Origin of the sequence: Streptomyces sp. NPDC058671 (assembly GCF_042716475.1) — a bacterium.
GTDB lineage: Bacteria > Actinomycetota > Actinomycetes > Streptomycetales > Streptomycetaceae > Streptomyces.
Window position 1 is genome coordinate 1 of record NZ_JBHXSA010000005.1, and the last position, 56422, is coordinate 56422.

49 protein-coding genes and 1 pseudogene are annotated in these 56422 nt (G+C 73.5%); 17 read left to right on the plus strand and 33 right to left on the minus strand.

Annotated features, from left to right (window positions below):
- The 11 genes from ACFWV2_RS07835 to ACFWV2_RS07885 all read right to left on the minus strand — a co-directional run.
- Positions 1–8471, minus strand: an 8471-nt coding sequence (locus ACFWV2_RS07835; protein WP_384403315.1) for an amino acid adenylation domain-containing protein, incomplete at its 3' end; no start/stop codon positions are given.
- The gene (sbnA, locus tag ACFWV2_RS07840) at positions 8471–9553 is read right to left on the minus strand and encodes a 2,3-diaminopropionate biosynthesis protein SbnA (RefSeq protein ID WP_384403318.1); all 1083 of its coding nucleotides are present in this window, start codon (positions 9551–9553) and stop codon (positions 8471–8473) included. The genes sbnA and ACFWV2_RS07835, both read right to left, overlap by 1 nt.
- Before the next feature lie 29 nt (positions 9554–9582).
- Entirely contained in the window at positions 9583–10632 is a 1050-nt protein-coding gene (gene sbnB, locus ACFWV2_RS07845) for a 2,3-diaminopropionate biosynthesis protein SbnB (protein ID WP_384403321.1), read from the minus strand.
- Positions 10633–10740: 108 nt separating this feature from the next.
- On the minus strand, positions 10741–11916 hold the full coding sequence (locus ACFWV2_RS07850; protein ID WP_384403324.1) for an acyl-CoA dehydrogenase family protein: 1176 nt from the start codon (positions 11914–11916) through the stop codon (positions 10741–10743).
- Positions 11913–12725, minus strand: coding sequence for a hypothetical protein (locus tag ACFWV2_RS07855; RefSeq protein WP_384403326.1), 813 nt, complete (start codon positions 12723–12725; stop codon positions 11913–11915). Before ACFWV2_RS07855 ends, ACFWV2_RS07850 begins: the two co-directional genes overlap by 4 nt.
- Positions 12722–13588 carry a hypothetical protein gene (locus tag ACFWV2_RS07860; RefSeq protein WP_384403329.1) on the minus strand — a complete coding sequence of 289 codons (867 nt, stop codon included), beginning with the start codon at positions 13586–13588 and terminating at the stop codon, positions 12722–12724. Before ACFWV2_RS07860 ends, ACFWV2_RS07855 begins: the two co-directional genes overlap by 4 nt.
- A complete protein-coding gene (locus ACFWV2_RS07865) occupies positions 13585–13860 on the minus strand; it encodes an acyl carrier protein (RefSeq protein WP_384403332.1) in 276 nt (91 codons plus the stop codon). Before ACFWV2_RS07865 ends, ACFWV2_RS07860 begins: the two co-directional genes overlap by 4 nt.
- 29 nt (positions 13861–13889) lie before the next feature.
- A complete protein-coding gene (locus tag ACFWV2_RS07870; protein ID WP_384403335.1) occupies positions 13890–15188 on the minus strand; it encodes a type III PLP-dependent enzyme in 1299 nt (432 codons plus the stop codon).
- Positions 15185–16570 carry an ATP-grasp domain-containing protein gene (locus ACFWV2_RS07875; RefSeq protein ID WP_384403338.1) on the minus strand — a complete coding sequence of 462 codons (1386 nt, stop codon included), beginning with the start codon at positions 16568–16570 and terminating at the stop codon, positions 15185–15187. Before ACFWV2_RS07875 ends, ACFWV2_RS07870 begins: the two co-directional genes overlap by 4 nt.
- 17 nt (positions 16571–16587) lie before the next feature.
- A complete protein-coding gene (locus ACFWV2_RS07880; protein ID WP_384403341.1) occupies positions 16588–17517 on the minus strand; it encodes a 3-oxoacyl-[acyl-carrier-protein] synthase III C-terminal domain-containing protein in 930 nt (309 codons plus the stop codon).
- A gap of 336 nt (positions 17518–17853) precedes the next feature.
- Complete coding sequence (locus ACFWV2_RS07885) at positions 17854–18582, minus strand: DUF4097 domain-containing protein (RefSeq protein WP_384403344.1); 729 nt, start codon at positions 18580–18582, stop codon at positions 17854–17856.
- A gap of 246 nt (positions 18583–18828) precedes the next feature.
- Between ACFWV2_RS07885 and ACFWV2_RS07890 the strand changes: the two genes are divergently transcribed.
- Both ACFWV2_RS07890 and ACFWV2_RS07895 read left to right on the plus strand, forming a co-directional pair.
- On the plus strand, positions 18829–19536 hold the full coding sequence (locus ACFWV2_RS07890; protein WP_384403347.1) for an aspartate/glutamate racemase family protein: 708 nt from the start codon (positions 18829–18831) through the stop codon (positions 19534–19536).
- Between the two features lie 10 nt (positions 19537–19546).
- Positions 19547–20260: a thioesterase II family protein gene (locus tag ACFWV2_RS07895; RefSeq protein ID WP_384403350.1), complete on the plus strand. Its 714-nt coding sequence runs from the start codon at positions 19547–19549 to the stop codon at positions 20258–20260.
- Here the strand turns inward: ACFWV2_RS07895 and ACFWV2_RS07900 are convergent.
- Entirely contained in the window at positions 20238–21632 is a 1395-nt protein-coding gene (locus tag ACFWV2_RS07900; protein ID WP_384403353.1) for a class II 3-deoxy-7-phosphoheptulonate synthase, read from the minus strand. The genes ACFWV2_RS07895 and ACFWV2_RS07900 overlap by 23 nt on opposite strands.
- Positions 21633–21838: 206 nt before the next feature.
- Here ACFWV2_RS07900 and ACFWV2_RS07905 point away from each other — a divergent pair, with 206 nt between their 5' ends.
- Positions 21839–23395, plus strand: a complete 1557-nt coding sequence (locus ACFWV2_RS07905) for an anthranilate synthase component I family protein (RefSeq protein ID WP_384403356.1) — start codon at positions 21839–21841, stop codon at positions 23393–23395.
- Between the two features lie 73 nt (positions 23396–23468).
- Positions 23469–24086 (plus strand): anthranilate synthase component II, encoded by a 618-nt coding sequence (locus ACFWV2_RS07910; RefSeq protein ID WP_384403360.1) that lies wholly within the window; start codon positions 23469–23471, stop codon positions 24084–24086.
- Here ACFWV2_RS07910 and ACFWV2_RS07915 read toward each other — a convergent pair.
- Entirely contained in the window at positions 24064–25452 is a 1389-nt protein-coding gene (locus ACFWV2_RS07915) for a PLP-dependent aminotransferase family protein (RefSeq protein ID WP_384403363.1), read from the minus strand. The two genes, ACFWV2_RS07910 and ACFWV2_RS07915, sit on opposite strands and share 23 nt — an antisense overlap.
- Positions 25453–25586: 134 nt before the next feature.
- Between ACFWV2_RS07915 and trpD the strand changes: the two genes are divergently transcribed.
- Positions 25587–26645: an anthranilate phosphoribosyltransferase gene (trpD, locus tag ACFWV2_RS07920; RefSeq protein WP_384403366.1), complete on the plus strand. Its 1059-nt coding sequence runs from the start codon at positions 25587–25589 to the stop codon at positions 26643–26645.
- 365 nt (positions 26646–27010) lie between these two features.
- Here the strand turns inward: trpD and trpC are convergent.
- The 10 genes and pseudogenes from trpC to ACFWV2_RS07970 all read right to left on the minus strand — a co-directional run.
- Positions 27011–27814, minus strand: a pseudogene (gene trpC / locus ACFWV2_RS07925) (indole-3-glycerol phosphate synthase TrpC); the annotation flags it as partial.
- Between the two features lie 49 nt (positions 27815–27863).
- Positions 27864–28574 (minus strand): 2-hydroxychromene-2-carboxylate isomerase, encoded by a 711-nt coding sequence (locus ACFWV2_RS07930; protein WP_384403369.1) that lies wholly within the window; start codon positions 28572–28574, stop codon positions 27864–27866.
- A 1-nt stretch (position 28575) separates the two neighbouring features.
- Positions 28576–29322 (minus strand): 3-oxoacyl-[acyl-carrier-protein] reductase, encoded by a 747-nt coding sequence (gene fabG, locus ACFWV2_RS07935; protein WP_384403372.1) that lies wholly within the window; start codon positions 29320–29322, stop codon positions 28576–28578.
- A complete protein-coding gene (locus ACFWV2_RS07940) occupies positions 29319–29828 on the minus strand; it encodes a 3-hydroxyacyl-ACP dehydratase FabZ family protein (protein WP_384403375.1) in 510 nt (169 codons plus the stop codon). Before ACFWV2_RS07940 ends, fabG begins: the two co-directional genes overlap by 4 nt.
- Positions 29825–30223, minus strand: coding sequence for a hypothetical protein (locus ACFWV2_RS07945; RefSeq protein ID WP_384403378.1), 399 nt, complete (start codon positions 30221–30223; stop codon positions 29825–29827). Before ACFWV2_RS07945 ends, ACFWV2_RS07940 begins: the two co-directional genes overlap by 4 nt.
- A 10-nt stretch (positions 30224–30233) precedes the next feature.
- Positions 30234–31358, minus strand: coding sequence for a beta-ketoacyl synthase N-terminal-like domain-containing protein (locus ACFWV2_RS07950; RefSeq protein ID WP_384403381.1), 1125 nt, complete (start codon positions 31356–31358; stop codon positions 30234–30236).
- Positions 31355–32320 (minus strand): hypothetical protein, encoded by a 966-nt coding sequence (locus ACFWV2_RS07955; protein ID WP_384403384.1) that lies wholly within the window; start codon positions 32318–32320, stop codon positions 31355–31357. Before ACFWV2_RS07955 ends, ACFWV2_RS07950 begins: the two co-directional genes overlap by 4 nt.
- Positions 32317–33120 (minus strand): alpha/beta fold hydrolase, encoded by an 804-nt coding sequence (locus ACFWV2_RS07960; protein WP_384403387.1) that lies wholly within the window; start codon positions 33118–33120, stop codon positions 32317–32319. The genes ACFWV2_RS07955 and ACFWV2_RS07960 overlap by 4 nt, the downstream gene beginning before the upstream one ends.
- On the minus strand, positions 33117–34424 hold the full coding sequence (locus ACFWV2_RS07965; RefSeq protein ID WP_384403390.1) for a beta-ketoacyl-[acyl-carrier-protein] synthase family protein: 1308 nt from the start codon (positions 34422–34424) through the stop codon (positions 33117–33119). The genes ACFWV2_RS07960 and ACFWV2_RS07965 overlap by 4 nt, the downstream gene beginning before the upstream one ends.
- A 43-nt stretch (positions 34425–34467) precedes the next feature.
- Positions 34468–34728 (minus strand): acyl carrier protein, encoded by a 261-nt coding sequence (locus ACFWV2_RS07970; RefSeq protein WP_384403392.1) that lies wholly within the window; start codon positions 34726–34728, stop codon positions 34468–34470.
- Between the two features lie 215 nt (positions 34729–34943).
- Between ACFWV2_RS07970 and ACFWV2_RS07975 the strand changes: the two genes are divergently transcribed.
- The 4 genes from ACFWV2_RS07975 (at position 34944) to ACFWV2_RS07990 (ending at position 38356) form a co-directional block, all read left to right on the plus strand.
- Positions 34944–35651: a 4'-phosphopantetheinyl transferase family protein gene (locus ACFWV2_RS07975; protein ID WP_384403395.1), complete on the plus strand. Its 708-nt coding sequence runs from the start codon at positions 34944–34946 to the stop codon at positions 35649–35651.
- Positions 35648–35887: a hypothetical protein gene (locus tag ACFWV2_RS07980; protein ID WP_384403398.1), complete on the plus strand. Its 240-nt coding sequence runs from the start codon at positions 35648–35650 to the stop codon at positions 35885–35887. The genes ACFWV2_RS07975 and ACFWV2_RS07980 overlap by 4 nt, the downstream gene beginning before the upstream one ends.
- A 73-nt stretch (positions 35888–35960) precedes the next feature.
- Positions 35961–36752, plus strand: a complete 792-nt coding sequence (locus tag ACFWV2_RS07985) for an ABC transporter ATP-binding protein (protein ID WP_384403401.1) — start codon at positions 35961–35963, stop codon at positions 36750–36752.
- Positions 36752–38356: an FtsX-like permease family protein gene (locus tag ACFWV2_RS07990; RefSeq protein ID WP_384403404.1), complete on the plus strand. Its 1605-nt coding sequence runs from the start codon at positions 36752–36754 to the stop codon at positions 38354–38356. The genes ACFWV2_RS07985 and ACFWV2_RS07990 overlap by 1 nt, the downstream gene beginning before the upstream one ends.
- A 7-nt stretch (positions 38357–38363) precedes the next feature.
- Here ACFWV2_RS07990 and ACFWV2_RS07995 read toward each other — a convergent pair whose 3' ends face one another.
- Positions 38364–39332: a LysR family transcriptional regulator gene (locus tag ACFWV2_RS07995; RefSeq protein ID WP_384403407.1), complete on the minus strand. Its 969-nt coding sequence runs from the start codon at positions 39330–39332 to the stop codon at positions 38364–38366.
- Positions 39333–39481: 149 nt separating this feature from the next.
- Positions 39482–40225, minus strand: a complete 744-nt coding sequence (locus ACFWV2_RS08000; protein WP_384403410.1) for a BTAD domain-containing putative transcriptional regulator — start codon at positions 40223–40225, stop codon at positions 39482–39484.
- 440 nt (positions 40226–40665) lie between these two features.
- On the opposite strand from ACFWV2_RS08000, the gene ACFWV2_RS08005 reads away from it, so the two are divergent.
- From ACFWV2_RS08005 to ACFWV2_RS08015, 3 genes are read left to right on the plus strand one after another with little or no spacing between them, the layout of a single operon-like run.
- The gene (locus tag ACFWV2_RS08005) at positions 40666–42216 is read left to right on the plus strand and encodes a tryptophan halogenase family protein (RefSeq protein WP_384403413.1); all 1551 of its coding nucleotides are present in this window, start codon (positions 40666–40668) and stop codon (positions 42214–42216) included.
- 29 nt (positions 42217–42245) lie between these two features.
- Positions 42246–43532: a cation:proton antiporter gene (locus ACFWV2_RS08010; RefSeq protein ID WP_384403416.1), complete on the plus strand. Its 1287-nt coding sequence runs from the start codon at positions 42246–42248 to the stop codon at positions 43530–43532.
- Entirely contained in the window at positions 43529–44050 is a 522-nt protein-coding gene (locus ACFWV2_RS08015) for a flavin reductase family protein (protein WP_384403419.1), read from the plus strand. The genes ACFWV2_RS08010 and ACFWV2_RS08015 overlap by 4 nt, the downstream gene beginning before the upstream one ends.
- An 81-nt stretch (positions 44051–44131) precedes the next feature.
- Here the strand turns inward: ACFWV2_RS08015 and ACFWV2_RS08020 are convergent, their stop codons facing one another.
- Entirely contained in the window at positions 44132–45124 is a 993-nt protein-coding gene (locus ACFWV2_RS08020) for an ArsR/SmtB family transcription factor (RefSeq protein WP_384403422.1), read from the minus strand.
- 116 nt (positions 45125–45240) lie between these two features.
- Positions 45241–45576 carry an ArsR/SmtB family transcription factor gene (locus tag ACFWV2_RS08025; protein ID WP_384403425.1) on the minus strand — a complete coding sequence of 112 codons (336 nt, stop codon included), beginning with the start codon at positions 45574–45576 and terminating at the stop codon, positions 45241–45243.
- A 370-nt stretch (positions 45577–45946) separates the two neighbouring features.
- On the opposite strand from ACFWV2_RS08025, the gene ACFWV2_RS08030 reads away from it, so the two are divergent.
- The 4 genes from ACFWV2_RS08030 to ACFWV2_RS08045 all read left to right on the plus strand — a co-directional run bounded on the left by ACFWV2_RS08030 (position 45947) and on the right by ACFWV2_RS08045 (position 50496).
- Positions 45947–46141 (plus strand): hypothetical protein, encoded by a 195-nt coding sequence (locus ACFWV2_RS08030; protein ID WP_384403428.1) that lies wholly within the window; start codon positions 45947–45949, stop codon positions 46139–46141.
- Positions 46142–46160: 19 nt separating this feature from the next.
- The gene (locus tag ACFWV2_RS08035; RefSeq protein ID WP_384403430.1) at positions 46161–48467 is read left to right on the plus strand and encodes a TOMM precursor leader peptide-binding protein; all 2307 of its coding nucleotides are present in this window, start codon (positions 46161–46163) and stop codon (positions 48465–48467) included.
- Between the two features lie 111 nt (positions 48468–48578).
- Positions 48579–49820 (plus strand): sensor histidine kinase, encoded by a 1242-nt coding sequence (locus ACFWV2_RS08040; protein WP_384403433.1) that lies wholly within the window; start codon positions 48579–48581, stop codon positions 49818–49820.
- A 64-nt stretch (positions 49821–49884) separates the two neighbouring features.
- Positions 49885–50496, plus strand: a complete 612-nt coding sequence (locus tag ACFWV2_RS08045) for a response regulator transcription factor (protein WP_360789333.1) — start codon at positions 49885–49887, stop codon at positions 50494–50496.
- Between the two features lie 21 nt (positions 50497–50517).
- Here ACFWV2_RS08045 and ACFWV2_RS08050 read toward each other — a convergent pair whose 3' ends face one another.
- From ACFWV2_RS08050 to ACFWV2_RS08065, 4 genes are all read right to left on the minus strand, one after another.
- Positions 50518–52152: a CAP domain-containing protein gene (locus ACFWV2_RS08050; RefSeq protein WP_384403438.1), complete on the minus strand. Its 1635-nt coding sequence runs from the start codon at positions 52150–52152 to the stop codon at positions 50518–50520.
- Between the two features lie 271 nt (positions 52153–52423).
- The gene (locus tag ACFWV2_RS08055) at positions 52424–52861 is read right to left on the minus strand and encodes a DUF2267 domain-containing protein (protein ID WP_384403996.1); all 438 of its coding nucleotides are present in this window, start codon (positions 52859–52861) and stop codon (positions 52424–52426) included.
- Positions 52862–52943: 82 nt separating this feature from the next.
- The gene (locus ACFWV2_RS08060) at positions 52944–53357 is read right to left on the minus strand and encodes a DUF2267 domain-containing protein (RefSeq protein ID WP_384403441.1); all 414 of its coding nucleotides are present in this window, start codon (positions 53355–53357) and stop codon (positions 52944–52946) included.
- A 288-nt stretch (positions 53358–53645) separates the two neighbouring features.
- Positions 53646–54080, minus strand: coding sequence for an Hsp20/alpha crystallin family protein (locus ACFWV2_RS08065; RefSeq protein ID WP_384403444.1), 435 nt, complete (start codon positions 54078–54080; stop codon positions 53646–53648).
- Positions 54081–54186: 106 nt separating this feature from the next.
- On the opposite strand from ACFWV2_RS08065, the gene ACFWV2_RS08070 reads away from it, so the two are divergent.
- Positions 54187–54858 (plus strand): type III effector protein, encoded by a 672-nt coding sequence (locus tag ACFWV2_RS08070; RefSeq protein ID WP_384403447.1) that lies wholly within the window; start codon positions 54187–54189, stop codon positions 54856–54858.
- A gap of 162 nt (positions 54859–55020) precedes the next feature.
- On the opposite strand, the gene ACFWV2_RS08075 is transcribed toward ACFWV2_RS08070, so the two are convergent.
- Both ACFWV2_RS08075 and ACFWV2_RS08080 read right to left on the minus strand, forming a co-directional pair.
- On the minus strand, positions 55021–55455 hold the full coding sequence (locus tag ACFWV2_RS08075; protein WP_384403450.1) for a VOC family protein: 435 nt from the start codon (positions 55453–55455) through the stop codon (positions 55021–55023).
- A 30-nt stretch (positions 55456–55485) separates the two neighbouring features.
- Positions 55486–56184 carry an NADH oxidase gene (locus tag ACFWV2_RS08080; RefSeq protein ID WP_384403453.1) on the minus strand — a complete coding sequence of 233 codons (699 nt, stop codon included), beginning with the start codon at positions 56182–56184 and terminating at the stop codon, positions 55486–55488.
- Positions 56185–56422: the final 238 nt, after the last annotated feature.

The window sequence follows — 56422 nt, forward strand, 5'->3', positions numbered from 1 at the left end:
CGCTGCCACACAGCGAAATCGGCATACTGCACAGGCAGCACCGACCACTCCGGAACACCTCCCGCACACCGCGCCGCGTACGCCCGCGACACGTCGCGGACGAGGGGTGCGACGGACCAGCCGTCCCAGGCGATGTGGTGGACGACGAGCTGGAGGAGCTGCTCGTCGGGGCCGGTGCGGTAGAGGTGGGCGCGGACGGGGATCTCGGTGGTCAGGTCGAATCCGCGGGCCGCGCGGGCCGCCGACACCGCCACCACGTCAGCCGCGTCCACCTCGGCGACGTCCAGACCCGGCCACACCTCCACCGCGTCCAGCACCACCTGCCCAGGCTCACCGTCCACCTCCGGGAACACCGTCCGCAGACTCTCGTGCCGCCCCACCACATCCCCCAGCGCAGCGTCCAGCGCCGCCACGTCCAGCGCACCCGACAACCGCACCGCGAAGGAGACGTTGTAGGCGGCGGACTCGGGGTCGAGCCGGTTGAGGAACCACAGTCGGGTCTGGGTGAAGGAGAGCGGCAGGTGTCCCCCGGCGTCCTCGCGGGGAGTCCGGCCGAGGGCGGGCCTGACCGTGTCGCCCGTGTCGAGGCGGGCGACGACACCGGCGACGGTGCGCGCCTCGAAGAGGGTGCGGATCGGCAGCTCGACGTCGAGCGCGGTCCGGGCCCGGCTCACCACGCGGGTGGCGAGCAGGGAGTGGCCGCCCAACTCGAAGAAGTCGTCGTCGATGCCGACGTCGGAGATCTGGAGCAGTTCGGCGAAGATGCCGCAGAGGATCTCCTCGACGGGGGTGCGGGGACCGCGGCCGCGTCGCGCGCGGGTCTCCTCGGGGTCGGGCAGCGCCTTGCGGTCCAGCTTGCCCTGCGGGGTGAGCGGGAGTTCGCCGAGGCTGACGATCGCCGCGGGCACCATGTACTCGGGCAGGACGGCGGCGAGCCCTTCGCGCAGCGCGGCGGCGTCGACGCCCGCGGGTGTCGCGGGGACCACGTAGGCGACGAGCCGGTCCTCCTGGCCGGGGGCGGTCCGTACGACGGCGGCGGCCTGGCGGACCGCCGGGTGGGCGGCCAGTTCGGTCTCGATCTCGCCGAGTTCGACGCGGAAGCCGCGCAGCTGCACCTGGTCGTCGGCGCGGCCGACGTAGTGGAGCTGTCCGTCGGGGCGCCAGTTCGCCAGGTCGCCCGTGCGGTACATGCGGGTGCCGGCGGGTCCGTACGGGTCGGCCACGAACCGCTTCGCGGTGAGGTCCGGCCGGTCCTTGTAACCGCGGGCGAGGTTGCCGCCGACGTACAGCTCGCCGACGGCTCCGGCCGGGACAGGGCGGAGCGCCTCGTCGAGGACGTAGACGCGGTGGGCGGCGGTGGGGCGGCCGATCGGCGGATGCCCGGCGGTCCCCAGCGGGTCGCTGACGGTGGAGGCGAGCACGGCCTCGGTGGGTCCGTAGCCGTTGAACATGCGGACCTGTCCGGCCCAGCGTTCCACCACGTGCGGCGGGCAGGCCTCGCCGGCGACGATCAGAGTGAGGTCGTCGGGGAGCCGGGAGCCCTCCGGCAGGGCGCCGACGACGACCGGCGGCAGTCCGGCCAGGTTGACCCGGTGCCGGTGGAGCAGGTCGACGAGGGGCCGGCCGGGGACCCGGCAGTCCTCGTCGGCGACGACGAGGGTGCCGCCGGCGAGCAGGGAGAGGCTCAGCTCCCACACCGAGGCGTCGAAGCTGAACGAGGCGAACTTCAGGACGCGGGCCCGGTGGTCGACGTCGAACTTCTCGACGAGGCTGGCCACCATGGCCGCGAAGCCGGCGTGGTCGACGATGACGCCCTTGGGACGGCCGGTGGAGCCCGAGGTGTAGATGACGTACGCGGGATGCCGGGGGTCGAGCGGCGCGGGCCGGTCGGCGTCCTCGGGTGCGTGGTCGGGCAGGGCGGCGAGTTCCCGGGTGGTGCGCTCCTCGTCGAGGAGGAGGACGGCGCATTCGGCGTCGGGCAGCCGCCCGGCCAGCTCCGTGGTGGTCACCAGGGTGGCCGGGCCGCTGTCGGAGAGCATGAACGCGATCCGGTCGGCGGGGTACTTGGGGTCGATGGGCAGATAGGCGGCGCCCGCCTTGAGGACGGCGAGGAGGGCCGCCGTCATCTCCACCGGGTCCGACAGGGCGAGGGCGACGGTCCGCTCGGGTCCCGCGCCCCGGGCGAGGAGCAGCCGGGCCAGCCGGTTGGCGCGCCGGTCCAGCTCCTCGTACGTGACCTGGGTGTCCCCGGAGACGATGGCGACGGCCCGCGGGTTCTCGGCCACACGCGACTGGAACAGGGCGGGGATGACGGGCCGGGGCGTGTCGTCGGCGCGGCCGCCCCACTCCTGGACGATCCGCCGGTGCTCGGCGGTGTCGTCGAGGGTGAGCCGTCCGACGGGGGTCCCGGGGTGGGTGACCGCGGTGCGGACGACGTCGACCAGCTGCCGGAGCGTCTCCTCGACGGCGGACCGTTCGTGCGCGGCGGGCCGGTACTGGAGGGTGAGCGTGAGCCGGGGCCCGGGGTGGACGAGGACGGCGAGGCCGCGCTCGGCCGCGAGGCGGGTGGTGCCGTCGCTCAGGCGCAGGGCGGGCACGAGCGCGTTCAGTGCGGACAGGTCGGCCCGCGGCTGGTTCTGGAAGCTGAACACCGTGTCGAACAGGTCGCCGGCGCCCGCGAGCCGCTGCACCTCGCCCAGGCCGATGTGCTGGTGCTCCAGAAGGTCGGTCTGCTGGGCGTAGAGACGCCGTACGAGGTCGGTGAACGGCTCCGCCGGGTCCAGGACGACCCGCTGCGGCAGCATGTTGAGGAAGAGTCCGACCATGCCCTCGACGCCGGGGAGCTCCGGCGGGCGGGCGGAGGCGACGGTGCCGAAGACGATGTCGCCGCGTCCGGTGCGGCGGCCGAGGACCACGGCCCAGCAGGCCTGGAGGACGGTGTTGAGGGTGACGTTCCGCTCGCGGGCCCAGGCGGTGAGCCGCCCGGTCAGGTCCTCGGGCAGTTCGTGGACGAGGGACTCGGGCGGCCTGGAGCCGTCGGCGTGCTCGCCGGTGGACAGCAGGGTGGGTTCGGTGACGCCCGTGAGCGCGGTCCGCCAGGCGGCCCGTGCCGCTTCGGTGTCCTGGGCGGCGAGCCAGGTGAAGTAGTCGCGGTAGGGCGGCGCCGGCGGCAGGACGGAGGCGTCGCCGCCGACGGCGTACAGGGTGAAGAGTTCGCGGGCCAGGATCCCCATGGACCAGCCGTCCGCGAGGAGGTGGTGCAGGGTCCACAGCAGCCGGACGCGGTCGCCGGGCAGGCGGACGGCGGTGAACCGCAGCAGGGGCGCGGCCGTCAGGTCGAAGCCCCGCTCCCAGTCGGCCTCGGTCAGCCGGGCCGACTCGGCGTCCCGTTCGGCCTGCGACGCGATCCCGGTGAGGTCGACGTCGGTCCAGGGGGTGCGGACCCGGCCGGCGACGGACTGCACGGGCTGTGCGTCCGGCGCCGCCTCGGGGAAGCTCACCCGGAGGCCCGGGTGCCGGTCGAGGAGCGCGTCGGCGGCGGCGCGGAAGGCGTCGGTGTCGAAGGGGCCCTCGATGTCGAGGACGGTCTGGAGCAGGTAGCTGTCCGTGCCGTGCCGCTCCAGTTCGGCCTGGATCAGCAGGCCCTGCTGGAGCGGGGAGAGCGGCAGGAGTTCGGCGCGGGGCCCGCGCTCGGCGGCGAGGGCGGTGTGCCGGGCGAGGGTCTCCAGGGCGCGGAACCAGGTGCGGGCGATGTCCTGAGCGGCGGCGTCCGGGAACAGCTCGCCGGCCCAGATCCAGTCCGCGACCAGGTGCGGGCCGTCGGCGCGGTCCTCGGTCACCGGGGTGACGGCGAGGACGTGCCGCAGCGGCGTGCGCGGGTGGACCCCGGTGCCGATGACGGCGTCCTCGGTCACCAGGGACCAGTCGCCGCTGGGGGCGTCGGTCTGGAACCGCCCGAGGTAGTTGAAGCCGATCTCGGGCACGCCGTGGCGGGCGAGGGCGGGCAGGGTCTGCGGGTTGAGGTGGCGCAGCAGGCCGAAGCCGAGACCGTGGTCGGGCAGCCGGCGCAGTCGGCGCCGGACCTCCTGGAGCGCGGTGCCGGCCGTGTCGCCGCCTGCCCACAGGTCGTCCCAGTCGACGGTGGGGCCGGGGCCGAGGAGGACGGGGTAGACGCTGGTGAACCAGCCGACGGTGCGGGACAGGTCGACGTCGTCGGTGAACTGCTCGCGGCCGTGGCCCTCCAGCTCGACCGTGGTGTCGGTGGGACCGCCACCGTTGCGGCGGCGCCAGTCGGCGACCGCCATGCCGAGGGCGGTGAGCAGCAGGTCGTTGATCTCGCCGTCGGGGATGCCCCGGACGCCCGCGAGCACGGCGGCCGTCGTCCGGGTGTCGAGTTCCAGGCGCAGTCGGTGGGCGGTGCCGTAGACGTCGCGGGCCGGGTCGAGCGGGCGGTCGCCGAGCAGCGCGGCACCGCGATCGAACTGTTCGTTCCACAGGGGGAACTCGGCGACGCGGTCGGCGGTCCTGGCGTGGGCGCCCAGCATGCTCGTCCACTGGCGGTACGAGGTGGGGACCGGGTCCGGGCTGTCGCCGGCGACAGCGCGGGCGAGGTCGGAGACGAGGACGCGCCAGGAGACGCCGTCCACGCACAGGTGGTGGGTGAGCCACACCAGGCGGCCGGAGCGGCCGGGGCCCCGGTCGATCAGGACGAGCTGGGTCACCCGGCCGGTGTCCGGGGAGAGCCGGGCGCGGGCCAGGTCGGTCTGCTCGCGGACGGCGTCGGCGAGGGCCCGGCGGTCGTCACCGACGTGGGACGCGTCGACATGGCGTACGAGGTCGGCGGCGGTCACCGCGCCCGGCGGGAGCGCTTCGAGGGACCAGAGCCCCTCGACGGGGACCGTGAGCCGGGTGCGCAGGGCGGCGTGCCGGTCGAGGAGGGCGTCGACGGCGGTACGGAGGGCGTCGACGCTTAGCCCTGCGGGGGTGCGCAGGACGACGAACTGGCTGTACTCGCGGGAGCGTTCGTCCAGTGCGGCGAGGTCCTCGCGCAACTGGTGCGCGATCGGGGCCAGTTCGATCTCGCCGGTGCCGTCGTGGACGGAGGCCGCGGGGCGTCCGGGCCCGTCGGCCGGGGTGGCGGCGGCGACGGCGCGGGGGGTGCCGTGCTTGCGGATGAGGAGCGGGGTGACGGCGAGGCCGGCCTTGCGGGCGTGGCTGACCGCCTGGATGGCGGTGATGCTGTCGCCGCCGAGCTCGAAGAAGTTGTCGTCGGGTCCGGCGGGGACGCCGAGGACCTCGGTGAAGACGGCGCGGAGGATCTCCTCGCCCCGCGACCGGGGGCCGGGGTCGGGCGAGGCGCTCGCGGAGCCGGTCTTCGGCAGCGGCAGCGGGAGCGCCTTGCGGTCGACCTTGCCGTGCGCGGTCAGCGGCAGGGCGTCGAGGACGAGCAGGTGCGGCGGCACCATGTAATCGGGCAGGGTCGTCGCCAGGTGCGTGCGGAGCGAGCCGGGGTCGAGGGTGGTGTGCTCGCGGGGGACGCAGTGACCGACGAGCTGCCTGCCTCCCGAGGCGTCGTCCACGACCGTGACGACGGCGTCGGCGACGTCCCCGTGGCGGCGCAGCGCGCTCTCGATCTCGCCGAGTTCGATGCGGTGGCCGCGGATCTTCACCTGGTGGTCCCTGCGCTCCAGGAAGGCGAGTTCGCCGTTGTCGTCCCGGCGGACGTGGTCGCCGGTGCGGTACATGCGGGATCCGGCGGGGCCGTACGGGTCGGGGACGAAGGTGCCCGCCGTACGGGCCGGGTCCGCGAGGTAGCCGCGGCCGACGCCGGCGCCCGCCACGTACAGCTCGCCGGGCGTGCCGTGCGGCAGGGGCCGCAGGTCGTCGCCGAGGACGTACAGGCGGGTGTTGCGGACGGGGGCGCCGATGGGGACGGGCCGGTCGGAGGCCGGGGCGTGCCGGATGTGCGCGTGGGTGACGTCGTCGGAGCACTCGGTGGGCCCGTAGGCGTTGACGAGCGGCGTCCCGGGGTGACGGGCGAGCCAGCGCCTGCACAGGTCGGCGGGCAGGGCCTCGCCGGTGACCATGAGGTGGCGCAGGCCCGGCAGGTCCACGCCGGTGCCGGTACGGTCCCAGGCGTCGAGGGCGGCGCGCAGCAGCGAGGGCACGACCTCCAGGACGGTGATGCCGTCGGCGGCGGCGAGCGGGAAGAGGAGGTCGGGGTCGGCGGCGGTGTCCCGGCCGACGACGCGCACCCGGCCGCCGACGACGAGCGGGGCGAGCATCTGCCAGACGGAGATGTCGAAGGTGACGGGGGCGTTCTGCACGAGCGAGTCCCGCTCGGTCAGTTCCAGGTCGTCGACCTTGGCGAGCAGGTGGTTCACCATGCCCGCGCGATGCACCATGGCGCCCTTGGGCTTCCCGGTGGAGCCGGAGGTGAAGATCACGTACGCCAGGTCCTGCGGTGCGCCGGCGAGCGGCGCGAGGCCGTCCAGGGGGTCCTCGGCGTCGTCGGCGGTGACGATCCGCACGGGCCGTCCGGCGGCCGCGGCGGCCTGTTCGGCGAGGGGCAGGTGCTGCGCGTCCGCGAGCAGCTGGTCGATGCCGTTGTCGGCGAGCAGGGCGGCGGTGCGCGCGACGGGCGCGTGCGGGTCGAGCGGTACGTAGGCGGCGCCCGCGCCGATGACCGCGAGCACCGAGGTCACGTAGCCGGTACCGGGGGTGGCGAGGATGCCGACGAGACCCGTGCCGGGCAGAGCGCGGGACAGTGCGGAGGCGCGGGCGACGAGGGAGGCGTACGTGAGGGGGGCGTCGTCGTCCTCGACGGCGACCGCGTCGGGGCGTCGGGCGGCCTCCTCCCGGACGCGCTCGACGAGACAGGTGAACGCGGCGGGCCGTTCGGGCCCTGAGGCGGTACGGAGCCAGTCGGGGTTGCTCGCGGCCGAGAGGGGGGCGGGCGGGTGACTCGGCCGGCCTGCGGCCGAGGTGGCGCCGGGCAGATCGGCGGAGCGGCCTGCGGCCGGGACGCGGGCGGGGAGGTCGCCCGCGTGGTCCGCGGTCGAGACGGCGCCGCGCAGGTCGGCGGAGTTGCCTGTCGTCGAGACGGGGGCGGGCAGGTCGCCCGCGTGGTCCGCGGCCGTGGAGTGGCCGGGGAGGTCGGTGTCGAGGGCCAGGCTGCCGACGCGGGAGTCGGCCGTGGCCTCGGCGAACCGGCCGACGAAGGCGGCGAGCCGGGCGAGGTGCCCGTCGATCTCGGCGTCGGTGTAACGGTCGGGGCTGCCGTTGAGGTGGATCTCGATGCCGTCGCCGGGCGTCTCGACGAGGGTCACCATCACGTCGTCGACGAGGCCGGTGGACAGGTTGTGCACCTCGGCCGTGCACGCACCGAGGTCGAGTCCCGTCTGCTGCGGCAGCAGGTTGACGAAGGGGCCGAAGGGGCGCCGGTCGTCGCTGCGCAGCCCCATGCCACGACGGATCGCGCTGACCCGGTGCCGCTGGTGCCGCAGGACCTGGGCGAGCTCGCGGGAGGTGAGCCGGAGGAGTTCCGCCTTGGTGAGAGCGGGACGTACCGGTACGCGCAGGGGCAGGTAGTTGGCCATCATGCCGGGCACGGCCCGCTGGCGGGCGTTCATCCGGGCGGTGGCGGGCAGGGTGAGCAGCACCTCCTCGGTGCCGGACACCCGCTGGGTGTAGAGGGCGACGGCGGCCATCGCCACCGTGGGCCAGGTGACGTCCGAGCGGCTCGCGCTGTCGCGCAGGGCCCGTACCGTCGCGTCGGGCAGGACGACGGAGTGGCGCAGCAACCCGCTGGGGAGACCGGTGGCGGGGGGCCGGCGGGACAGCGTGACCAGTTCGGGCGGCTCGGGGAAGCGCCGCTGCCAGAACTCCGCGTCGCGGCGGGCGGGTCCGGAGGCGCGGTACGCGGCCTCGGCGTCGACCAGGTCGCGCAGGGGCGGCAGCGCCGCGCCGGGGGCGGCGCCGTCCGGGTCCGCGGCGTACAGCTCGGCGAGCCGGCGCCACAGGACCGTCTGGCTGAAGCCGTCGCACAGCAGGTGGTGCACGCACAGGTAGAAGAAGGCGCGGTCGGGGGCGACGGTGAGGACGGCGGTCCGCATCAGCGGGAAGTCGTCGAGGTCCATGGGGACGGCGAGGTCCTGCCGCATCCAGTCCCGGGCCGCCTCGGCGGGGTCGTCCGCGTGCCGCAGGTCGAGCACGGTCAGCGGCGGCTCGGGGAGCGGTTCGATGCTCTGGCGCGGTTCGCCGTCGCGGTCGGTGAAACGGGCCCGCAGGCACTCCGCCTCGTCGACGAGCCGGCGGAGCGCGGTGCGGAAGCGGCCGGTGTCGAGCGGGCCGCGGATGTCCAGGTATCCGGCCGAGTTGTACGCGTTGCTGCGCCCGGCGGCCCGCGCGTCGAGCCAGATCTCCACCTGGCCCGCGGTGAGCGCCGGTCCGGCGCCCGGAGTCGAAGTCATCACAGGCTCCCAGTGGTGGTCGGGCCGACCCGGACGGGACCGGCGGGATGGTGCGGGGCGTGCTGGGCGTGCGAGGGACGGTGGCCGAGGGCCCTGGGGGCGGGCGGCGGTGCGAACGGTTCCTCGGTGAGGGTGTCCGGACCGAACGCCTCGCCGACCCAGGCGTCGTCGTAGACGGTGTCCAGGTACCGCTCGCCGAGGTCGGGGGCGATGGCGACGGCGGTCAGGTCGGTGGCGCCGGGGCGGTTCTCGCGCAGCCAGCGGACGGCGCCGCTGAGCACGGTGCCCGTGGAGCCGCCGAGCAGGAAGCCTTCACGCAGCAGCGCCCGGCAGGCGCGCACCGTGTCCTTCTCGGGGACGATGACGACGTCGTCGAGGAGGGACGCGTCCAGGAGGGCGGGCCGCACGCTCGTCCCCACGCCGGGGATGAGCCGGGGGGCGGGCTCGCCGCCGAAGTTGACCGACCCGGCCGCGTCGACGGCGACGATGGTCACCGCCGGGTTGTGCTCGCGGAAGAAGCGCGCGCAGCCCATCAGGGTGCCGGTGGTGCCCGCGCCGACGAAGAGGACGTCCAGGTCCGGGAAGGCCTTGGCGATCTGCGGAGCGGTCGACTGGTAGTGCGCGGTCCAGTTGCCCGTGTTGGCGTACTGGTTGAGCCAGTGGTAGTCGTCGTGCTCCTCGCACAGCCGGCGGACCAGGTCGAGGCGTGCGCCGAGCAGCCCCCGCTCGGGGTGCGGCCGGGAGACCACGCGCACGTCGGCGCCGAGCCGCTGCATCAGCCTGCGGGACGCCTGGGTGCACCGTGAGTCGGTGATGCAGACGAACCGGTAGCCCCGGCTGACGGCGACCAGGCTGAGGGCCACCCCCAGGTTCCCGGACGAGCTTTCGACGATGGTCATTCCGGGGCGGAGCGCCCCGGTGCGCTCGGCGGACTCCACCATCTCGTTCGCGGCGCGGAGTTTGACCGAGCCCGCGAAGTTGAAGCCCTCACATTTCAGGTAGAGGGGATATCCGGTGACCCGCCGGACGTCGACGAAAAGATCGTCGACGTCGAATTCCTGCGGCGTCGTGATGACTGGCATGCGTCTACTCCCGCCCGATGCGCGCGTGTTCAGCCCGTGGTGGTCTGCCGCTGTCCGTAGCGGTCCAGTTCGTGGAAGAAGTCGTCGACGACCCGGAGTTCTCCGGAGTCGCGGACGAGGTCGTGGACGTACTTGCCGACGGCGAGGTCGAGCACGCCGAGGCCGAAGGGGGAGAACACCAGCGGCAGGGACGGATCGGGCCGCACGGACCCGGTGATCACGTCGTACAGGGTGCCGGTGAGGAAGTCCCGGTTGCCGGTGCGCTGTTCGGCGAGGTGGACCGAGGTGTCCGCCTTGAGGCAGTGCTCGACGTCGTCGACGATGTTGGCCGAGGCCAGGATGACCTCGGGTGCCAGGTCGCGCAGCGAGACGTTCAGGACGAGCGGGCGGTGCGCGAAGAGCCCGGGGTCGGTGACGTGGGGTGCGCCGGCGACGGTGGCGAAGACCACGAGGTCGCTGGAGCGCAGCAGGTCGTCGGAGGTGTCGTGGACGGTGACGGGGGCCCGCTCGCCGCTCTGCTCCAGGTAGACGCGGAACTCGCGGGCGTACTCGGGGCGCAGGTCGTGGACGCCCACGTGCTCGAACTCCCAGCCGGTGGCGGCCAGGAAGGTGTGGACGTAGCGGGCGATGAGCCCGGTGCCGACGATGCCGAGCCGCAGCGGCCGGGGGCGGCCCTGGGAGAGCCGGTCGGCCGCGAGCGCGGCGGACGCGGCGGTCCGGACGGCGCTGATGATGGAGCCCTCCATGCAGGCGAACGGGTAGCCCGTGACGGGGTCGTTCAGGAGGAGGGCCGCCGAGGCGCGGGGCAGACCGGAGGCGATGTTGCCGGGGAAGCTCGATATCCATTTGATGCCGTCCACGCCGACGTCACCGCCGCAGGAGGCGGGCAGCGCGATGATCCGCGCGTCGGGCCGGTCGGGGAAGCGCAGGAAGTAGGAGGGCGGGTTCACGGTCCGGCCGGCCCCGTGGAGCCGGTAGGCGTCCTCCACGATCTCCACGATCTGTTTCTCGCGGCCGGAGAGGGCGGCCTGGACCTGCGCGCCCGGTATCACTGCGAAAGCCGGGGACGGCTTCTCCATGGCTGTGTCCACCTTTTCAGACGATGACGTGCTCGGTTCGGCCGAGGACGATGAGTGCATGGTTGCGCCGGGCCCTGACGACGGGCTGATCCACCGCTGACGGGGCTCTCAGCGGGTGGCGAGGGGTGGTGCGGCGCGGTCGATCTTTCCGCCGAGGAGCCCCTGGAAGAGGTTCAGGCGCTGCATGTGCGCGGTGCCTTCGAGGAACTCCATCGCCCGCGCGTCCCGGGCGAGTTTGTCGAGCAGCGGATGGTCGATGCGGGCCCCGGGGCCGAAGAAGGAGCAGGCCGCGAGGGTGGCGTCCTCGGCGAGCCGGGCGGTGCGCAGCTTGGCGGCGGAGGCCAGGTGGCCGTCCGTGCCGCGGGCGTCGACGGCGGCCGCCGCGTGGTGGACCAGAAGGCGTGCCGCGTCGACACGGCGGCGGAGGTCGTCGAGCCGTTCGCGTTCGGCGGCGCGCAGGGTGCCGCGGTGGGACGTGACGTACTCCAGGGCGGCGCGGGCGACGCCGACGGATATGGCGGCGACGCCGGGGCGCAGCAGGTTGAACGTCTGGACGAAGGCCCATACGCCGCGCCGGGTGGCGGGCAGGTGCCGGCCGAGGAACCGCTCCTCGGGGACGGGGACGCGGTCCATGACGACGGAGCTGATCCGAGCGCCGCGCAGGCCGATCATGTCGAGCGGTTCGGCGCGGAAACCGGGGTCGGCGGTGTCGACGAGGACGGCGGTGATGCCGAGCGGTCCGGGCCTGCTGCGGGCGAACACCACGCCGAGCTGGGCGCGCGAGGCGTTGCCGACGTAGCGTTTCTCCCCGCTCAGCAGGGCGCCGTCCGGGGTGGGGGTGAGGGTGCTGCGCAGTGCCGCCGCGTCCGAGCCGCCGTCCGGTTCGGTCAGGGCGAAGCAGGTCCACAGCGGCTCGCTGAGCATCCGGCCGTAGAACCACCGCTTCTGGGCCTCGTCCGCGAAGAGGCCGACGGCGACGCCGGCGAGGAGCGGTCCCGGTGCGGCGACGAGCGTGCCGACGTCGGCGCAGGCCAACTCCTCCATGACGACGGCGCGTTCGAGGGCGGAGTCGCCGTAGAAGCGGTGGCCGTCGATCTTCTCCGGCTCGTGACCGTACGCGGCGGGAATGCCCATGGTGGCCAGATGGCGCACGGCCGGGAGGTGGAAGTGGCGGCGGACGGCCTCCGGGTCGCGGTCGATCTCCAGGGCGAGCGGACGCAGGTCCGCCCCCCATGCGCGCACCCTGGAGCGGAGCGCGGCCAGACGGGCGTCCACGAGCGTCACGACGTGCCCTCCCGGTCGGTGTGGGCCGACGCGCCGGTGCGGGCGTCCGTGCCCGGGCCCGCCTCCGCGCCCGTGGGGGCGTCTGTGCCCGCGTGGGCCTCCGCGACCGGGTCCGCCTCCGTGCCCGTGTGGGCCTCCGCCAGCACCTCCGAGGCGTAGGCGGTCATGCCGGGGCTGTCCCTGAGGTAGCCCGAGGCGCCGAGCAGCCGCACCTGTTCGCGGTCGGCGGCGGTGATACGGCCGTGCAGGTGGTGCAGCATGCCGGCGTCGAGGTCACCCGGGGCGGCCCCGGTCAGGACGGCCCGGACCTCCAGGTGCTCGACGAGGACGTCGGCGATGGTGCCCTTGACCAGCTGCTGCTGGAGCAGCGTGGAGTCGCCGGTCCGCCGGTGGGCGAGATGGGCGACGCAGGCGGACCGCAGACCTTCGGAGAGTCCGAGGCGGAGCCACACCAGACCCAGGGCGTACGCGTCGCTCCGGGCCCGGCCGGTCGCGTCCGGGCGGCTGCCGTCGGCCCGTCGGGGCCGGGCGACCCGCGTCGTGACGACGGAGCCGCCCGGCAGGACCGTCTCGTCCGGCGCGGTCTCCCGCAGGCGCTCGCGCGGGTGGCGCAGGCCGTCGAGCCAGGACTCCTCGGCCTCCGCGTGGGTCCGCGCGTCCACCACGGCGTGCCCGGCGGGTCCGCAGGGCAGCAGGCCGGGCAGGACGGCGGAGCCGAGCGCGGCGAGCGCGGGGGCGAGCCCCTCGTGCCGGGCCGTGCCGTGGACGTGTGCGGTCAGCGCCATGTCGTCGGGCGCGAGCGTGGTCACGCGTCTCTCCGGAGCAGACAGGCGCTGAGTTCGCCGGTCTCCGGATCGTGGTCGAGCAGGGCGACACGGTCCTCGTGCGGTGCCCGGCTCGCCTCCGCGACCAGCTCGGTCAGCGTGGCGGAGGCCGGAAGCCCCGCCGGGGCCCGCAGTCGGCGGCCGGTGTGTCCGGCCGGCCCGGCTCCGGCGTCGAGGCCGTACCCGAGGACGAGGGGGACGTCCGGGCCGCAGCCGAGCTCGTCGAGGAGCGCCGGGGCCAGGCCCGGGACGTCCTCGGCGCGGACGCCCGAGGCGCGGCGCACCGCCAGCTCACCGGCCGCGCCGTCGGCGGTGAACAGCAGGGCGACCCCGGCGTCACCGGCGAGGTCGCGGCCCGTCTCGTACGGCAGGGTCGCCTGGTCGAGGACGAACACGGCGGCCGAGCGGTAGCCGTGCCGCCGGACGTACCGGGCGGCGAGCTCCAGGGCGACGAAGGGTGCCGCGGAGCCGCAGTCGGCGACGGTGAGCACCTGCGGGTCGCCGGGGACGAGGACGGACAGGGCGGTGACCGCGGCGAGCCGGCAGTCCAGGTCGGGGGTGGCGTGGGCGACGACGACGAGCTCGGCCTCGACGGGCCCGGTCGACAGGTCGGCGAGGAGTGCGGCGGCCATGACGGCGAAGGTGTTGCCGGTGCCGCGGGCGGCGACGTCGGGACGGTGCTCGACCCCGTAGAGGGTGGTGAGGTCGGCGAAGTGCCGGGCGGAGAAGGCGTCGTCGATCCGGGCCGCGCCCTCGGGGAACGTACGGTGCGTGGTCGCGGCGAGCCGCAGCGGGAACACTCCGGTGTCCCCGGCGGCGCGGGGGGCGCGCACGGGCTGCACGGTCATCCCCTGGCACCCGTTTCGGCGGCGATGAAGTCGGCCAGCGAGCGGACGCTCGCGAAGTGCGCCATCTCCAGGGAGTCCGTGTCGAACTCGATGTCCAGCGACTCCTCGAGACGCATCAGCATCTCGAAGACGCCCGTCGAGTCGAGACCCAGCTCGTCGAAGAGCCGGGAGTCCTCGGTCAGCTCCGGCAGGTCGTAGTCGAGCACGTCGTGGAGGGCCGCGGAGATCTCGGAGACGATCCGGGCGCGGTCGGTGGTGGTCGGAGCGGTCATGGCGGGAGTCCTTCCGGCGGTGGTCGGGGTCAGTTGGCGGCGGTGGCGCGAGCCTGGAGCACGGCCGCCGGGAGCCGCTGCTTGCTCAGCAGGTCGTCGGGGCGGTCGGGCTCCCGGACGAGGTGGGCGTGTCCGTCGACGACGAGCACCTCGGCGGGGTAGCCGTGGCTGAGGAAGTTCACGGGGGACGCGGTGGGGCCGTACGCGCCGGAGCGGTCGACGCCGAGCAGGTCGCCCGGGGCGAGCGGCGGCAGCTCGATCTTCTTGGCAAGGGTGTCGTTGGGGGTGCACAGCGGCCCGGTGACGTTCCACGTCTCCGCGCCGGCCGTCTCGCCGGCGCCGCTGATCAGGCGCATCGGGAAGTTCCGCTTGACGAAGGAGCCGATGCCGACCGCCGCCATGTGGTGGTGGGTGCCCCCGTCGGTGACGGCGAAGCGCTCCCCGAGCGAGGTCTTCACGTACCGCACGCGCAGGACGTACGTGCCGGCCTCGGCGGTCAGGTAGCGGCCGAGCTCCATGACGAGCCGGGTACGCGGATACCGGTCGGCGAAGGCGGCCACGACGGGGTTGAGGTCCTTCGCGAGGACGGACAGGTCGAGGTCGCGCTCGCCGTCGAAGTAGGCGACGCCGAGGCCGCCGCCGATGTCGACGAGGTCCAGGTCGAAGCCGAGCGCGGCGGAGAGGCGTTCGGCGAGGTCGAAGATCCGCGTGGAGTTCTCGACGACGGACTGCTCGTTGAGGATGCGGGTGCCCATGTAGACCTGGACGCCCATCAGACGGACGTGCGGGAAGCGCCGGGCGAGGTCGGGGTCGGCGAACAGCTGCGCCTCGTCGATGCCGAACTGGCGGGGCTTGCCGCCCATGGTGAGTCCGGAGCCCTTCACCGAGAAGGCGGGGTTGACGCGCAGGGCGACCGGCGCCCGTTCGCCGCGCTCCCGGGCCAGTTCGTCGATGACGGCGAGTTCCTGGAGCGATTCGCAGACGACGGCGGCCACGCCCTCGTCCAGGCAGGCGGCCAGTTCGACGCGGCTCTTGCCGGGGCCGAGGAAGATGATGTCCTCAGGGGCGACGCCGGCCCGGCGGGCGGTGAGGAGCTCGGTGAGCGAGCAGACCTCGGCGCGGGCGCCATGGGCGTGCAGCAGGGCGCAGACGGCGACGTTCGGGTTGGACTTCAGGGAGAAGAAGATCTCCAGCCGGGGGTCGAAGGCCTCGCGCAGCGCCCGCATGCGGCCTTCCAGCGCGTCCCCGTCGTACAGGTAGAACGGGGTGCCGTAGGTCTCGGCGATCTCGGCGACGGGGATTCCCTGGACCTCGTGTCGTGTGGTCATGCCGCGTTGTCCTTCCGTGCCGCGAGTCGCGCGGCGATCTCCGTGTCGAGGGTGCCGATGCGGGCGTCCGTCTCCTCCACGAGGACCCCGTAGAGGCGTCCGTCGACGGTCGGGGCGTCCTGCTCCGCCGTCTCGGCGAAGCCCGCGTTGACCGTGGCGTGGTTGTTGACGAGCAGGCCGGTGCCGCGGTCGGGGTCGAAGAGGAGCCCGTCGAGCAACTCCCGGGTCTCCGCGAACGGCAGGGGGGCGGTGAGCCGGAGCGGGTAGTGGCGGGCGACGGCGATCCGGCCGTCCCCGACGAACCGCTCCTCGAGGCCGACCTGGTAGGTCGACATGTTGTGCCGGGCGTTGATCTCCACGACCGGGTAGAGGCCGCCCTCGGGGTCCACCATGGCGTCCACACCGACCACACCGACGTATCCGTCGGCGGCGAGGCGCTTGCCGAGCCGCTCGGCGGCGTCGCGGACCACGTCCCGCTGGACGGCGGAGAGCCGGGCGGGCATCCGGTGCCCCTTGTGCACACCGCCCTCGGTGAGCTGCTCCTTGACGAAGTCGAAGCGGACGGAGCCGTCACGGCCGACGGTGAACTGGTAGTTCAGGTCGGTCTCCTTGGCCACCCACTCCTCGACGACGAAGGCGACGGACCCGTTCCCCGACCGTTCCGCCTGCTTGCGCACCATGCCGAGGATCCGGTCGGCCCTGCGCGGACTCTCCAGTACGGCGATGCCCTTGCCGGAGACACCGAACGCCTCCTTGACGACGTACCGCGTCCCGCTGTCGTCCGTGGCGGCGGCGAAGGCGGCGGCGAGTTCGTCGAGGGTGTCGCAGGCCCAGCCCCGGGGCTGGCGCAGTCCGAGCTCGTCGGCGACCCGACGGCTGTACACCTTGCTGTTGACCGCCTTGCAGACGCCGGGGCCGGGTCCGGCGAGCGGAAGTCCGGTCGCCTCCGTGAACCGCAGCTCGTCCGCGGAGATGCCGTGCGCGGTGACCTGGCAGCCCTGGGCCGCCAGCGCGGACAGGGCCGCCAGCAGCGCCGGGTCGTCGAGGGCGTCCTCGGTGACCGTGCGCTGCGGGTCCTGCCGGCCGGGCACGTGGATGCGGGGCAGGTCGACGCCGAGCCCGGTGAGGAAGGCGAGGTAGTCGTCGTCCGGGCGGGTCTTGAGGACGACGTGGTCGTCGGCGCCGCCGAGGAACAGGGCGAACTCGTCCATGTGGTTGACCACGGCTCCGGCCGTCGCCGCCGACAGCCGTGGCAGGGTGTGCTCGCCCTTCGCCCACTGCTGCTCCACCTCGAAGTTGCCGAGGAACAGCAGCGGGGTCTCGGGCGCCCCGGTCAGGGCTGTCGCGAGCCGCGCTCGGAAGCCCGGGAGTGTGCCGCTCATGTGCCGTCCTCTCGGTGTCAGTGCTGGAGCACCGTGGCCGCGAACGACTGGCCGAGACCGGCGGAGGTCATCAGGTAGACGCCTCCGGGCCGCAGCAGGCCGAGTTCGCGCGCGGACTGGTAGTTGACGAAGGGGTCGGCGCAGAAGCAGTGGCCGGTCTTCGCGATGTTCTCCAGGAAGATGCGGTCCTGGGAGATGCCGAGGTTCTTCGCGGCGACCGTCCACGAGACGCGGTTGACGTTGTGCGGGAGCACGAGGTCGAGGTCGCCGATGCCCACTCCGGCGGCGGTGAGCGCGCCGTGGATGACCTCGGCCATGACGTCCTGGTAGATGCGCTTGGCCTCCCTGGCCCCCTCGGGGTCCAGGTCGATCACGCCGTCGTCCCGGCCGATGATGCGGGCCTGGTAGCCGAGCACCCGGTCGCGGGGGCCGTCCGCGCTGACGAGCAGGGCCGTCATGCCCTCGCCCATGATGGAGACGTCCTCGACCCACTGCGAGAACGGGGTGAACGTCTTGTCGCCGGCCAGGACCAGGGCGAGGGCGCCGGGGTCGGGGTCGGCGGCCAGCAGGGTGCCCGCCACGTCGAGGGCGAGCAGTCCGGTCGCGCAGCCGTGGTCGGCCACGGAGAACACGGTCGCGTGGCGCAGTCCCAGCGCCTCGCGCACCTGCTGGAGGGGGTTGACGGGGTACGGCGCGGTGGTGCGCAGCCCTTTGGCACGCACCACGTAGCGCACGCGGTCTTCCTGGCCTGCGAGGGCCTCCAGCTTCCCGGCCGCCGCGAGCAGCAGCTCGGCCTCGGACTGGTCGGGCGCCTGGCAGATCCGCTCCAGGCCGTAGAGCCTGGTGAACCTGCGCACCTGCTGGTCCGTGAGGCCCAGCGGTTCACGCAGTTCTTCCACGGGTATGGCGGGTGGCAGATAACTCGACACCGCTTCGAGCGAGGTCATGCGCCGGGCCTCCTTGAGTGGTCGGAGCCACTCAAGACTCCGCAGAGGCGCTGACAGCGGGCTGACGCCTCGCTGATCGCCACCGCCGCCGGCGCCGTTCCGGTGTGCGGACGGCGGGGGGCGGCGGGTGGGCGGCGGGTGGGCCTGCGGGCACGCGGAGGGCGGTCACACGGCGGGGGCGCTCGGAGGCGGCCGCCCGGACGCGGTCGCCGGAGGAGGATCGTTCGAAGGGACGGCGGCGGGGCGGTCGGAGGCGGTCGCCCGGAGGGCGGTCGCCCCGGGGGGGCGGTCGCTCGGAGGGGACGGCGGCGGGGGCGGGCCGGGGCCCGCCCGGTTTCAGCTGTTCCTGACGGTGATGTCGCCGTTGCTGGTGCGGACCCCGAGCTCGTACGTGCCGGCGGGGTCGTTGGGCACGTCGATGGTCTGGTCGCCGTTGTTGGAGTCGACGGTCACCTTGTAGCTGGCGCGCGGCACGGTGAGGGTGACGTCACCGTTGGAGGTCTGGGCGCGGACGTGGGCCGGGGTGACCGGGGACAGGTTGATCTTGCCGTTGGAGGTCTGGGCCTGGATCCGGTCGCCCTTGATGCCGGTGCCGTTGATCTGGCCGTTGCTGGTCCGCACCTGGACGGTGCCGGTGACGCCGTTCATCTCGATGCGGCCCGAGCTGGTCGTCACCGCGACCGAACCGACCTGGGCGAGGCGGATCGCTCCGCTGGAGACCTCGCCGCTGACCGGGATGCCGGCCGGCACGTCGACCGTGTAGTTGACCGAGCAGCGGTTGCCGCAGCCGCCGAGGACCAGCACGCCGTTCTCGATCCGGTGGGTGGCTCCCGAGGGCCGCTCCCCCTGGAACTCGATCTTGCGGTGCAGCGCCAGGGCGCCGTCCTTGACCCCGTTGACGGTGACACCGCCCGAACCGTTGTCGAGGCGCACCGAGGTGATCTTGCCGGAGAGGGTGCTGTCGTCCTCGTACGTCTCCCCCTTGACCATTCCGCAGGAGGCGAGCGACACGACGGCGGTGCCGGACAGGGCGAAGATCCCGAGGCCGCGGAGTAACTGACGCATGAAGGTCCCTCAGTTCTGGAGAGTGGCCCGAACGGGCACGAGGTGAAAGCCGGTCCGGGCCCTGGTGGTCCCGGCGCTCTGCGACGCTATCGCACGTGCAACGGAGCGACCATGGGGCAAACCCCCGGGTCCGGGCGCGGGCTGACCGTACCTCCGGAGCGGTGACCACGGGCGGTGCGGCGCACCGCCCCCGGGCCGTCAGCGGGGTGTCAGCGGGGTGTCAGCGGCGCGGCCCAGCATCGTCCCATGACTGCGGCGACCACCCTGCCCCCGGGCAGAACGCTGGGCGTACTCGGCGGGATGGGGCCCGCGGCGACCGCGGAGTTCCTCCGTCTCCTCGCCACCGACGTGCCGGCCACGAGGGACCAGGAACACCCCCGGATCGTCATGCTCTCCGACCCCTCCGTCCCCGACCGCACGGCCGCGATCCTCGGTGACGACACCGAGGCGGCCCGGCGCATTCGCAAACACCTGTTCACCCTTGTCGAATGGGGGGCCGATCTCCTGGCGATCCCCTGCAACACCGCGCACGCGCTGCTCGACGACATCGCCTCCGAACTTCCCGCCCCCCTCGTGGACATCGTCGACGCGACCCTCGACGAGGCGGTGCTGCTGAGCCCCGAGGGCGGCTGGCTCACGGCCACCACGGGAACCGTGGCCAGCGGCCTGTACCAGAAACGGGCGGCGACGCGGGGGTACCCGCTGCACGTGCCGGGCGACACGGAGCAGGAGCGCGTCCACACGGCCGCCGGGCTCGTGAAGGCCGGGCGGACCGAGGAGGCCGCCGGCGCCTTCCAGGACGTCGTGGAGTCCCTGTGGCGGCGGCGCTCCCTCCCGGTCCTCGCCGCCTGCACCGAACTCCCCCTCGCCCACCGGGCCTCCGCGCTGCCGCCGGAGTCCATGATCTCCAGCCTGCAGGCGCTGTCCCGCGCCTGTGTCGCCGCACTGCTCTGAGGAGGGCCCCATGCCGTGGACCCGTACGACCGCACCGCGGGCCTCGGCCCCGGTGCGGCTCTTCTGCTTTCCGCACGCCGGCGGTTCCCCGCTGTTCTTCCGGGGGTGGGGCGGCGCCCTCGCCGAGGCCGAGGTGTACACCGTGTGCTACCCGGGGCGCGCCGAGCGCCTGGGCGAGGAACCGTCGCGCGACCTGCGCGCGATGGCGCGCCTGATCGCGGAGGAGATCGGCGGGGCGGACGACGGGCGGCGGGTCGTCCTGTTCGGGCACAGCATGGGCGCGCTCGTGGCGTACGAGGCGGCGGCCGTCCTGGAGGAGCGCGGTACCCCGGTGCACGGGCTGGTCGTCTCGGGGGCGCGGGCGCCGCACCTGCCGCGCTCCGACGCCCCGGAGGGTCCGGAGGGCGCCCTGCGGACCCTGGCCGAACTGGGCGGAACCCCGGTCGAGTTGCTGGCCGATCCGGACTTCCGCGCGCTGATCCTGCCCGCGCTCACCGCCGACTTCGCCATGCTCGGCGGCTACGCGCAACCGGACCGGCCGCCGCTGTCGTGTCCCGTCACCGCGCTCGTGGGGGAGGCCGATCCACGGGTGACCCCCGCGCAGGCCGGGGCCTGGCGGGACGCGAGCCGGGGTGCCTTCAGGCTGCGGACGGTGCCCGGCGACCACTTCTACCTGGCCGCCGAGCCCCCGTTCGACGCGCTCAGGGACGGCTGCCGGGCCTGAGCGTCGCCGGACGCTCCCGGTACATCTCCGCGAGGAGGAAGGCCAGGTCGAGGGACTGGTCGTGGTTGAGGCGGGGGTCGCAGGCGGTCTCGTAGCGCCGGTCCAGGTCCTCGGCGCGGACCTCGTTGCCGCCGCCCACGCACTCCGTGACGTCGTCGCCGGTGAGTTCCACGTGGACCCCTCCGGGGTGGGTGCCCAGGGCGTGGTGCACCTCGACGAAGCCGCGGACCTCGTCGAGGACGGCGTCGAAGCGGCGTGTCTTGTGGCCGCTGGGCGCCGTGAAGGTGTTGCCGTGCATCGGGTCGCTGACCCAGCACACCTGGGCCCCCTCCGCGGTCACCTTCTCCACCAGGGTGGGCAGCACGTCGCGGACGCGGTCGGCGCCGGCCCGGACCACCAGGGTCAGCCGGCCCGGTTCGCGCGCCGGGTCGAGGCGGTCGATGAGACCGAGGACGGTGTCGGGCGAGGCGGTGGGACCGAGCTTGACCGCGATGGGGTTGGCGACGCGGGAGAAGTACTCGACGTGCGCGCCGTCCAGGTCCCGGGTCCGCTCACCGATCCACAGCAGGTGCCCGCTGGTGGCGTACGCACGGCCGGTCTCCCCCTCGACGCGGGTGAGGGCGGCCTCGTAGTCGAGGAGCAGGCCCTCGTGGCCGACGAAGAACTCCGCGCTCGTCAGCTCCCCGAGGCCGACGCCGCAGGCCTGCATGAAGGCGAGGGTGCGGTCGATCTCGCCGGCGATCCGCTCGTAACGCCGGCCCGCGGCCGAGCCGGCCACGAACCCCTGGTTCCAGTCGTTCACCTGGCGCAGGTCGGCGAAGCCACCCGTGGTGAGCGCCCGGACCAGGTTGAGGGTGGTCGCGGACGCCTCGTACATCCGCCGCATGCGCCACGGGTCGGGGGTGCGGTCCTGTGCGGTGAAGGCGGGGCCGTTGACCGCGTCGCCGCGGTAGGAGGGGAGCGTGAGCCCGTCCCTGACCTCGACCGGGCTGGAGCGGGGCTTGGCGTACTGTCCCGCCATGCGGCCCACCTTGACCACCGGCAGGGCGGTGGCGTGGGTGAGGACGACGGCCATCTGGAGCAGGGTCCTGAGCTTGCCGCGCACCCCCTGGGCAGTCGCCTCGCCGAAGGTCTCCGCGCAGTCGCCGCCCTGGAGGAGCACGGCCTCGCCCCTGGCCACCGCCGCCATCCGCTCGCGCAGCCGGTCGCACTCGGCGGCGAGGACCAGCGGCGGCGCCTGGGTCAGCCACCGCGTCACCGTGCGCACCTCCCGCCCGTCCGGCCAGTCCGGCTGCTGGGCGGCGACGCGCGTCCGCCGGGACCCGCCGGATTCTCCGGATTCCCCGGAATCTCTGCTGGAGTCGCTCTCCATGGTCTGAGCTCCCTTCCCGTGCGCCGATCGGAAATCTCGCAAAGCACAGTCCATGACGGCGTCCGGGGTCAAGGAATTCGGAAGTGGTCCGTATCGGCGCGACGCGATTGGTCTGGCACGCGGAGGGGATCACGCGGTTCTCTTTCATCGTCGGGAGGGATCGATCGCCGCCCGGGACGATTTCGGGAATTCGACGGGAGTTCACCATGACGAAGGCGACGGGGATGACGCGGAGTGAATCCATCGAGGTACGGGTCGCGGCGGACCCGCTGCCGTGGCACGACCCGCTCGATCTGTACACCGGTCTGCGCGAGGTGCTCGGCGGCTCGGAGGTCTTCCTGTTCGAGGACCTGAGCGGCGACGGCCCGCGGCAGCGGCTCTCGGCCACCGTCGGGGTGGGACGGCTCGCGGAGATCCGCGGCTACGCCGGCCACGTCGAGATCGACGGGGCGCCGGACGTGGTCCGCGCCCTCGTGGCGTCCGCCGAGGCGGCCGGGCTCGACCCGGAGACGTCCCCGGGGCCGGGAGCGCCGGCGGACGCGGAGCCGGGTGTACGCCGGCTGCGGCTGACCCGGCCGGGTCAGCTGTGGGACCTGGCGGCGCGCGCCCAGCGGCTCTTCGTCCTGGACACCGAACTGCCCGCCGCCGACTACGCCTTCGGGTTCCTGACCTCGTTCGCGTACGAGTCCGCCTGGCACATGGAGGAGCTGCCGTCCCGCACGAAGGAGACGGACGGCCCCGATGTCACCCTGACGCTGTTCCGGGACACCGTGCGCTACGGTCCCGGCGGGGTGCGGCTGCTGGCCGCCGAGAGCGCGGCCTTCCCCGCCCGCCCGGCCCGCCTGGACGTCGCCCTGGAGGTCTGGGCCGCGGCCCAGCGCCCCGAGAGCGGCCCGGCGTCGCCCCTGCCGGCGGCCCCCGCGCCCCGGGAGGTGCGCGACAGCGTCAGCCGTTCGACGTTCCTCGACTGGGCCGGACGCTGCCTCGATCACATCGGGGTCGGTGACATCTACCAGATCCAGATCGGCCACCGCATCGACGTGACGACCGCCCTGGGTCCCGTCGACGTCTACCGCCGGCTGCGCGGCCGCAACCCGTCGCCGCACATGTACCTCCTGCCGCGCGCCGGAAGCACCCTGATCGGCGCGAGCCCCGAACTGTTCCTGCGGATCGAGGACGGCCGGATCGTCATGCGGCCCATCGCGGGCACCGCCCCGCGCTGCGCGGACGACCACGAGGAGAACCAGCGACGGGTGAAGGAACTGCGCGAGAGCGAGAAGGAGCAGGCCGAGCACATCATGCTGGTCGACCTGTGCCGCAACGACATCGGGCGGGTCTGCCGGCCGAGCGTCCAGCCCGTCGACCGTCTGATGGCGGTGGAGACGTTCTCGCACGTCTTCCACCTGGTGTCCTCCGTCTCCGGCGAGCTGGAATCCGGGGTCGACCCGTGGCAGGCCGTACGGGCGACGTTCCCGGCCGGCACCATGACCGGTGCGCCCAAGCTCCGTGCGATGGAGATCATCGACGGCCTTGAGCAGGAGCAGCGGGGCGCCTACGCCGGGGCCGTGGGCCTGGTCGACGTGCGCGGCTGGAGCGAACTGGCCCTGTGCATCCGCACGATCGCGTACGACGGCTCCGTCTACTCCACGCAGAGCTCGGCCGGTCTGGTGGCGCAGTCCGACCCCGAGGCGGAGTGGCGCGAGACCCTGGCCAAGATGGGCGCCGCCTACTGGGCGCTCACCGGGACCGAGCTGTCGGCATGAGCCCCTCGCCCCCGCCCTGCCCCCCACCCCACGACCCCTTCCCCGCCCCGACGCCGCCCTGGAGACGACCGGTATGAAGGTCCTGCTGATCGACGCCTACGACAGCTTCGTCCACATCATCGACCAGTACCTGCGCACCCTCGGGGCGGACACCGAGGTCGTACGGTCCCGCACCCGCTCCTCCGGGGAACTCGCCGCCACCCGCCCCGACGCGGTGGTCCTCGGCCCCGGCCCGGGGCACCCCCGGGACTCCGGCCACGTCGAACTGGTCCACCGGTTCGCCGGCCGGGTGCCCCTGCTCGGCGTGTGCCTCGGCCACCAGGCCATCGCACTCGCGTACGGCGGCCGGATCGAGGTCGCCGACCAGATCATGCACGGCCGGATCAGCACGGTCCGGCACGACGGCGCGGGCATCTACCAGGGGCTCGGCCACACCCTGGAAGCCACGCGGTACCACTCGCTCGTCGTGGCCGAACCGCTGCCCGAGGAGCTGACCGTCACCGCGGTCGCCGCCGACCACGGCTATGTGATGGGGCTTCGGCACCGCTCCCTGGCCGTCGAGGGCGTGCAGTTCCACCCGGAGAGCATCATGACGACGGCCGGCCTCACCCTCCTGGAGAACTTCCTCTCCACCAGCGGCTCCCCCGCGGCCGGGCAGGACGCCGGGCTCACCGGCGCACGGCCGCGCTGATCTCCCGTACGGCCTCGGCCACGCCCGAGCGCGGCAGGTGGGTGTGCCCGACGACGAGCGCGGGTGCGCCCCGGAGCGGCCGGGCGTGGTAGACCGCCGCGCCGCGCACCAGGACCGACCGGCCGAGGGCCGCGCTCACGAGCGCGGCCTCGTCGGCGTACCGGGGCAGGCGGACGTACGCGTGGTGCCCCGCGGCCCGGCCGGTGACCTCGGCGCCCGGCAGGTGGCGGCGCACCGCCTCGTCGAGTGCCTCGCGCCGGCCGCGGCAGTGGGCGTTGAGCCGGCGCAGGTGCCGGTCGAACGTCCCGCTGCGCAGCAGTTCCGCGAAGGCCAGCTGGGTCAGCGTCTCGGTGCCGAGGTCATGGCTCGCCCGTCCGCGCAGCAGCGGCTCCAGGAGCTCGTCGGGGACGGCGAGCCAGCCAAGTCTGAGCCCCGGAGCGAGCGTCTTGCTGGCGGTCCCGGCGTAGAGGACCCGGTCCGGGGCGAGACGCTGGAGCGCGAGCGGCCGGGGGGTGCGCTCGTACCAGAGGCCGCCGTCGTAGTCGTCCTCGATCACCCAGCCGCCGACGGCCCTGGCCCACCGGACCAGCGCCTCGCGCCGCCGCGCGCTGAGGGTGACCCCGGTCGGGAACTGGTGGGCGGGCGTCACGAGGACGGCCCGTGCGCCGGTCGCGGCCAGGGCGTCGACGTCGATGCCCTCGTCGTCGACGGGGACGGGCACCGGTGCGAGCCCGCTCTCCCGCAGGAAGCGGCGCTGGCCCGGGTGGCCCGGGTCCTCGATGGCGAGCCGGTCCACGCCGTGCCACGGCAGGACGGCGCAGAGCAGGCCGAGGGCGTGTCCGAAGCCGGCCACCACCATGATCGTGTCGGCGTCCGCGCGGACACCGCGCGATCTGCCCAGGTAGTGGGCGAGTTCGGTGCGCAGGGCCGGCTCGCCGGCCGGCGGCGGGTAGTCGTGGTCGGCGGGCGTCGCCGCGTCGAGGACGCGCTGGTAGCACGAGAGCCACTCGCGTCTCGGGAACGCGGGCAGGTTCCGTCCCCCGGCCCGCAGGTCCCAGCGGGTCGCGGGGCCGCGGCCGGCGTCGAGCAGCGCCGGTACGACGGCCTCCTCGCCCACGTGCGGGCCCACCCGGGTGCCGGCGCCCCGCGTCGCCTCCAGATAGCCCTCGGCCACGAGCTGCCCGTAGGCCTCCACGACCACGCTGCGTGACACGTCGAGGTCGTCGGCGAGGGCGCGGCTCGACGGCAGCCGGGTGCCGGGGTGGAGGACTCCCTCCGATATCTCCTTCTTGATGAACCGCTGGATCTGCGCCGTCAGGGAGACCTCGGAATCCCTCGCGATGTCGACGGACATGTGCAGTGCCACAGCATTTTCCTCCCTCGGGGATTCCTGCGGGAATTGGACCGTACGGCCCGGCGCACAGTGGTCTGGAACGCCGGCCTGGCGGTCAGCAGAATGACGTACGACACGTATTCGGATGTCGGGCTGAGGAGAATTCCATGAGCGCCGAACCGCTGACGCACAGCTGGCCGGATCTGCTGGACGCCCTGCTGAACGGCCGCAGTCTCACCGCGCGGGACACGGAATGGGCGATGGACGACGTCATGTCGGGCAGGGCCGGGCCCGTGCGGCTGGCCGGCCTCATGGTGGCGCTGCGGGCCAAGGGCGAGACCGTGGAGGAGATCGAGGGCCTCGTACGGGCCCTGTACCGGCACGCGGTGCGCCTGGACGTCCCGGGGCCCACCCTGGACATCGTCGGTACGGGCGGTGACGGTTCGAACAGCGTCAACATCTCGACGATGTCCGCGATCGTGGCCGCCGGGGCCGGGGCCCGCGTCGTCAAGCACGGCAACCGGTCGGCGTCCTCGGCCTGCGGCTCGGCCGACGTCCTGGAGGAGCTGGGTGTCGCGCTACGGCTCGAACCGGCGGAGATCGCGGAGGTGGCCGAGGACGTGGGCATCACATTCTGCTTCGCACCGGAGTTCCACCCGGCGCTGCGGCACGCGGCGGGACCGCGCCGGGAGCTGGGCATCCGCACGGTCTTCAACGCGCTGGGCCCGCTGGTGAATCCGGCCGCGCCGACCGCCAGCGCCGTGGGCGTCGCCGATCCCCGGCTGGCTCCGCTGCTCGCCGGGGTGCTGGCCCGGCGGGGGGTGTCGGCGCTGGTGTTCCGGGGTGACGACGGCATGGACGAGCTGACGGTCACCACGACCTCCACGGTCTGGTCGGTGCACGACGGTGAGGTGCGCGAGGAGCGCTTCGACCCCCGGGGCCTCGGCATCCCCCGGGCGGACGCGGACGCGCTGCGCGGCGGTGACCGGACGCACAACGCGCGGGTGGCCCGCGAGGTCCTGGCCGGGGCCCGGGGGCCCGTACGGGACGCGGTGCTGCTGTCGGCGGCGGCGGGTCTCGCCGCGCTCGAACCCTCTTCTCGCCCCTTCGCCGAACGCCTGTCGCCGGCCCTGTCCCGGGCGGCCGAGTCCATCGACTCGGGCGCCGCGACCGCCGTCCTGGACCGCTGGCGCACGATCACCACGAAGCGCGCGGACGAAGGCTGAAGGACCGTCAGGGCCGAGCCCCGTGGGGCCCGGCCCTGACGGTCCGGTCGAGGTCGTCACGGCCCCGGCGCCCCGGCCGTACGCGGCACCGCGGACGGGACGGTCGGCGGTACGGCGGTGGGAAGCGATGGCGGTGGCGCAGACGGTGCCGGTGACGACGGCGGTGCCGACTTCGGCGGCGGTCCGTCAGACGGTGTCGTCGGCAGCCTCGTCGGCGGTGCCACACGCCGTACGGCAGACGGAGCCGCCGTCGGTGACGGCGCCGGTGACCCGGACGGTGCCGTCGGCGGTACGGCCGTCGGTGTCGGCGACCGGGTCGTGGGGGCGAGGTGCTCGGGGGCCGGTGGCGTCAGCGGCGGGGGCGGAGGCGTGCACGCCGGTCGCACCCGCCCCGCCGTCGTCAGGTTCCGCACCGCCTCGCGCGGGGCGCCGCCCGTCACCAGGGAGGTGCCGACGAGCACCGCGTCCGCGCCCTGGCGGGCGTAGGCGGCGACGTCGTCCGGGCCACGGACGCCCGACTCCGCGATGGCGACGACGTCCGCGGGGAGCAGGGGTGTGACGCGGGCGTAGGCCGTCCGGTCCACCTCCAGGGTGCGCAGGTCGCGGGCGTTGACGCCGATGACCCGGGCGCCCGCGGCAAGGGCCCGTTCCGCCTCGTGGGCGTCGTGCACCTCCACCAGCGGGGTGAGGCCGATCTCGGCCGCCTGGGCCACGAGGTCGGTGAGCAGCGGCTGGTCGAGCGCGGCGACGATCAGCAGCACGAGGTCCGCGCCGTGGGCCCGCGCCTCCCACAGCTGGTAGTCGCCCAGGACGAAGTCCTTGCGGAGGACGGGCACGCGTACGCGCGCGCGTACGGCGTCGAGGTCCGCGAGGGTGCCTCCGAACCGGCGCCGCTCGGTCAGGACGCTGATGGCACGGGCGCCGCCGGCCTCGTAGTCGGCGGCGAGGGCCGCAGGGGAGGGGATGGCGGCGAGCCGGCCCTGGGACGGGCTCGCCCGCTTCACCTCGGCGATGACCCCGGTACCGCCGTCGCCGCGCAGCAGCGCGACGCAGTCCCCGGCCGGCCCGGCCTGTGCCGCGCGGTCCCGCAACTCCCGTACGGGTACCCGACGTCGCCGCTCGTCCAGGTCGTCGCGTACCCCCGCGACGATGTCGTCGAGGACCGTCATGGCCGCTCCCCCGGCGCGGCCGCGGTCACCGGACGGCCGGGGCCGGGCGTCATCCGCAGCCTCCGGCGTGGCCGTCGTCGGTGGACCGGGGGCCGAGTCCGACCGCGGCGGCGACCGGTTCCGGCAGGCGGGGGGCGGGGATCTTCCGGGCCCGGAGGTGGCCGACGAAGTCGGGGAGCCGGTCGAGCCCCCAGAACCGGCTGTAGCCGTGGACGAAGAAGGGCACGCCGAACACGCCGTCCGCGTCGATGTCGAGCAGCAGTCGCACACCCTCGCGGCGCAGTTCCGGGTCGTCGGCGGCGCCCGCCGCCGCGTCGCCGTCGACGCCGATCCCGGTGGCGATCGAGGCCACGACGGCCGGGTCGCAGATGTCGCGGCCCTCCTCCCAGCGCGCCCGGTAGGCCGCCGCGACGTACGCGGGGCCGCGTCCCTCGCGCAAGGCGACGAGGTACGCCAGGTGGGGGACCTCCCACACCGGCGCCCGGTCGACCGGCCAGGTCAGGCGCATTCCCCGGGCCTTGGCCAGGCGCCCGACGTCCTGGAGGACGTACAGGTGCTTGGCGCGGGACATGGGCGTGTACGGGAAGGTGCCGCCGGCCTCCGTGAGCATCCGTTCGCTGACCGGGTCCGGTTCGAAGAAGGGCCGCCACTCGACGGCGTCGGCGATGTCGGGGTGTTCGTCGACGAGTCTGCGGTGGGCGAGCCACGAGTAGGGGCTGCGCAGCGAGAAGTAGAACCGCGGGGTCCTGTCGGCCGCCATGTCAGATCACCAGGCCGCCGTCGACGCCGAAGACCTGCCCGGTGATGTACGAGGCACGGTCCGACGCCAGGAAGGACACCAGGTCGGCGACCTCCTCGGGACGGCCGAAGCGGCCGAGCGGGACACGGCTCGCCAGTTGCCGGCCCGCGTCCTCGCCGAGCGCCGAGGTCATGTCGGTCTCGATGAAGCCGGGGGCCACGCTGTTGACGCGGATGCCCCGGGGCGCCACCTCCTTGGCCAGGGCCTTGGAGAAGCCGATGATGCCGGCCTTGGACGCCGAGTAGTTGGTCTGGGTGGCGTTGCCGTACACCCCGGCCACCGAGGACATGGTGATGACGGACCCGGTCCGGCGCTTGAGCATGGCGAAGACGGCCGCGCGGCAGACGTGGTAGGTGCCGTCGAGGTTGACGCGCAGCACCTCCTGCCAGGACTGGCCGTTCATCATGATGAGGGGGTTGTCGCGGACGATGCCTGCCGAGGAGACGACGACGTGGACGGGGCCGAGCTCGCGCTCGGTCTCGCGGACGAAGTCCTCGGCCTCGAACTGCTCGGCCACGTCGACCTGCCGGACCAGCACGGTCGCGCCGGCGGCCTCGGCCTCCTTGGCGACGGCCCGCGCCTCCTCCTCGCGCGAGCGGTAGCAGAAGGCGACGTCGTATCCGTCGGCTGCGAGGCGCTGGACGACGCTGCGGCCGATGCCCCGGGAGCCTCCCGTGACCAGGGCGACGCGGTTGTCTGCGGACATCATGACCTCTCGTCGGTTGTCTTCGCGGTGGTTCCGGCCGCCGGGTCGAGGACCGCGGCCGGCCGCAGGGCGAGCGTCAGCTGCCCCACTTCCAGGACCGTCCTGTCCCCCACGACGGTGGTTCCGGTGGTGAGGACGGTGTCGCCGAGGTCCCGTACGACGCGGACCTCGTGGACGAGGAGCGCCCCGGGTGCCACGGGGGCCAGGGCGCGCACGTCGCGCACCCCGGCGAGGAGGGCGACGTTCCCCCTCAGGACGTCCGGGTTGGGCCGCTCCCAGCAGGCGAGGAGCACGGCGGCCTGGGCCCAGGACTCGAGCAGCAGCCCGAGCGCGAGGGACGGGTCGCCGTCGCGCCCGGGGTGGGCGGGTCCGGGGTGGAAGCCGGGCCCGGCGGCGGCGGTCCGGTGGGCGACGAGACGCCGGCCGGGTTCCACGGTCACCACCCGGTCCACCAGCAGCGCCGGGGGGCGGTGCGGGATGACCGAGGTGATGGGTGGGGTCGTCGTCACGGAGTCTCCCGTGGGTAGTGGAGGGTGATCTCGGCGGCGGGCCGGTCGTCGGCGCTGACGGCGGCGACGGCGCGGACCCCGTCGGCGGTCCGCTCGATCCGGGCTTCGACGACCATCTCCTCGCCGGGCCGTACCGGGCTGAGGAACCGCGCCTTGCGCACGACGACCGGGTGGTCGCGCGGCGCCCCGGCGGAGGCGGCCAGCTCGTACACGTACTGGACGAGGCTGAAGCCCGGCACCAGCGGGAAGCCGGGGTAGTGGCCCGCGAGGAACGGGTCCTCGGCGGGCACGGCGAACGAGCTCCGTACGGTCTCCTCGGCCGGCCCGGTCCGCCCGGGACCGTCGGCCGCCCGGGGGCGGTCCTCCACCAGGCCGAGGGTCTCTTCGAGCGTCATGGTCGTCTCCTCATCCGCTCAGCAGCGCGCAGCCGACCGTGCCGTCCCGGTCGATGCCGGTGACGAGCGCGAGCTGTCCGGCGGGCAGCCCGCCCCCGGCGGCGAGGGCGAGGACGGCCGCGGTCTGGAAGCCGGTCGCGGCGGCGGAGGTGTCGCCGAGCAGCGGCCGACAGTGGATCCACTCGGGCTCCTGCCCGGCCGGCAGGGCCTTCCGTACGGCGTCCTCCTCGCCCTCGGTGCCGAGCGGCACGACGAAGCGGACGTGCCCCGGGTCGGCGCCGGCCTCATCGAGCAGGGCGCGTACGCAACGGGTCAGGGCGTCGCCGCCCTCGTCGGGCCGGTGGTAGGCGCGGAACCGGGTGCCCCGCAGCCGGGCCAGCGGGGTGCGGCCCGCGTCCCGCGCGGCGTCGGCGGATTCGAGGAGCCAGGCCGCGCCGCCCTCACCGAGCGGGGTGCGCGTGCCGCTGTCGGCGGCGTGCCACTCCAGCCAGGCCCGCTGCTCCGAGTACTCCTCGGCGACCCCGCACAGGACCCGCTCGCAGTGTCCGCCCCGGTACAGCCGGCCGGCGTAGCCGAGGACGAGCAGCCCGGTCAGCCAGCCGCCCGCGACGGTGGTGTTGGGGCCCTTGATGCCGTGCCAGATGGCGCTCTGGCCGGCCGCCCTGTTCATCACCGTGTTGGGGAAGCGGGCCGGGTCGACGAGATAGGGCCGGTCCCCCGTGAGGGAGTCACGGGTGAAGTCCATGATGCTCTGGACGCTGCCGGAGCCGGTGCCGAGGACGAGGGCGACGCTCTCCGGACGCTCGACGAGGGCGGGTCCGCACGCGTCGAGGAGGCTCCCGAAGGTGGAGACGGCGAGGGCGGTGACCCGGTCCATGGTGCGGGTCCCCTTCTTGCCGAGGGCGCCCGCCGCGGTGAAGTCCGGGACGAGCGCGCCCCGCCGGTAGGGCCCGGGGAAGGCCTCGGGGTCCAGGTCGGCGAGCGCGCTCGCCGCCGTCCGTATCCCCTCGGCGTACGCGGCCGCCTCCATGCCGTAGGGGGAGACCGACGACCAGGCGGTGAAGACGAGTTCGTCCGCGGGCGCGGTCCGGTCGGTGGGCCCGGCGCGCCTGTCCGCGACACCCGCCGCGGTCATGCCGTCCCCCGGCCGACCGCCTTGCCCGCCTTGCCGTTGAGCGCGTTGATCAGGCGGTCGTCGAAGTCGACGAGGCTCCAGTCGGCGCGGTTCTCGATGACGGCCCAGCCGTGGGTGATGCGGCCGGTGGTGGTGGGGACGAGCACGCCGTCGCGGAGGACGTAGGTGTCCATGCGGGCGGTGTACGTGTAGCGCTTGAAGACGTTCTCGACGGTGAAGACGGTGTAGAGCGTCTCCTCCATGCGGGCCTCGTCGAGGACGGTGATCCGCGAGTGCGGGACGACGGGGATCCAGTCCTGCTCGTCGAGCAGCGTCTTGATGGAGACCCCGCGGTCCTCCAGGAAGAGGTCGACGACCTCCTCCATCTGCCGCAGGTACCCGGACATCTGCACGCGCTCGGTGAAGTGGCAGTAGAAGTACGGCATCCGCCAGGCCCAGCCGAAGGCGTTGCGGCCCGCGGTCAGCTGCTCCAGCGGGTCCGTGCCCGGCTGCAAGGGGATCGGCTCCGCGCCGGCGCCGAGCCGGTCGACGACGTGTCCGGCGAGCTCGGCCGGCGCCTCCTCGGCCTCGTGGCCCCGCGGGTCGAAGCGCAGCTGCACGGCGACCTTGGAGACGACGGCCTTCACCGCCTCGCCGTCGCGCTCGGTCGTCATCTCGACGACGAGACGCAGCCCGTCACCCTTGTCGGGGGCGGGGCGCACGACGGCGGTGGCGACGCTGTCGATGTGGAAGGCGGTGAGGATCTTGGTGTCGAGGTCGGTGATGTCGACACCCAGGCCGTACCGCTCGTACAGCTGCCCGGCGGGGAAGCCGCGCTGCCGCAGGTGGTCGTAGACGGCCTCCTCGACCATGTAGTTGACGTGCTTGAAGCCGATCCAGGTGCAGATGTTGGACCCCTCGTAGCGGGGCCTGATCTCCAGGCGGGTGCTGCCGTCCGTGGTGGCGGCCGTGCTGCTGCTCATGTCATCTCCAGTCGGGGAACGGCGGCTGCGGCGGCGTGCCGCGCCGGACGGGGTCCTACGGCGAGGAAGTCGTGCACCAGGCGGGTGACGCGGTCCGGGTCCTCCACCATGGGGAAGTGCCGGCAGCCGTCGAGGAGTTCGAAACGGGCGTCGGGCACGGCCGCGGCGAGGGCGCGTCCGTCCTCCGCCCGCGCCGCGATGTCCTTCTCGCCGGACAGCACGAGCAGGGGGGAGCGGACGGCGGCGAGGTCGAGGAAGGGGGTGCGCAGATACGACTCGAAGAACCGCATCCAGCCGTACGGGCCGATCTGGTCGCGCAGCCGCAGGGCCATCCAGTCCCGGTGCGGCTTGGCGAACCGCTGGGTCTCGCCGACCTCCAGCGCCTCCTCGAAGACGCGGTGGAAGTCGTTGAGGTAGTACGAGATCACCGACCAGTCGAAGTCCCGTGGACTGGACCGGTAGAAGGGACTGATCAGGACGGTGGGCCGGGGTGCGACGAGACCCGCGGCCCCGGCCTCGGTCAGCAGGTTGGCCGCGTACGAGTGGGCCACGACCGCGTCGTAGGGCTCCTGGAGCAGGTCGACGAGGCACTGGGCGGGCCGGGGCAGGGAGCCCCAGCCCTCGCTGTGGGCCATGGCCCGCCAGGGCAGTTCCGCGTCCCACAGCTCCAGGCGTCCGTCGGCGCGGGCCGCGAACGGGTCCCAGACCGAGGGCCGGCCGCCGAGACCGTGCAGGAGCAGTACCCGCAGCGGGTCGCCGTGCGTGGCGGGCCGGCGCAGGCGGGGGGTCACGGCTGTCATGCGGCCGATTCCGGCTCGTACGGCCCGGTGGGGTCCGCCGGGGACCGGCCGGCCGCGCCCGGGGCGGGCCGGTCGGCGCCGTCCGGCTCGTACCGGGCGAGGATCACCACCGCGTTGTTGCCGGCGAAGGCGAGTGCGTTGTTCTGCACGACGCGCACGTCGGCGGGGCGTGCCTCGTTGGGCACCGGGTCCAGGCCGCACTCGGGGTCCGTCCGCCGGTGGTTGATGGTCGGCGGGATGAACCCCTCGGTGATGGCGAGGGCGCAGGCGGCCGAGGCGAGGGCGCTGGCGGCCCCCATGGTGTGGCCGAGCATGGCCTTGATGGACACCGTGGGCGGGGGGTCGGCGAACACCTGGCGGATGGCTCCCGCCTCGGTGACGTCGTTGGCCTTCGTCCCGGTGCCGTGCGCCGAGATGAAGTCGATGTCCTCGGGCTTGACCCCGGCGTTGCGGTGGGCCAGCTCGATACAGGCGGCGAGGCTGTCCCGGTCGGGGGCGACCGGGTGGTGGGCGTCGCAGTTCAGACCGTAGCCGAGGATCTCGGCGTAGATCCGGGCACCGCGGGCGAGGGCCGATTCCAGGCTCTCCAGGAACAGGATGCCGGCCCCCTCCCCGGTGAGGATGCCCTGCCGGTCGGCGTCGAACGGGCGGCACACGTCCGGCGCGATGGTGCCGAGCCGGTAGAAGCCCGTGAAGGTCTTGCGGCACACGGCGTCGGCACCGCCCGACAGGGCGACGTCGACCTCGCCCGACCGGATCGCGTCGAAGCCGGAACCGATGGCGTAGTTGCCGGCGGCGCAGGCGGTGGGGATGGTGACCGCCTCCACGTCACGCAGCTCCAGCTCGCGGACGATGCTGCTGGACAGCATCCCCGCGGTGGACCGGCGTGCCACGACCGGGTCCAGGTGCTCGGGTCCCGAGGCGAGCTGGCTCTCCATCAGGCCGTCGAGGTCGTGCGACTCCCCGTCGGTGGTGCCGACGGAGACGAGCACCCGGCGGGCGCGCAGCTCGTCGAGGCCCATTCCGGCGTCGGACACGGCCATCCTGGCCGCGGCCACGGAGAACTGGCCGGCCCGGCCGAGCTCTCCGGGATCGACGCGCTCGATCCACCGGGAAGGGTCGAAGCCCTCGATCTCACAGCCGTTGGCGTACGCGTATCCGGTCGTGTCGAAGGCCGTGATCGGCTTGACCCCGCTGCGTCCGGTGCGCAGCCCGGTCAGGAACTCGGTGGCCGAGGTGCCGATGCTGGTCACCGTCCCCAGGCCGGTGACGACGACCCGGTGCGGCCGGCGCTGACTGCTCATCGCTGTCCCCTCTGTCGGCTCTGTCGGGATCCGTACGGGGCGGCTACGCGGTCAGGTTTTCCTGGACGACGGCGACCACGCCGTCGAGGTTCACCATCCGGGTGAGCTCGGTCTGGTCGATCTCGATGTGGAAGGTGCGCTCCAGGGAGGAGAGGATCTCGATCGCGCCGAGCGAGTCGGCGTTGTGGTCCTCCTTGAAGAGGCTCGTGTCCGTGACCTCCGCCGGCTCGATCTCGAGGATCTCGCAGACGATCTCCTTGATCTGGGCACGCTGTTCGGTGGTGATCGCGACCGTGCTGGTCATTTTCGCCTCCAGGTGTTGACGCGGCTGATGGTGAGGAGTTTTCTCGGGGGCGCTGACACGGAACTGACGAGCAACTGACTTCGCTCGGGCGGGTGTTCCGGAAGGGCCGTGGGCTGCGTTGTTCGGCCTCGGCTGAAACACCTGGCCGTGGGCGGCCGTTCGCGTCAAGGTGATCGATCGACACCTCCGCGTCCGCCCGCCCCGCTGGAGAAGGCTTGAACCCCCGCCCCCGCACTCGCCCCGGCCTCCTGCCCCGCCGGATCACCGTCGTCGTCACCCCCACACCGGGTCTGGACGCGGCGGCCTCGCGTGCCGCGCTGCTGGCCGCCGCGACCCGCGTCCACGGGGTGGCGCCGGACTCGCTGCGGCTGCGGCACGATCACCTCGGCCGCCCGCTGCTCTCCGGCCTGGGCGACGGACTGTGGGTGAGCCTCAGCCACGGTCGGGGGCTCGCCGCGCTCGCCCTGTCCGGCGTCGGACCCGTCGGCGTCGACGTCGAGGTCCCCCGCCGGGTGGCCGCCGAGCAGCTCGCCGCCCGGTGGTTCCCCGCCGAGGAGGCCGCCTGGGTACGCGACCGCCCGGAGGCGGAACGGGACCTGGCGTTCTTCTGGCTGTGGACGCACAAGGAGGCGATGGGCAAGGCGTACGGCACGGGCCTGGACTCGGGCGGGCTCGAACGGCCCGGCCCGCTCCCGCACCGATGGCCGCCGGCCCCGGGCCACCGGCTGAGCCCGGTGCCGGGACCGGATGCCTCGTCGTACTCCTGGCACTCCGTCACGGCGCCGCTCGCCGGGCCGCGCGGTGTGCTCGCCGTGGCGGCGCTCGGGCCGCGCGCGCGGGGTGCGGTCGTGGACGTACGGCTGTGCCCGGCGCCGCTCCGGCGCGCGGAGCACCCCACGAGTCGAAGGGAAGCGACGACATGAGCGGCGGGCTCATCGCCATCCTCATCACGTTCATCGTGGTGCTCGGTCTCAGTACGAGCACGGTCGCCTACTTCGTCCTCCAGAGACATCGCGCGGACGGGATCGCGATGGCCCAGTACCGGCTGCTCGCCGAGGAGGCCGTGGCCCGGCAGGAGTCACTGCACCGGACGCTCAGAGAGATCACCGACCGGCTGTGCGCCGTCGAGTTCATGCTGCGCAGCGTCGACGAGGGATGACTCCACGCCCGGGACACGCACGCACCCTCCGCACCAGCACCAGCACCAGCACCAGCACCAAGGAGACCCATTCATGAACACGACGCCGCCGCGCGGTGCCGACGAGGTCGTCGTACTCAGCAGGGTGCGCCGGGCGTACGGCGCCGAACGCACCGGCGTGGTCGCGCTCGACGACGTGTCGATCGGCTTCCGGCGCGGCACCTTCACCGCCGTGATGGGGCCCTCCGGTTCGGGCAAGACCACCCTGCTCCAGTGCGCGGCGGGCCTCGACCGCCCGACGTCCGGGTCGGTCGTGCTGGACGGCGTCGAGCTGACCGGCATGAGCGAGCGGAAGCTGACCAAGCTCCGCCGCGAGCGCATCGGCTTCGTCTTCCAGTCGTACAACCTGCTGCCCGCGCTGACCGTCGAGGACAACGTCACCCTCCCGTTGCGGCTGGCGAGCCGCCGGCCCGAGCCGGGCAGTGTGGCGCGGGTACTCGATCAGGTGGGGCTCGGCGACCGGGGCCGGCACCGGCCGGACGAGCTGTCCGGCGGTCAGCGGCAGCGGGTCGCCATCGCCCGCGCGCTGATCACGGAACCGGCCGTCATCTTCGGCGACGAGCCCACCGGCGCCCTCGACACCCACACCGCCCTCGAAGTGCTGGGGCTGCTGCGCTCCGCCGTGCGCGACGGGGGGCGGACGGCCATCGTCGTGACGCACGACCCGGTCGCCGCCTCGCACGCCGACCGGGTCGTCTTCCTGGCCGACGGCCGGATCGTGGACGAGCTGTACGGCGCCTCCGTCGACACGATCGCCGAGCGCATGATCCATCTGGGCGCGTGGGGCGAGCGCCCCGGCGTCCCCGCCCCCGGAGGATCGCTCTGATGTTCGGTCTGGCCCTGCGTACCCTGCGCTTCCGCAAGAGCGGCTTCGTCGCCTCCTTCCTCGCGCTGTTCCTCGGAGCCGTGATCGTCGCCGCGTGCGGCGGTCTGATGGAGACCGGCATCCGGGCCTCGGCCCCGCTCCGGAAGGCGGACTCCGGTCACGCCGTCGTCCTGTTCTCGCCGGTCGAGCAGGAGGCGACCCGGCTGGTGTCGCTCTCCGCCGTGTTCGGCGGGATCGCCGTCATGGTCGTGGTGTTCGTCGTCGGTTCCACCCTCGCCGTGCTCGTCCAGCAGCGCATGCGGGAGATGGCCCTGCTGCGGGCGGTCGGTTCGCTGCCCGGCCAGATCCGTCTCCTGGTGGTGTCCGAGACGCTGGTGGTCGGAGCCCTCGCGACCGTGCTCGCCCTCGCGCCCGGTCACGCGGCGGGACGGCTGATGCTGGAGCGGTTCGCCGAGGGCGGGCTGGTCTCCGCCGAGATCCCCTACCGCGCCGGCTGGATCCCTCTGGCCATCGCCGCCGGGGCGGCGCTGCTCGCGGCCGTGGCCGCCGCCTGGATCGCCTCCCGCCGCGCCGCGCTGATCCGGCCCGCCGCCGCCCTCGCGGAGGCGGGACTCCAACGCCGCTGGATGAGCACCCCACGGCTTGTGTTCGCGCTGCTCTGCCTCGCCGGCGGCACCGCCCTGGCCCTGGTCACCGCGCTGGTGATGCCGGGGGCGGTGGCGGCGAGCACGGCGGGTCCGACGGCGATGCTCTGGGCGTCCGGCACGGCGCTGGTGGCCCCGGGGCTCACCCGGGCGCTGATCGCGGTGCTGGGGCCGCCGCTGCGGGTTCTGCCCGGTCCGGTCTGCCGTCTCGCCTCCGACAACGTCCGCGCCCGGGCGGTCAGGACGGCCGGTGCGGTCACTCCGGTGATGCTGGCCACGGGGCTCGCCACGGGACTGCTCTACCTCCAGACGACGCAGGACGCGTCGGCCCGGGACGCCGCCCTGGCCGCCCGCGGGTCCGTGACGGTCGCGAGCGCGCCGGCCGCCGTCTCCCCCGCCGGCGCGGACGCGAACGCGACCGTCGCCGTCGCCGCCACCCCGGACCGTACGAACGCGACCGTCGCCGTCGCCGTATCCCCGGACCGTACGGATGCGGGCGCGGCCGTCGTCCTGGGCGCACGACCCGCCGCGGCCACCGCCCCGCAGGCCGCCTCCGGGGGTGCGTCGGCCGATGCGTGGATCAACTTCCTGCTGGCCGGCACCATCATCGGCTACGCGATGATCTCCCTGGTCAACACCCTGGTGGTGGCCGCCTCCGAGCGGCGCGAGGAGTTCGCGCTGCAACGGCTCGTGGGGGCCACCACGGGTCAGGTGATGCGGATGATGACGGTCGAGGCGCTCCTCGTGGCCGTGATGGGCACCGTTCTCGGCTCCCTGGTGGCCGCGGCGACCCTGGTCCCGTTCCGGCTCGCCCTCGACGGCTCGTGGCTGCCCGGCGGCCCGTGGTGGATCTACCTCGCGATCGTCGGCTCCGTCACCGCGCTGACCGTGGCGGCCACCCTGGTGCCGGTCCGGCTCGCCCTGCGCGTCCCGCCCGCGGGGGCGCCGGCCGCGCCGTGACCCGTGCTCAGGAGACGGCCGGGCCGAAGGGGCTCAGCTCGGCGAAGTCCCCCGGGTGGTCGGTGATCCACGGCCAGTACCGGGGGATGGTCCGCGCGTAGTCGCGGTAGTAGCGGCGGACCGTCTCCAGGAGGCAGCGCCGCATGGACTCGGCGAGCGCGTCGTCCCGCCACACGAGCAGCAGTTCGGTGCGCTCGGTGTCCCTGATCGGGACCAGGGTCACCTCCCTGGTCGCGCCCGTGGGGGTGGTCAGCGCCGCCGCGTCGGCGTCACGCACCCAGTTCATCGCCTCGTGGTGGCCGTCGACGTGGTGCAGCACCTCGGGGTCGTCGCCCGCGACCCGGGCGAACAGCTGCTTCTCGATGGGGTGGAACCAGTGGTCGCGGGCGTACCGGACCCAGCGCAGGCCGGCCAGGTCCCGGACGTCGACGACGCTCCGGCCGGCCAGCGCGTGCCGCGGGGGCACCGCGAGCCAGACCGGTTCCCTTACGACGACCGTGCCGGACAGCGGGAGTTCGAGCTGCCCCGCCGCGGCGTTTCCCGGCGTGCCGGTCACGAGCGCCGCGTCGAGGGCGCCGCCGCGCACCGCCGCCACGGCGGCGGAGGGGGAGAGCGTCTCGGTGCGCACCTCGGCGACGGGCAGTGCCTCCTGGAGCACCGCGCGCAGGGACGGGGGCGTCCATTCCGTGTTGCCGAACCGGAAGACGTCCGAGGTGTACGCGGTGGCCTCGGCGATCACGAGGTCGGCCTGCCGGGTCAGGTCGGCCAGCATGGGGATGAGCCGCTCGCCGAGCGGGGTGGGACTGACGCCGGTACGGGTCCTGACGAACAGTTCGCCGCCGACGGCCTTCTCGATGCGGCGCAGCTGCGCGGTGAGACTGGACTGCGGGAGACTCAGCTCGACCGCGGCCTTCGAGATGCTTCCCGCGCGGTCGATGGCCGTCACGACTCTGGCGTGGCGTAACTCGACGTTCACCTGTCCCCCGTGTGTGGCCGGCCCCTGCGGACGTTCCCCCCGGTGGGCGATCCCGGGGAGATCGCCACGCTAACAGGGGGGACTGACACCGTCCATGTCGGCGGCGCGGGGCCGTGGGGCGCCCCCTGAGGGGCGACGGGGCAGGGGGGTCAGGCGAGTGCGGGGGCCGAGCCGGCCAGGACGCGGCGCGGCTCGCCGAGCGTCTCGTCCTGCCGGAGTATCGCCTCGTAGGCGTGGTGGAGGGCACGGCCCGGTTCGAGGCCGAGGTCGCCGGCGAGGCGGCGGCGTGCCCCGTGGAAGACCTCCAGGGCCTCGGCCTGGCGGCCGTCCCGGTAGAGGGCCAGCATCAGGAGTTCGCTCAGCCGCTCCCGGCCCGAGTGCTCGACGGCGAGCTGGCGCAGTTCGGAGACGGGCACCCGGGCCGCGTCGACGGAGAGTCGGGCCGCGGTGAGGTCCTCGTAGGCCGTGATGCGGCGTTCCTCCAGATGGGCCGCCTGGATCCGGCAGCGCATGCCCTCGCAGGTGTCGAGGAGGGCGGAGCCGCGCCACAGGGCGAGGGCGGCCTCCAGGGTGTCGATGGCACGGGCGGGGTCCGCCGCGGCCAGGTCGGCCCCGGCGCCGGCGAGTCCGAGGAAGCGCTGGGCGTCCACGGAGTCGGCCGGGATGTCGAGCAGGTAGCCGTTGCCGGCGGTCCGCAGGAGTTCGGCTCCGTCCCGGTCCGTCACCACCTGGAGCAGTTTGCGGAGTCTGCGGACGTTGGCCTGGAGCGCGTTGCGGGCGTTGGCCATGGGCTGGTCGGCCCAGAGCTCGTCCACCAACTGGTCCGCGGTGATCGGCACTCCGGGGGACAGCGCGAGCATCGTGAGGACGACGCTCGCCCGCTGCGAGGTCATCGTGTAGCGCTTCCCTCCATGGATGAGGAAAAGCGGGCCGAGAACATTGATTTCCACCGTCAGAACCCCCATGTCGACACGCGGACATGGCACATCATGCGCGAGGTCGACCGGTGCCGGGAAATACCACCTGGAACGCCGGGACATCACTCACCAGTATGACCGGAGACCCGTCGTCACCTGCGGGTTTCACCTGAAAGAAAAAACCTACAGGTGTTTCTCCGGACCTTCTCCTGCCCCGGTCCGAAGTGTTCCCCGCAGTGTGCGGAAATTCCCTGACACCATACTGACAGCTCGTCAATTGCGTGACCTGTACGGCCGGCCCGGCGGGTCTCAACTGCGATATTCGGCGGGCACTGAAAGACCTCGTACTCGTTTCCTTCCCGGCCTAGAGTCATTCTTCGGTGGCGCCCTCCCAAACTTCCACCGAAGGAGTCGTCGTGCTCAACCGAGTTGTGATCGTGGGCGGCGGAACAGCCGGCTGGATGACCGCCTCGTACTTCAAGGCCGCGTTCGGGGACCGAATCGACATCACCCTCGTCGAATCGGGCACCGTCGGAGCGGTCGGTGTCGGCGAGGCCACGTTCAGCGACATCCGTCACTTCTTCGAGTTCCTCGGACTCAAGGAGAAGGACTGGATGCCTGCCTGCAACGCCACGTACAAGCTGGCCGTGCGCTTCGAGAACTGGCGCGAGCCGGGACACTACTTCTACCACCCGTTCGAGCAGATGCGGTCCGTCAACGGCTTCCCGCTGACCGACTGGTGGCTCAAGAACGGGCCGACCGACCGCTTCGACAAGGACTGCTTCGTCATGGCGTCGGTCATCGACGCCGGACTGAGCCCCCGGCACCAGGACGGCACCCTCATCGACCAGCCCTTCGTCGAGGGCGGGAGCGAGATGCAGGGCCTGACGATGTCGGAGCACCAGGGCAAGACGCAGTTCCCCTACGCCTACCAGTTCGAGGCCGCGCTCCTGGCCAAGTACCTCACCCGCTACTCCGTGGAGCGGGGTGTGCGGCACATCGTCGACGACGTGACCAAGGTGGAGCTCGACGAGCGGGGCTGGATCTCCTCCGTACGGACCGCCGAGCACGGCGACGTCACCGGTGACATGTACATCGACTGCACCGGCTTCCGCGGCGTGCTGCTCAACCAGGCCCTGGAGGAGCCGTTCATCTCCTTCCAGGACACGCTGCCCAACGACAGCGCCGTGGCGCTCCAGGTGCCCATGGACATGGAGCGGCGCGGTATCCGCCCGTGCACGACCGCGACGGCCCAGGACGCCGGGTGGATCTGGACCATTCCGCTGACCGGCCGCGTCGGCACCGGGTACGTGTACGCCAAGGACTACCTGTCCCCCGAGGACGCCGAGCGCACCCTGCGGGAGTTCGTGGGGCCGGCCGCGGCGGACGTCGAGGCGAACCACATCCGCATGCGGATCGGCCGCAGCAGGAACTCGTGGGTGAAGAACTGCGTGGCCATCGGCCTGTCCAGCGGGTTCGTGGAGCCGCTGGAGTCGACCGGCATCTTCTTCATCCACCACGCCATCGAGCAGCTCGCCAAGAACTTCCCGGGCGAGGACTGGAACCCGGCCCACCGCGACCTCTACAACAACGCCGTCTCCCATGTCATGGACGGTGTAAGGGAGTTCCTGGTGCTGCACTACGTGGCGGCCAAGCGCACGGACACCCCGTACTGGCGCGACGCCAAGACCCGCGCCATACCGGACTCGCTGGCCGAGCGGATCGAGAGGTGGAAGGTCCAGCTGCCCGACAGCGAGTCGATATACCCGCACTACCACGGCCTGCCGGCGTACTCGTACATGTGCATCCTGCTGGGCATGGGCGGTATCGACCTCGCGCCCTCCCCGGCGCTCGCCCTGTCCGACGACACCGCGGCGCGCCGGGAGTTCGAGCTGATCAGGGAGAAGACCGAGCGTCTGGTCGAGGTGCTGCCGAAGGCGTACGACTACTTCACCCGGCTGGGCTGACGGCGGCGGGCGGGGAAGGACTCTCCGTGATGGACGTCCTCAACCTGTGGCCACGGCTCCCGCACGCCGTCGCGGTCCTGGGCGTGGTGGCGGTGATCGCCTACGCGGGCAGACGGGCCGCGCGGCTCGTGCGCCAGCCGGTGGTGGTCGGAGAGGTGACCCTCGGTCTCCTCGCCGGTCCCGCCGTGCTCGCCCTGGCGGGCAGGCCGGCCTTCGAGGTCATGCTGCCCGACCCCGTCCTGCACCTCGTCGGCTTCGTCGCCGAGGCGGGCCTGGTGTTCTACCTGGTCGGTCTGGCCCATGAACTGCGGGCCGGGCCGTCCGGGCCGGACCGCCGGGGCGCGACGGCACTGACGCTGGGCGCCCTGCTCGCGCCGCTGTTCACCGGTCTGCTGCTCGTCGGCTGGGTCCAGCTCACCGACGACGCGGCGGCCCGTGGGAACGCGCCGCTGCCGGCATTCGCCCTGATGGTCTCGGTGGCGATGTCCGTCACGGCGGTTCCCGTGCTCGCCAGGATCCTCGCGGAGCGCGGGATGTCCCACTCGACGGCGGGCCGGGTGGCGATGACCTCCGCGATCGTCATCGACGCCGTCGCCTGGATCCTGTTCACCGCCTCCGTCACCCTCGCCTCCGGTGACACCGCGGGGCTGCTCCGCTGCCTCGGGGCGGTCGCCCTGGGGCTCGGGTGCGCCGCCGCGCTGGGGTGGCTCCTGCGCACGGGGGCGGCGCGCCGGGGGGCCGCGCGCTTCCCCCTCGTCGCCGCGGTCCTCCTCGGCGGCGCCGCCCTCACGGTGGCGCTCACCATGAAGGACCTCGGCATGACCGCCATCCTCGGGGCCGCCATGGTCGGTTTCGCCGTCCCCGGGGGCGGCTCCGAACCCTGGACGCGGGTGGTGACGGCCGTGTCGGAGGCGGGGCGGGCGCTCGTCCCCACGTTCTTCGTGGTGTCGGGGATCGCCCTGCTCGACGACGTCTCCCCGGCCGCGTCCTGGACGCTGATCGCCTGGACCGTCGCCCTCGGCTGTCTCGGCAAGGGCGTCGGCTCCTACGTCGGGGCCCGCCTCGACGGCCGGCCGCCGCGCCTGGCGGGACGGATCGCCGTCCTGATGAACACCCGTGGTCTGACCGAACTCGTCGTCGTCCAGGCCGCCTACGCGGCGGGCATCCTGTCCGCCGCCATGATGCTGGCCCTGACGGTGATGGCCCTGGTGACCACGGCCATGACGGGCCCGCTGCTGGACCTCCTCGACCGCGGGGAGCGCGCGTCACGTGCCGAGCCGGTTCCCCTCACGACGACAGAAAGCAGCAGACGATGACCGATCCCGCCGTCCGGACCCCGCCCGCCCCGCAGGCCACCGCCGGCGGGTTCCGCGCGATGATGAGCGGCTTTCCCACCGGCGTGTGCATCGTCACCTGCGCGGATCCCGACGGCACCCCGCGTGGGATGACCTGCTCCTCCCTGTGCAGCGTCTCCGTGGAGCCGCCGACCCTGCTGGTGTGCCTGCGGGCCGGCAGCCCCACGCTGCGGGCGGTCCTCGACACCGGCGGGTTCACCGTGAACCTGCTGCACGACGGGGCGCGGGAGGCCGCCGAGCTGTTCGCCTCCGGGGACCCGGAGCGCTTCGGGCTCATCCCCTGGGAGCGGTCCCCGGAGGCGGCGGGGCCGCATCTGGTCCGGGACGCCCACACGATCGCGGACTGCGAGGTGACGTCGACCCAGCGGACCGGCGACCACGTCACGGTGTTCGGTGAGGCCCGCGCCATCCGCCGGGAGCAGGACCGCCCGCCGCTCCTCTACGGACTGCGGCAGTTCCGCTCCTGGTCCGCCTCCTGACCCGCGCGCTCGTACGGGGACCCGCCCGGCCTCGTGGCCGGGCGGGTCCCCGTACGAGGCGGCGCGGGGCGGTCCGCCGGCTCAGACGGCGGGCAGCACGGCGGCGCGGGCCGGCGGCTCGCGCCGGAGGCCTCGCGGGCCGGAGACCGGGCGGGCCGGGCGGCCGTCGAGCAGGGCGAGACCGAGCGGGGACACGGAGTGCAGCATCGAGTTGCGGACCCTGCGGCTGGTGATGAGGCCGGTACGCCGCAGCACGGCGGCGTGCTGGCTGGCTCCGGCCCGTGAGATGCCGAGCCGGTCGGCCAGTTCGGAGGTGGTGCACGCGGCGCGCAGCACCCGGAGGGCCGCCGCCCGGGTCTGGCCGACCAGCGCGCCGAGCGCCTCGGTGGTCTCGTCGGGTTCCGCCCACAGCACCGCGGCCTCGTGGGGGCGCGGTGGGGCGGAGACCACGAGGGTCGGCCGGCCGCTGCCGTCCTGGGGCCAGATGAGCTGTCCGGGGCGGTGGTTGAGGAAGACGGACGGGGCGAGCACCAGGCCCCGGCCGCCGAGCACGATGTCGCCCTCGGGGCCGCCGGGGATCTCGAGGACGGGTGAGGTCCAGGTGATCCGGGGGTGGGCCGTGGAGAGCAGCTGTTCCACTCCCCCGGCCATCACGGCCCGGCCGCGTGCCTCGCAGTCCGTCTCCAGGTACTCCAGGACCTTGTCCCAGTAGGGGGCGACGGCCGCGCGCCAGACGTCCGACAGCTCGGGCCCGTGCGCCGGCCCGGTGGGGCCGGGGCCGGCGGGTGCCGCCCGGCCGTGGGGTGTCGCCTGGCCGTGGGGTGTCGTGCGGGCGGCCTCCGTACCGCCGTACTCCAGTGCGCGGCGGACCAGTTCGTCGGCCTCGGCGCCGGGCCCCTGCCCGGGGCGCGGCGGCGGCAGGCGTTTGCCCACCTGTCTGCGCCATCCCGCGTACGGGGCGCCGACCCCGCGGCCGAGGAGGACCGCGGCGAACGCCGTCTCGACGAGCGGTCCCGCGCTGGTTCTCAGCCGGGTACGTGCCAGGTCAGCACCGGAGAAGTGGATACGTTGCACGGTGAGGGCCCCCGGTTCTCCGCGGCGTGAAGGTGGACGGGCACGTCCGTCCGCCAAGGACGGCTGCGGCGCGCGGGGCGACGCGTCGGTTCATGCTCGGCGCGGCCGCTGACGCGTCACTGACCGCCCTCTGACGCGAGGGCGTACTCGCCCCTGAGCGAGGCGTCGCTCTGCACGGCGGCGAGGACCCCGGCCACGTTCAGCCGGACGTCGAACGGGACGAGCTCGAAATAGCGCAGCGCCTTGCCGTCCTCGGAGAGTTCGAGGGTGCCGACCACGATGCCGGCCTTTTCCAGCCGCTCCAGGTGCATGTAGAGCAGGGGCCGTGAAATCACCAGGCACCGGGCGAGTTCGCTCACGTACCGGCGGTCCTTGGCCAGCTCGGCGACGATCCGGAGGCGCTGCGGGTGTCCGACGGCAGAGAGAACAACGAGGAGTTCCTCACCGGTCATGACCCATCTCCCACCGTTGGGAACGTTCCTGGCGAGTCCTTCCCGCCCCGGCCACTGTAAGCGATTCCCACGTCAGGAGGTATCTCTGAATCTCACGGCTCAGGGATGAAGGATTCATACGGGGAGCGTGGGTGAATTCACGTGGTCAAGCCATCGATCGGCCATCCGGAAGGAGCGGAGAGCAATACGGAATTCGGCAGTCCATTCGGAATGTCCATTTCCGATTGTATGGCGCGTGTGAACCGCGGACCCTCCCCGTCTCCATGAGAAGTTCACACCCGCACAGTGATTCCCACACTGTTCCGTTCCGGCCCGCCCGGTGCAGAATTACCCCGGAAATCGGCTGACAAAGACTTGGAGAGTGGAAGACATGACGATCGCCGTTGCCACACCCAGCCGCTTCGGCGAGACGACCACCGCAGGCGCACCCCGGCCCGCCGTGCGCCGACTCGTGATCGAGGACCTCGACGCCATGCCCGACCACCAGGGTGCCGCACTGCTGAGCATCTGCATCGTCGCGGCTCCCGCCGCCGACGCCACCACCGCTCCCGTACCGGCCGCCTAGGCACCGAGGACGGGGCGGCATGGTCGACGAGGAAGGCGGCGGGGCCCCCGCCGCCACGGCTCGGCTCGGTTTCCGGAGTCATCTGCGGGCCACCGTCGTTCCCGGCGAGGCCGTGTACCTCGTCTCGCACCGCGGGGTCACCGCGCTCCACGGTGACCCCGCTGAGGTGTTGGCACCTCTGCTCGACGGGAGCCGCAGCCCGGCCGACGTCCTGCGGGAGGCCACGTCCTCGCTCACGGCGGACGAGGCGCTGCACGCGCTGCGGGCCCTGGAGGCCTCCGGTCTGCTGACGCTGCGGCCCGCGCCCGCCGGTCCCCCGGCCGTCCCCCACCGGCCGGATCCCGCCGCCGAGGCGTACTGGGACCTGGCCGGCCTCGACGGCGCCCGGGTCCGCGCCGCCCTGACCCGGAGTGCCGTGCACGTCGTCGGGGTCGGCGACGTCGACCCCGACGAGCCGCGCGACGCCTGCCGCGCCTCCGGGCTCGGCCTCGCGCGCTCCGCCGAGGACGCCGACCTCACCCTCGTCGTCTGCGACGACTACCTGTCCCCGCGGCTGCACGAGATCGACGCCGCCCACCGTGCGGCCCGCCGGCCCTGGCTGCTGGCCGGCGTGGGCTCCACCGCCAGTTGGGTCGGTCCGCTGATCCGACCGTACGAAGGGCCCTGCTGGCACTGTCTCGCCCACCGGCTGCGGGGGCACCGCCGCTCCGAGGAGCCGCTGCGGCGCGCCCTCGGTCTGACCGGCCCGCCGCCCCGTCCGCACGCGACCCTTCCGGCGGGCCGGGCCCTCACCGTCCACCTCGCGGTGGTGGAGGCCGCGAAGTGGCTCGCGGGCCTGCGCCACGGGGCCCAGGACTCCGTGTACGTCCACGACACACTCGGACCACGCGCCTCCGCCCACCCCGTCGTCCGGCTGCCGCAGTGCGTGGCGTGCGGCGATCCCGGGCTCGTGGCCGCGCGGGTGTGCCGTCCGTTCGTCCCCCGGCCCCGCCCCAAGACGGCGCAGGACCTCAACGGGCACCGGGCGCTCACCGCCGAACGGATGCTGGAGCGGTACGGGCCCCTGGTCGACCCCGTCACCGGGATCGTCAAGGAGATCCGCAGCGCCCCCGGCAGCCCCGACTTCGTGCACGCCTACCTGGCCGGGCAGAACCTGGCCATGCGCAGCCCGACCCTCACCGGGCTGCGCGCCGGACTGCGCGCCCTCAGCGGCGGCAAGGGGCTCACCGAGACGGAGGCCCGGGTCAGCGCGCTGGGCGAGGCGGTGGAGCGCTACAGCGGCACCCGGCAGGGCGACGAACCGGTGGTGCGCGACTCCTACCGCGGGCTCGGGCCCGCCGCCGTCCACCCCCACAGCAGCCAGCTCTACCACGAGCGCCAACTGCGCGACCGCGGCGGCTGGAACGCCCGCGGCTCCCGGCTCCAGTACGTCCCGCCGCCCTTCGACGAGACCCTGCCCACCGACTGGACGCCCGTGTGGTCGCTGACCGAGGGGACCCAGCGGCTGCTGCCCACGTCGATGCTCTACTTCAGCGAGGAACCGTCACCGGACGGTCTGTTCGCCGACTCCAACGGCAACGCCGCGGGCAGCAGCCCCGAGGACGCCCTCGTCCAGGGCTTCCTGGAGCTGGTCGAACGCGACGCGGTGGCCCTCTGGTGGTACAACCGCACCCGGCAGCCGGCGCTCGACCTCGACGCGTTCGCGGAACCGTACCTCGGCCGGATCATCGACGGCTACGGCTCCCTCGCCCGGGAGGTGTGGGCCCTCGACCTCACATCGGACTTCGGCATCCCGGTGGTGGTGGCCCTGTCCCGGCGTACGGACAAGCCGGGTGAGGACGTCCTCTTCGGCTTCGGCGCCCACTTCGACCCCCGGGTCGCCCTGCGCCGGGCACTCACCGAGATGGGCCAACTGCTGCCCCTGGTGGCCGGGGTGACGCCGGAGGGCACGGGATACCGGATCGACGACCCCGACGCGCTCGACTGGTGGCGGCACGCCACCAGGGCCGGACGGCCGTACCTGGCGCCCGACCCCGGCCTGCCGCCGCGCGGCCCGGACGCCTGGACCTACCGGCCCACCACCGACCTCCACGAGGACGTCACGACGATCACGGAGACCGTACGGGAGCGGGGCATGGACCTGCTCGTCCTCGACCAGACCCGGCCCGATCTGGAGCTCCCCGTGGTGAAGGTCATCGTCCCCGGGATGCGGCACTTCTGGGCCAGGTTCGCCCCCGGCCGGCTCTACGACACCCCCGTCGCCCTCGGCAGGCTCACCACCCCTACTCCTTATGAGGAGTTGAACCCCGTCCCGCTGTTCGTCTAGCCCCTCGTAGTCGCTCCGGTGTTCGCGTTCACCACATACACTCGGCTCCGCATGCCCGCACCACGGGAGCATCAGAGGACACGGACAGGGCAACAACGGGCGGACGAACGAATGCCACGTCACGACGAGCACGACGCACACCAGGACGCGTTACCGGCGGCGGGCGGCGCCACGGCGTCACCGCCCGACGTCCAGGACCTGCCCGCCCCCCGGCTGGCCCGCACCGTCCTCACGGTCGCCCTGCTCGGCTATCTGAGTGTGACGGCCCTCAATCTCGCCGGCGAACAGCTCCACCTTCCCCAGCTGATCACCTCCGTCGTCTGCCTCGTCCTCATCTTCTGCCTCCAGCTGGGTCATTCACGCCCGGGAGCGCGCCGGGCCCCGGTCCGGCAGCGGGCGACGACCCTGTCGGCACAGGCGCTGCTGACCTACCTGCCGATCGCGGTGTTCCACTCCCAGTGGGGAGCCATGGCGGGCTTCCTCGCCGGCTCCCTGCTGCTGCTCCTGCCGAGCAGGTGGGGCTGGCCCGCGTACGGCCTCGTGGGACTCACCATGCTCGTCCCGCCGACCCTGGACGGGCTCTCCCTCCAGGAGACCGTCTACCTCTGCCTCTCCACGCTCCTGACCGGGCTCGTCGTCTTCGGTCTGTCCCGCATGACCGAACTCGTCCTGGCCCTGCACGAGACACGGGGCCAGCTCGCGGGCATGGCCGTCACCAAGGAACGGCTGCGGTTCGCCCGCGATCTGCACGACCTCCTCGGTTACAGCCTCTCCGCGATCACGCTGAAGAGCGAGCTCATCCACCGTCTGATCCCCACCCATCCGGAACGCGCGATGGACGAGGTGAGCGAGGTCCTCACCATCTCGCGGCAGTCCCTCGCCGACGTCCGGTCCGTCTCCAGCGGGCTGCGCCGCATGTCCCTGGAACAGGAGTTGGGGGCGGCAAGGTCCCTGCTCCAAGCCGCGGACGTCGACGTACGCACCGACATCCGGCTGAGCGGGCTCGACCCGCAGGTGGACTCCGTGCTCGCCGCCGTGCTCCGCGAAGCAGTAACGAATCTGCTGCGTCACTCCCGCGTCGGCACCTGCACCCTCGAAGCCGTCGCGGAGGACGGCTGGGTCCGGCTCACCGTGGTGAACGACGGCGTGGACCCCGACTACCGGGACGAGTCGCCGGACAGCGGCAGCGGCCTCGGCAACCTCAGGGCACGGCTCCGGTCGGCCTCCGGCAAGCTCACCGTCTCCCGGCGCGCGGGAACCTTCCGTCTGACGGCCGAGGCTCCGGCCCATCCCCTCCCCCGCCTCGCCACCCCCGACGACGGCCCGCGTCCCCTCGGGGACCCGGCCCTCTGAGGCGTCCCCCACCCTTTCCCGCGAGCCGCCGACGGCCGAGACCCGGCCGGAAAGGACATTCATCATGCCGATCCGCATCCTGCTGGCCGAGGACATGAACATGGTGCGCGGAGCGCTCGTGGCCCTGCTGAACCTGGAGGACGACCTCGAAGTCGTCTGCGAACTCGAACGCGGCGACCACATCCTGCCGTCCGCCCTCGAACACCGCCCGGACGTCGCCATCATCGACATCGACCTGCCCGGCACCGACGGACTCACCGCGGCCGCCGGTCTGCGCGAACAGCTCCCGGAGTGCCGGACCCTCATCCTCACCAGCCTGGGCCGTCCCGGAGCGCTCCGCCGCGCCCTCGCCGCCCAGGTCGCCGGTTTCCTGCTCAAGGACGCCCCGCCGCACGAACTGGCCGAGGCGGTACGGAGCGTGGCGGCCGGCCGCCGGGTGATCAACTCCCAGCTGGCGCTCTCCGCCTGGAGCAGTTCGCAGAGTCCGCTGACCAGCCGGGAGACGGAGGTGCTGCGTCTGGCCGCCGAGGGCCTCGAACCCGTCGAGATCGCGGACGGGCTCGGGCTCTCCCTCGGCACGGTCCGCAACTACCTGACCTCCGTGGTGACCAAGCTGAACGCGCGCAACCGCGTGGACGCCATCAAGATCGCGCAGGACGCCGACTGGCTGCTCTGACCGGCGCTCCGGTGGACGGGGTCAGCGGGCGCCGAAGACCTGCGTCCAGTACGGGCCGCCGTCGGTGTGGATGCCGACGCCGATCTCCTTGAAGTCGCAGTTGAGGATGTTCGCGCGGTGACCGGGGCTGTTCATCCACGCCTCCATGACCTGCTCCGGGGTGCTCTGCCCCTTAGCGATGTTCTCGCCGTACGTCGACCACGGGTAGCCCGCGGCCGTGACGCGCTCCCCCGGGCCGTCGCCGTCGGGGTCGGTGTGGTCGAAGAAGTCCCGGGCGGCCATGTCGTCGGAGTGGCCCTGGGCCGCCCGCGTCAGGGTGGCGTTGTGGCTGAGGGGCCCGCAACCCGCCTTGGCCCGCTCGGTGTTGACCAGTGCGATCACCTGGTCCGCCGCCGAGGACCGGCCCGTGTCCTGCTGCGGGCCGCCGCCCGGACCGGCGTCCGTACCGCCGGTGGGGGCCGCGGAGCTCGGCGGCGCGGAGGCCGTGGCGTCGGAACCCGCGGCCGGGGTGGTGCGCCGCGGTGCGGGCGTCGTCGTGGCGGGACGGGGCTTCGCGGCGGGCGTGGACGTGACCCGCTGGGGAGCGCGCGGCGACGGGGAGGCCGACGCGGGGGCGGATTTCGGGGCGGGAGCCGAGACCGGGGCGGAGGGGGATCCGTACGGGGTTCCGGAGGCGGTGGACGGGGAGGCCGTCAGCGTGCCCGGTTCGTTCGCCAGGGGAAGGTCGAGGCCCGGCGCGGCGGCCCGGTTCACCTCCAGGAGTTCCCCCCCGTTGCGCCCGGCGTGCAGCGCGAAGGCCCCTCCCGTCACCGCGACGACGGCGAACCCGGCCGCGACGACGGCGCGGCGGCGGCTGCGCTCGTCGGCCTGGCGGCGCCGTCGACGGGCCGCGCGGGTGCTGCGGCGGCCGGCCGTCGCCGGGGCGGTGGCGGTGTCGCGTTCCAGGAAGGCGGAGGAGCCGACGAGATCGGGGAGGACGGCGAAGGGCTCCGTGGGGGCCGGGGGCGCCCCGGCGGGCACGGCCGCGTCGGCTCCGGTGAGGCAGGGGGCGCAGTGGGCGACGTGCCGGGCCAGCTCGTCCCGCCACGGGCCGCTCGGGTGGCCGTCCCAGGTGGCGGCCCGCTGGTGGAGGCCGTGGCAGCGGGGCGGGCGGGCGAGGGCCTCGGTGACGGACCGGGCGGCGTCCAGACGTACGCGTACCGACTCCATCCGTATCGCGGTGTCGTCCAGGGACCAGTTCAGCGCGGCCGCCGTCTCGTAGCGGCTCATGTGTCCCTCCTCCTCCAACGATCCCAGGGCCGCCATCACGGCGTCCTCGAGGTCCAGCCAGCTGAGGGCCACGGCGGCGTCGGAGCCGGGGGCGGCGGGCGCGTGGAAGAGGGTGCTCTGCAGGGCGATCGCGACGAGCCAGGGGCGGAACGACTCCGGGGAGGGGTGGGCGCCCGGCGCGAACCTGGCGCGGCTGGCCGTGTCCCGTACGACGGCGTGCACGGCCGCGTCGGCACCCGGCCGGCCGGCGAGAGCGCGCGCCGCGAGGGCGTGGACGAGCGGCTGATGGGCGTCGAGGAGGTGCTCGCGCGCCCGGGACGGGTCGTACTGCGCCGCCCGTATCGGCTCCGCATCCGTCAGCTGCTCAAAACTCGTGGTTCGCCGCACGCCGTCCGTCCTTCGCTTGCTCTTGTGGAGTTCCCTGCGCAGGGGAGAGCCTGCGCCAGGGGCGGCGATAACGGAAAGGGGCGGACGGCGGCAGTGAGGTGGGTCACAGGAGCGGTACCCGGTGGCACCGCCGACCGGGGACGTCAGCAGGTGCGCGGGGCCACCGGGCCGGCCTCGTCGGCAAGGACGACGAGCTGGGCGCGGTCACGGGCGTGGATCGTCACGGCCCGCCGCACCCGCTGACGGCCGTGGGTCGTCGGCTCCTTGGCACCTACCTCGACCAGGAACTGTGCAGCTCGGCCTTGCCGAAGAGGAGGGCGTAACCGGAGGGGAGTTGGCCGATGATGCGGTCCACGAGTTCCGGTCCGGCGAGCTGGGAGACGGCGGCGAGGACCGCGCCCACGTTCCAGCGGGAGGTGGCGGGAGTGCTGCCGGTGCGCCGGGCCAGGTCCTTGACGAACTCCCAGCCGGTCAGGGGTGCGGTGGCGGGGACCTGGGCGGTGAGGACCAGGGCGGCCTCGACGGGGAGGCGGGACGCGAGTTCGACCCGTTCGTCGCCGACGAGCTGGCGCCCCAGCGCGGCGAGTACGGAGTGGACGACTTCCTCGGCGCGCTCGCGCGTCGGGTAGGCGCCTTCGTAGCGCACCCGTTCGAGCATGCGGGTGTAGGACGCCGCGCCGGTGACGCCGCCGGGCGCCGGGGCTGCCATGGTCTCGGTCTGCAGAGTCATACCGGTGGAGATCGCCGTTCTCTTCGGGCCCGGTCGGCGGACCGGGCGGTGCGAACACGTTTCACGGGGTGTCGGTCGGCCGGACGGGGTGCGGCCGACCGAAGAGGAGGTCGAAGCCGGGTGGGAGCTGGAGGAGTATCCGGGCGGTCAGGTCCTCGCCGGCCGCGTCGGCGGCGACGCTGAGGACGGCGCTGACGTCCCAGGCCGCGGTGCGCTCGGTGGCGCCTTCGATCCATGCGGCCGTGGCGCGCACGAACCGCTCGGGCGAGAGGGGCTCGGTGGCCCGGAGCGGGTTGAGCAGCACGACGGCGAAGGTCTCCGGCAGCCGGGCGGCGAGTGCGGCCCGCACGTCACCGACCAGATGGGCGCCGAGCAGCGCGAGCACGGTGCGGGCCGCGCGTTCGGCCTCCTGGGGTGTGCGGTAGTCGCCGCGTTCCGTGACCTTGTCGAGGAACGCCTGCCATCGCAGTGTCATCACGGCCCCCTTCGCGTGAGAGAGGGATACGGGGTCGCGGAGGACGGAGGAGGGGGAGAGGCCTCCGCCCTCCGCTCCCGGGTTTCGTCGCGGCTCGGCCGCGCATCGGGCGGGCTCAGGGCTCTACCGCTGAGCGGGCCGGCTCGGAGCTCATCCGGTGATCGGGCCGGCTCAGGGCTCAGCCGGTGGTCGGGCCGTTCGGGGCTCTACCGCTGATCGGGCCGACTCAGGGGCCGGCCGCGGATCGGCCGGCCTGCGGCTCGGCCGCCGATCGGGCCGACCCAGTCCTCAGCCGCTGATCTGCCGGCGGCTGTCCCCGCCGCCGATGCTGATCTTGCGGGGCTTGGCGCGCTCGGCGATCGGGATGCGCAGCGTGAGCACTCCCGCCTCGTAGTCGGCCGTGATCTTCTCGGTGTCGAGGGTGTCGGCCAGCATCAGCTGCCGGGAGAAGACACCGAGGGGCCGCTCGGACAGTTCCATCTGGACGTCGTCGGCCTTGGCGACGGGTCGGCGCTCGGCCTTGACCGTCAGCATGTTCCGCTCGACGTCGATGTCGATCGCGTCCGGCGAGACGCCGGGCAGGTCGAGGGCGATGACATAGACGTCACCTTCGCGGTAGGCGTCCATCGGGACCGCCGAGGGTCGTGACCAGGTCCCGGGGGCACCCGCCAGCTGCTGGGCGAGACGGTCGAGTTCGCGGAACGGGTCGGTGCGCATCAACATCGCGAAACACCTCCAGTCAGGATCAGGCAGTGACTGCCAATGCGCTTCATCTGACACCGTTGTACCATGTCATCCAAACGACGACAAGTTTCATGTCAACGAATGGATGACATGGAGGAGAGGAGTCGATTCCGTGACAGGAGCGGACCAACCGGTCGCTTTCCGTGCGGCCCTCGCGGCCCTCGCGGAGATCGACGAAGCCGTACGGGCAGCCCGATCCGCGACCGCCCCGGACGCCGCGCCGGGCGGGTCCTCGGAGGAGGCGCTCACCGCCCTCCTCCTCCTGCGCGAGCTGCGGGAACAGCTCGCCGCCTGGGAGCCCGGGTTCATCGAGGCGGCCCGGGACGCCGGCGCCAGCTGGGCCGAGCTCGCCCAGCCCCTCGGCGTCACCAGCCGGCAGGCCGCCGAGCGCCGCTATCTGCGGGTACGGCCCGGCGGCCCCGGCACCACCGGGGAGCAACGTGTCCAGGCCACCCGCGACCGGCGCGCCGCCGACCGCTCGGTCACTGCCTGGGCCCGGGGGAACGCCGCCGAGCTGCGCCGCCTCGCCGGACAGATCACCGCCGTCGACGGCCTCCCCGCCCCCGCGAGGAACGCCCTGTCCGAGGCGCTGGCGAGCAGCGATCCGGCCCTGCTCCTGGAGCCGCTCAGCCGCACCCTCACCCATCTCGCGCCCGCGCACCCCGACCTGGCCGAGCGCGTCGACACGCTCACCGACCGCACGGCCCATCTCCGTCAGGAGAGCGCCCAGCGCCGCTCGGGCACCCCGCAGCCGTGATCGTCCGAACCCGGGGGGTGTGAGGCCGGCGTTCGGGGGCAGGGGATGAGCAGAGCGAGAGCCGCCGCCGCGGTCCCCCCCTTCCCGCGGGCGGCGGCTCTCCTCAAGCGGGGGCTCCGGATCGCACGGAGGAGTCACCCGCCCCGAGGTCCCGGAGCGGGCTCAGTCGAGGCAGAACTCGTTGCCCTCGACGTCCTGCATCGCGAGGCACGACTCGTTGTCGTCGTCGGCGGGCAGGAGTTGCACCCGTGTCGCGCCGAGCGCCGTCAGGCGCGCGCCTTCGGCCTCCAGCCTGGCCAGGCGTTCCTCACCCACGAGTCCGGTGGCGACGCGCACGTCGAGGTGCAGCCGGTTCTTGACGGTCCTGCCCTCGGGGACGCGCTGGAAGTACAGCCGGGGGCCGGCCCCCGAGGGGTCGACGCACGCGAACCAGGCGTCCCGGTCCTCGGGCGGCAGCGCCTGGTTGTAGGCGTCCCACGTGGCGAAGCCCTCGGGCGGAGGAGGTACGACGTACCCCAGCACCTCGCACCAGAAGCGGGCGACGCGCTCGGGTTCCGCGCAGTCGAAGGTGACCTGGAAGTGCTTGACCGACGCCATCGGACCACCGTAACAGGGGGGCTTGGCAGCTCAGTTCCCGCTCCCGCTCCCCCGTACGAGCATGCCCGCCGCCGCCAGGTACTCCAGGATCTCCCGCGTCACCGTCCGCGGCAGGGGCAGTGCCCGGGCCACCGCCTCCGGTGTGACGGCGGCGGCCAGCATGGCGACCACCCACATCGGCTCGGGGCGGTGCAGCAGCACCCGGTGCTGCGCCCCGCCCCGTTCGAGCCGGAAGCCCTTGGCTTCCAGGAGCAGTGTCACGCCCCGGTGCAGCCGGACCGGTTCCGTCTCCCCCAGTCTCGGGAGCACGAACACCGCGGGCCTGGTGAGCGGGAGCACCGACAGGAGCGGACCGCGCAGGTCCGCCAGTCCCAGGGTGCGCACGATCAGATGGGACAGCCGCCGAAGGGCGGGCAGGAGGATGAGGTACAGGCCGGCGCCGAGCATCGGAACGCCGGGCGTCGACTCGATGTTGCTCAGCAGGACGGGCCCGAGCTCCATCCGGTAGAGGGCCTCGCGCAGCACCGGATGCGCGTCCCCGATGCGCTCGTCGCCCCAGGGACCGACGAGCAGGAGGCCGCCGCCGTCCTCCCGCTCGATGGCGACGTCTTCTCGCAGGGACCACAGGTGTACGGTCCCGGGTTCGCCCTCACTCCGCACGAGTAGTCCTCGACTTGACGCCACGATCTCGTCGAGTATCCGGCCGGAGGGCGTGGGGCCGGTAGCCACGCATTCACGTATCCGTCGTGAATTTCTCATACGCCTCCCGGTGTCCGGCCTCGTCCTCGGGTTCGCCGGCCACCGGGAGGATCCGCTCGGTGCGGGTCCTCGCCGGCGCGTCGACCCCGCGGGCGGTCCGCGGGACTCCGACCGTTTTCGACTGGGAATCGGGGGCACAGGAAGGGGGCAACTCCCCAGCATGTGCCCGTTCGGGGCGGAACGGGTCGTCCCTTCCGCATATCCCGCG

Bases quoted from the DNA above. Each gene is read 5' to 3' on its own strand.
- ACFWV2_RS08065 (WP_384403444.1), bottom strand. From the start codon at position 54,080: ATGTTGATGCGCACCGACCCGTTCCGCGAACTCGACCGTCTCGCCCAG.
- trpD (WP_384403366.1), top strand. From the start codon at position 25,587: ATGAGCGCCGAACCGCTGACGCACAGCTGGCCGGATCTGCTGGACGCC.
- ACFWV2_RS07890 (WP_384403347.1), top strand. From the start codon at position 18,829: ATGACTGCGGCGACCACCCTGCCCCCGGGCAGAACGCTGGGCGTACTC.
- ACFWV2_RS07955 (WP_384403384.1), bottom strand. From the start codon at position 32,320: ATGAGCAGCAGCACGGCCGCCACCACGGACGGCAGCACCCGCCTGGAG.
- ACFWV2_RS07900 (WP_384403353.1), bottom strand. From the start codon at position 21,632: ATGGAGAGCGACTCCAGCAGAGATTCCGGGGAATCCGGAGAATCCGGC.
- ACFWV2_RS07930 (WP_384403369.1), bottom strand. From the start codon at position 28,574: ATGGCGGCCGACAGGACCCCGCGGTTCTACTTCTCGCTGCGCAGCCCC.
- ACFWV2_RS07870 (WP_384403335.1), bottom strand. From the start codon at position 15,188: ATGACCACACGACACGAGGTCCAGGGAATCCCCGTCGCCGAGATCGCC.
- sbnA (WP_384403318.1), bottom strand. From the start codon at position 9,553: ATGCCAGTCATCACGACGCCGCAGGAATTCGACGTCGACGATCTTTTC.
- ACFWV2_RS07905 (WP_384403356.1), top strand. From the start codon at position 21,839: ATGACGAAGGCGACGGGGATGACGCGGAGTGAATCCATCGAGGTACGG.
- ACFWV2_RS08000 (WP_384403410.1), bottom strand. From the start codon at position 40,225: ATGACCTCGCAGCGGGCGAGCGTCGTCCTCACGATGCTCGCGCTGTCC.
- ACFWV2_RS07910 (WP_384403360.1), top strand. From the start codon at position 23,469: ATGAAGGTCCTGCTGATCGACGCCTACGACAGCTTCGTCCACATCATC.
- ACFWV2_RS07860 (WP_384403329.1), bottom strand. From the start codon at position 13,588: ATGACCGTGCAGCCCGTGCGCGCCCCCCGCGCCGCCGGGGACACCGGA.
- ACFWV2_RS07880 (WP_384403341.1), bottom strand. From the start codon at position 17,517: ATGACCTCGCTCGAAGCGGTGTCGAGTTATCTGCCACCCGCCATACCC.
- ACFWV2_RS08045 (WP_360789333.1), top strand. From the start codon at position 49,885: ATGCCGATCCGCATCCTGCTGGCCGAGGACATGAACATGGTGCGCGGA.
- ACFWV2_RS07990 (WP_384403404.1), top strand. From the start codon at position 36,752: ATGTTCGGTCTGGCCCTGCGTACCCTGCGCTTCCGCAAGAGCGGCTTC.
- ACFWV2_RS07960 (WP_384403387.1), bottom strand. From the start codon at position 33,120: ATGACAGCCGTGACCCCCCGCCTGCGCCGGCCCGCCACGCACGGCGAC.
- ACFWV2_RS07895 (WP_384403350.1), top strand. From the start codon at position 19,547: ATGCCGTGGACCCGTACGACCGCACCGCGGGCCTCGGCCCCGGTGCGG.
- ACFWV2_RS07945 (WP_384403378.1), bottom strand. From the start codon at position 30,223: ATGACGCTCGAAGAGACCCTCGGCCTGGTGGAGGACCGCCCCCGGGCG.
- ACFWV2_RS08075 (WP_384403450.1), bottom strand. From the start codon at position 55,455: ATGGCGTCGGTCAAGCACTTCCAGGTCACCTTCGACTGCGCGGAACCC.
- ACFWV2_RS07950 (WP_384403381.1), bottom strand. From the start codon at position 31,358: ATGACCGCGGCGGGTGTCGCGGACAGGCGCGCCGGGCCCACCGACCGG.
- ACFWV2_RS07965 (WP_384403390.1), bottom strand. From the start codon at position 34,424: ATGAGCAGTCAGCGCCGGCCGCACCGGGTCGTCGTCACCGGCCTGGGG.
- ACFWV2_RS08025 (WP_384403425.1), bottom strand. From the start codon at position 45,576: ATGACCGGTGAGGAACTCCTCGTTGTTCTCTCTGCCGTCGGACACCCG.
- ACFWV2_RS08010 (WP_384403416.1), top strand. From the start codon at position 42,246: ATGGACGTCCTCAACCTGTGGCCACGGCTCCCGCACGCCGTCGCGGTC.
- ACFWV2_RS07985 (WP_384403401.1), top strand. From the start codon at position 35,961: ATGAACACGACGCCGCCGCGCGGTGCCGACGAGGTCGTCGTACTCAGC.
- ACFWV2_RS07970 (WP_384403392.1), bottom strand. From the start codon at position 34,728: ATGACCAGCACGGTCGCGATCACCACCGAACAGCGTGCCCAGATCAAG.
- ACFWV2_RS08060 (WP_384403441.1), bottom strand. From the start codon at position 53,357: ATGACACTGCGATGGCAGGCGTTCCTCGACAAGGTCACGGAACGCGGC.
- ACFWV2_RS08070 (WP_384403447.1), top strand. From the start codon at position 54,187: ATGACATGGAGGAGAGGAGTCGATTCCGTGACAGGAGCGGACCAACCG.
- ACFWV2_RS08055 (WP_384403996.1), bottom strand. From the start codon at position 52,861: ATGGCAGCCCCGGCGCCCGGCGGCGTCACCGGCGCGGCGTCCTACACC.
- ACFWV2_RS07885 (WP_384403344.1), bottom strand. From the start codon at position 18,582: ATGCGTCAGTTACTCCGCGGCCTCGGGATCTTCGCCCTGTCCGGCACC.
- fabG (WP_384403372.1), bottom strand. From the start codon at position 29,322: ATGATGTCCGCAGACAACCGCGTCGCCCTGGTCACGGGAGGCTCCCGG.
- sbnB (WP_384403321.1), bottom strand. From the start codon at position 10,632: ATGGAGAAGCCGTCCCCGGCTTTCGCAGTGATACCGGGCGCGCAGGTC.
- ACFWV2_RS07980 (WP_384403398.1), top strand. From the start codon at position 35,648: ATGAGCGGCGGGCTCATCGCCATCCTCATCACGTTCATCGTGGTGCTC.
- ACFWV2_RS07875 (WP_384403338.1), bottom strand. From the start codon at position 16,570: ATGAGCGGCACACTCCCGGGCTTCCGAGCGCGGCTCGCGACAGCCCTG.
- ACFWV2_RS08035 (WP_384403430.1), top strand. From the start codon at position 46,161: ATGGTCGACGAGGAAGGCGGCGGGGCCCCCGCCGCCACGGCTCGGCTC.
- ACFWV2_RS07865 (WP_384403332.1), bottom strand. From the start codon at position 13,860: ATGACCGCTCCGACCACCACCGACCGCGCCCGGATCGTCTCCGAGATC.
- ACFWV2_RS08030 (WP_384403428.1), top strand. From the start codon at position 45,947: ATGACGATCGCCGTTGCCACACCCAGCCGCTTCGGCGAGACGACCACC.
- ACFWV2_RS08040 (WP_384403433.1), top strand. From the start codon at position 48,579: ATGCCACGTCACGACGAGCACGACGCACACCAGGACGCGTTACCGGCG.
- ACFWV2_RS08015 (WP_384403419.1), top strand. From the start codon at position 43,529: ATGACCGATCCCGCCGTCCGGACCCCGCCCGCCCCGCAGGCCACCGCC.